Source organism: Streptomyces sp. NPDC051907 (genome assembly GCF_040681075.1).
In the GTDB taxonomy this organism is placed as follows: domain Bacteria; phylum Actinomycetota; class Actinomycetes; order Streptomycetales; family Streptomycetaceae; genus Streptomyces.
This window is the reverse complement of sequence record NZ_JBFAYB010000061.1, coordinates 1-53,919: the sequence shown is the minus strand read 5'-3', so window position 1 is coordinate 53,919 and position 53,919 is coordinate 1. Positions and strand designations below refer to the sequence as shown.

General features: G+C 71.3%; 56 protein-coding genes. 26 read left to right on the top strand and 30 right to left on the bottom strand.

Going from position 1 to position 53,919, the window contains the following annotated elements; all coding sequences use genetic code 11:
* Window positions 1-350 precede the first annotated feature (350 nt).
* The 3 genes from AB0M39_RS27380 (at window position 351) to AB0M39_RS27370 (ending at window position 2,832) form a co-directional block, all read left to right on the top strand.
* Window positions 351-554: a cold-shock protein gene (locus AB0M39_RS27380; protein WP_003967102.1), complete on the top strand. Its 204-nt coding sequence runs from the start codon at window positions 351-353 to the stop codon at window positions 552-554.
* A gap of 591 nt (window positions 555-1,145) precedes the next feature.
* On the top strand, window positions 1,146-2,315 hold the full coding sequence (locus tag AB0M39_RS27375) for a lipase family protein (RefSeq protein WP_365368574.1): 1,170 nt from the start codon (window positions 1,146-1,148) through the stop codon (window positions 2,313-2,315).
* Between the two features lie 115 nt (window positions 2,316-2,430).
* The gene (locus tag AB0M39_RS27370; protein WP_365368573.1) at window positions 2,431-2,832 is read left to right on the top strand and encodes a DUF1992 domain-containing protein; all 402 of its coding nucleotides are present in this window, start codon (window positions 2,431-2,433) and stop codon (window positions 2,830-2,832) included.
* A gap of 27 nt (window positions 2,833-2,859) precedes the next feature.
* Here the strand turns inward: AB0M39_RS27370 and AB0M39_RS27365 are convergent, their stop codons facing one another.
* Together AB0M39_RS27365 and AB0M39_RS27360 are read right to left on the bottom strand one after the other, a co-directional pair.
* A complete protein-coding gene (locus AB0M39_RS27365) occupies window positions 2,860-4,170 on the bottom strand; it encodes a M1 family metallopeptidase (protein ID WP_365368572.1) in 1,311 nt (436 codons plus the stop codon).
* Between the two features lie 46 nt (window positions 4,171-4,216).
* The gene (locus AB0M39_RS27360) at window positions 4,217-8,281 is read right to left on the bottom strand and encodes a Pls/PosA family non-ribosomal peptide synthetase (protein WP_365368571.1); all 4,065 of its coding nucleotides are present in this window, start codon (window positions 8,279-8,281) and stop codon (window positions 4,217-4,219) included.
* Window positions 8,282-8,816: 535 nt separating this feature from the next.
* On the opposite strand from AB0M39_RS27360, the gene AB0M39_RS27355 reads away from it, so the two are divergent.
* Entirely contained in the window at window positions 8,817-9,767 is a 951-nt protein-coding gene (locus tag AB0M39_RS27355) for a MaoC/PaaZ C-terminal domain-containing protein (RefSeq protein WP_365368570.1), read from the top strand.
* Here the strand turns inward: AB0M39_RS27355 and AB0M39_RS27350 are convergent.
* The 8 genes from AB0M39_RS27350 to AB0M39_RS27315 all read right to left on the bottom strand — a co-directional run bounded on the left by AB0M39_RS27350 (window position 9,736) and on the right by AB0M39_RS27315 (window position 15,570).
* Entirely contained in the window at window positions 9,736-10,383 is a 648-nt protein-coding gene (locus AB0M39_RS27350; RefSeq protein ID WP_365368569.1) for a TetR/AcrR family transcriptional regulator, read from the bottom strand. The genes AB0M39_RS27355 and AB0M39_RS27350 overlap by 32 nt on opposite strands.
* 135 nt (window positions 10,384-10,518) lie before the next feature.
* Complete coding sequence (locus tag AB0M39_RS27345) at window positions 10,519-10,710, bottom strand: hypothetical protein (RefSeq protein WP_365368568.1); 192 nt, start codon at window positions 10,708-10,710, stop codon at window positions 10,519-10,521.
* A gap of 163 nt (window positions 10,711-10,873) precedes the next feature.
* The gene (locus tag AB0M39_RS27340; protein WP_365368567.1) at window positions 10,874-11,065 is read right to left on the bottom strand and encodes a hypothetical protein; all 192 of its coding nucleotides are present in this window, start codon (window positions 11,063-11,065) and stop codon (window positions 10,874-10,876) included.
* Between the two features lie 95 nt (window positions 11,066-11,160).
* Window positions 11,161-12,519 (bottom strand): dicarboxylate/amino acid:cation symporter, encoded by a 1,359-nt coding sequence (locus tag AB0M39_RS27335; RefSeq protein ID WP_365368566.1) that lies wholly within the window; start codon window positions 12,517-12,519, stop codon window positions 11,161-11,163.
* 373 nt (window positions 12,520-12,892) lie between these two features.
* Window positions 12,893-13,189, bottom strand: a complete 297-nt coding sequence (locus AB0M39_RS27330) for a DUF4229 domain-containing protein (protein ID WP_365368565.1) — start codon at window positions 13,187-13,189, stop codon at window positions 12,893-12,895.
* A gap of 130 nt (window positions 13,190-13,319) precedes the next feature.
* Complete coding sequence (locus tag AB0M39_RS27325) at window positions 13,320-13,847, bottom strand: GNAT family N-acetyltransferase (RefSeq protein WP_365368564.1); 528 nt, start codon at window positions 13,845-13,847, stop codon at window positions 13,320-13,322.
* A 12-nt stretch (window positions 13,848-13,859) separates the two neighbouring features.
* Window positions 13,860-15,023, bottom strand: coding sequence for an aminofutalosine synthase MqnE (gene mqnE / locus AB0M39_RS27320; protein WP_365368563.1), 1,164 nt, complete (start codon window positions 15,021-15,023; stop codon window positions 13,860-13,862).
* A gap of 91 nt (window positions 15,024-15,114) precedes the next feature.
* Window positions 15,115-15,570: an Lrp/AsnC family transcriptional regulator gene (locus tag AB0M39_RS27315; protein WP_365368562.1), complete on the bottom strand. Its 456-nt coding sequence runs from the start codon at window positions 15,568-15,570 to the stop codon at window positions 15,115-15,117.
* A 133-nt stretch (window positions 15,571-15,703) separates the two neighbouring features.
* Here AB0M39_RS27315 and AB0M39_RS27310 point away from each other — a divergent pair, with 133 nt between their 5' ends.
* Window positions 15,704-15,838, top strand: coding sequence for a hypothetical protein (locus AB0M39_RS27310; RefSeq protein WP_365368579.1), 135 nt, complete (start codon window positions 15,704-15,706; stop codon window positions 15,836-15,838).
* A 95-nt stretch (window positions 15,839-15,933) separates the two neighbouring features.
* Here the strand turns inward: AB0M39_RS27310 and AB0M39_RS27305 are convergent, their stop codons facing one another.
* Window positions 15,934-16,611: a UbiX family flavin prenyltransferase gene (locus tag AB0M39_RS27305; RefSeq protein ID WP_365368561.1), complete on the bottom strand. Its 678-nt coding sequence runs from the start codon at window positions 16,609-16,611 to the stop codon at window positions 15,934-15,936.
* Between the two features lie 92 nt (window positions 16,612-16,703).
* On the opposite strand from AB0M39_RS27305, the gene AB0M39_RS27300 reads away from it, so the two are divergent.
* Window positions 16,704-17,309 carry a rhomboid family intramembrane serine protease gene (locus AB0M39_RS27300; protein ID WP_365368560.1) on the top strand — a complete coding sequence of 202 codons (606 nt, stop codon included), beginning with the start codon at window positions 16,704-16,706 and terminating at the stop codon, window positions 17,307-17,309.
* Window positions 17,310-17,349: 40 nt separating this feature from the next.
* On the opposite strand, the gene mqnP is transcribed toward AB0M39_RS27300, so the two are convergent.
* From mqnP to AB0M39_RS27285, 3 genes are read right to left on the bottom strand one after another with little or no spacing between them, the layout of a single operon-like run.
* Window positions 17,350-18,270 carry a menaquinone biosynthesis prenyltransferase MqnP gene (mqnP, locus tag AB0M39_RS27295; protein WP_365368559.1) on the bottom strand — a complete coding sequence of 307 codons (921 nt, stop codon included), beginning with the start codon at window positions 18,268-18,270 and terminating at the stop codon, window positions 17,350-17,352.
* A complete protein-coding gene (locus tag AB0M39_RS27290; RefSeq protein ID WP_365368558.1) occupies window positions 18,270-18,779 on the bottom strand; it encodes a hypothetical protein in 510 nt (169 codons plus the stop codon). The genes mqnP and AB0M39_RS27290 overlap by 1 nt, the downstream gene beginning before the upstream one ends.
* Entirely contained in the window at window positions 18,776-20,227 is a 1,452-nt protein-coding gene (locus AB0M39_RS27285) for a menaquinone biosynthesis decarboxylase (RefSeq protein WP_365368557.1), read from the bottom strand. Before AB0M39_RS27285 ends, AB0M39_RS27290 begins: the two co-directional genes overlap by 4 nt.
* A 166-nt stretch (window positions 20,228-20,393) precedes the next feature.
* Between AB0M39_RS27285 and AB0M39_RS27280 the strand changes: the two genes are divergently transcribed.
* Both AB0M39_RS27280 and AB0M39_RS27275 read left to right on the top strand, forming a co-directional pair.
* Window positions 20,394-20,774 carry a PLD nuclease N-terminal domain-containing protein gene (locus AB0M39_RS27280; RefSeq protein WP_365368556.1) on the top strand — a complete coding sequence of 127 codons (381 nt, stop codon included), beginning with the start codon at window positions 20,394-20,396 and terminating at the stop codon, window positions 20,772-20,774.
* 100 nt (window positions 20,775-20,874) lie between these two features.
* Window positions 20,875-21,834: a LysR family transcriptional regulator gene (locus AB0M39_RS27275; protein WP_365368578.1), complete on the top strand. Its 960-nt coding sequence runs from the start codon at window positions 20,875-20,877 to the stop codon at window positions 21,832-21,834.
* On the opposite strand, the gene AB0M39_RS27270 is transcribed toward AB0M39_RS27275, so the two are convergent.
* Window positions 21,770-22,708: a DMT family transporter gene (locus tag AB0M39_RS27270; RefSeq protein WP_365368555.1), complete on the bottom strand. Its 939-nt coding sequence runs from the start codon at window positions 22,706-22,708 to the stop codon at window positions 21,770-21,772. The genes AB0M39_RS27275 and AB0M39_RS27270 overlap by 65 nt on opposite strands.
* A 278-nt stretch (window positions 22,709-22,986) precedes the next feature.
* Here AB0M39_RS27270 and AB0M39_RS27265 point away from each other — a divergent pair, with 278 nt between their 5' ends.
* The 4 genes from AB0M39_RS27265 (at window position 22,987) to AB0M39_RS27250 (ending at window position 28,038) form a co-directional block, all read left to right on the top strand.
* A complete protein-coding gene (locus tag AB0M39_RS27265; protein ID WP_365368577.1) occupies window positions 22,987-23,409 on the top strand; it encodes a nucleoside deaminase in 423 nt (140 codons plus the stop codon).
* Window positions 23,402-24,388: a 2-oxoglutarate and iron-dependent oxygenase domain-containing protein gene (locus AB0M39_RS27260; protein WP_365368554.1), complete on the top strand. Its 987-nt coding sequence runs from the start codon at window positions 23,402-23,404 to the stop codon at window positions 24,386-24,388. The genes AB0M39_RS27265 and AB0M39_RS27260 overlap by 8 nt, the downstream gene beginning before the upstream one ends.
* 72 nt (window positions 24,389-24,460) lie before the next feature.
* Window positions 24,461-26,512, top strand: coding sequence for a hypothetical protein (locus AB0M39_RS27255; protein ID WP_365368553.1), 2,052 nt, complete (start codon window positions 24,461-24,463; stop codon window positions 26,510-26,512).
* Window positions 26,509-28,038: a hypothetical protein gene (locus tag AB0M39_RS27250; protein ID WP_365368552.1), complete on the top strand. Its 1,530-nt coding sequence runs from the start codon at window positions 26,509-26,511 to the stop codon at window positions 28,036-28,038. The genes AB0M39_RS27255 and AB0M39_RS27250 overlap by 4 nt, the downstream gene beginning before the upstream one ends.
* A 16-nt stretch (window positions 28,039-28,054) precedes the next feature.
* Here the strand turns inward: AB0M39_RS27250 and AB0M39_RS27245 are convergent, their stop codons facing one another.
* The 8 genes from AB0M39_RS27245 to hemL form a co-directional block, all read right to left on the bottom strand.
* Window positions 28,055-28,564 carry an SRPBCC domain-containing protein gene (locus AB0M39_RS27245; RefSeq protein WP_365368551.1) on the bottom strand — a complete coding sequence of 170 codons (510 nt, stop codon included), beginning with the start codon at window positions 28,562-28,564 and terminating at the stop codon, window positions 28,055-28,057.
* A 56-nt stretch (window positions 28,565-28,620) separates the two neighbouring features.
* Window positions 28,621-29,697, bottom strand: coding sequence for a c-type cytochrome biogenesis protein CcsB (ccsB, locus tag AB0M39_RS27240; protein ID WP_365368550.1), 1,077 nt, complete (start codon window positions 29,695-29,697; stop codon window positions 28,621-28,623).
* On the bottom strand, window positions 29,694-31,406 hold the full coding sequence (locus AB0M39_RS27235) for a cytochrome c biogenesis protein ResB (RefSeq protein WP_365368549.1): 1,713 nt from the start codon (window positions 31,404-31,406) through the stop codon (window positions 29,694-29,696). The genes ccsB and AB0M39_RS27235 overlap by 4 nt, the downstream gene beginning before the upstream one ends.
* 5 nt (window positions 31,407-31,411) lie before the next feature.
* Window positions 31,412-32,200 carry a cytochrome c biogenesis protein CcdA gene (locus AB0M39_RS27230; RefSeq protein ID WP_365368576.1) on the bottom strand — a complete coding sequence of 263 codons (789 nt, stop codon included), beginning with the start codon at window positions 32,198-32,200 and terminating at the stop codon, window positions 31,412-31,414.
* A 76-nt stretch (window positions 32,201-32,276) separates the two neighbouring features.
* Window positions 32,277-32,876: a TlpA disulfide reductase family protein gene (locus tag AB0M39_RS27225; RefSeq protein ID WP_365368548.1), complete on the bottom strand. Its 600-nt coding sequence runs from the start codon at window positions 32,874-32,876 to the stop codon at window positions 32,277-32,279.
* A 67-nt stretch (window positions 32,877-32,943) separates the two neighbouring features.
* Complete coding sequence (locus AB0M39_RS27220) at window positions 32,944-34,194, bottom strand: hypothetical protein (RefSeq protein WP_365368547.1); 1,251 nt, start codon at window positions 34,192-34,194, stop codon at window positions 32,944-32,946.
* Between the two features lie 371 nt (window positions 34,195-34,565).
* Window positions 34,566-35,255, bottom strand: coding sequence for a histidine phosphatase family protein (locus AB0M39_RS27215; protein WP_365368546.1), 690 nt, complete (start codon window positions 35,253-35,255; stop codon window positions 34,566-34,568).
* Window positions 35,252-36,559, bottom strand: coding sequence for a glutamate-1-semialdehyde 2,1-aminomutase (gene hemL / locus AB0M39_RS27210; protein WP_365368575.1), 1,308 nt, complete (start codon window positions 36,557-36,559; stop codon window positions 35,252-35,254). The genes AB0M39_RS27215 and hemL overlap by 4 nt, the downstream gene beginning before the upstream one ends.
* A gap of 272 nt (window positions 36,560-36,831) precedes the next feature.
* Here hemL and AB0M39_RS27205 point away from each other — a divergent pair, with 272 nt between their 5' ends.
* Both AB0M39_RS27205 and AB0M39_RS27200 read left to right on the top strand, forming a co-directional pair.
* Entirely contained in the window at window positions 36,832-37,422 is a 591-nt protein-coding gene (locus AB0M39_RS27205) for a hypothetical protein (RefSeq protein ID WP_365368545.1), read from the top strand.
* A gap of 696 nt (window positions 37,423-38,118) precedes the next feature.
* A complete protein-coding gene (locus tag AB0M39_RS27200; RefSeq protein ID WP_365368544.1) occupies window positions 38,119-38,397 on the top strand; it encodes a hypothetical protein in 279 nt (92 codons plus the stop codon).
* Window positions 38,398-38,451: 54 nt separating this feature from the next.
* Here the strand turns inward: AB0M39_RS27200 and AB0M39_RS27195 are convergent, their stop codons facing one another.
* Window positions 38,452-39,039: a TIGR03086 family metal-binding protein gene (locus AB0M39_RS27195; protein WP_365368542.1), complete on the bottom strand. Its 588-nt coding sequence runs from the start codon at window positions 39,037-39,039 to the stop codon at window positions 38,452-38,454.
* A gap of 125 nt (window positions 39,040-39,164) precedes the next feature.
* Here AB0M39_RS27195 and AB0M39_RS27190 point away from each other — a divergent pair, with 125 nt between their 5' ends.
* Window positions 39,165-39,980: a helix-turn-helix transcriptional regulator gene (locus AB0M39_RS27190; protein ID WP_365368541.1), complete on the top strand. Its 816-nt coding sequence runs from the start codon at window positions 39,165-39,167 to the stop codon at window positions 39,978-39,980.
* A 94-nt stretch (window positions 39,981-40,074) separates the two neighbouring features.
* Window positions 40,075-40,602, top strand: a complete 528-nt coding sequence (locus AB0M39_RS27185) for a GNAT family N-acetyltransferase (RefSeq protein ID WP_365368539.1) — start codon at window positions 40,075-40,077, stop codon at window positions 40,600-40,602.
* Between the two features lie 61 nt (window positions 40,603-40,663).
* Here AB0M39_RS27185 and AB0M39_RS27180 read toward each other — a convergent pair whose 3' ends face one another.
* Window positions 40,664-41,098 (bottom strand): GNAT family N-acetyltransferase, encoded by a 435-nt coding sequence (locus AB0M39_RS27180; protein WP_365368538.1) that lies wholly within the window; start codon window positions 41,096-41,098, stop codon window positions 40,664-40,666.
* An 82-nt stretch (window positions 41,099-41,180) separates the two neighbouring features.
* On the opposite strand from AB0M39_RS27180, the gene AB0M39_RS27175 reads away from it, so the two are divergent.
* The 3 genes from AB0M39_RS27175 (at window position 41,181) to AB0M39_RS27165 (ending at window position 43,779) form a co-directional block, all read left to right on the top strand.
* Window positions 41,181-41,936, top strand: a complete 756-nt coding sequence (locus AB0M39_RS27175; protein ID WP_365368537.1) for a metallophosphoesterase — start codon at window positions 41,181-41,183, stop codon at window positions 41,934-41,936.
* Between the two features lie 183 nt (window positions 41,937-42,119).
* The gene (locus tag AB0M39_RS27170) at window positions 42,120-42,959 is read left to right on the top strand and encodes an NAD(P)H-binding protein (RefSeq protein ID WP_365368536.1); all 840 of its coding nucleotides are present in this window, start codon (window positions 42,120-42,122) and stop codon (window positions 42,957-42,959) included.
* Window positions 42,960-43,044: 85 nt separating this feature from the next.
* Window positions 43,045-43,779 carry a Mut7-C RNAse domain-containing protein gene (locus AB0M39_RS27165; protein ID WP_365368534.1) on the top strand — a complete coding sequence of 245 codons (735 nt, stop codon included), beginning with the start codon at window positions 43,045-43,047 and terminating at the stop codon, window positions 43,777-43,779.
* 93 nt (window positions 43,780-43,872) lie between these two features.
* Here AB0M39_RS27165 and AB0M39_RS27160 read toward each other — a convergent pair whose 3' ends face one another.
* The 3 genes from AB0M39_RS27160 to AB0M39_RS27150 form a co-directional block, all read right to left on the bottom strand.
* Window positions 43,873-44,370, bottom strand: a complete 498-nt coding sequence (locus tag AB0M39_RS27160; RefSeq protein ID WP_365368533.1) for a MarR family transcriptional regulator — start codon at window positions 44,368-44,370, stop codon at window positions 43,873-43,875.
* A gap of 96 nt (window positions 44,371-44,466) precedes the next feature.
* Window positions 44,467-45,174, bottom strand: a complete 708-nt coding sequence (locus tag AB0M39_RS27155) for an AAA family ATPase (RefSeq protein WP_365368532.1) — start codon at window positions 45,172-45,174, stop codon at window positions 44,467-44,469.
* Window positions 45,175-45,280: 106 nt separating this feature from the next.
* Window positions 45,281-45,763, bottom strand: coding sequence for a hypothetical protein (locus AB0M39_RS27150; RefSeq protein WP_365368531.1), 483 nt, complete (start codon window positions 45,761-45,763; stop codon window positions 45,281-45,283).
* A 102-nt stretch (window positions 45,764-45,865) separates the two neighbouring features.
* Between AB0M39_RS27150 and AB0M39_RS27145 the strand changes: the two genes are divergently transcribed.
* Entirely contained in the window at window positions 45,866-46,201 is a 336-nt protein-coding gene (locus AB0M39_RS27145) for a YnfA family protein (RefSeq protein ID WP_365368530.1), read from the top strand.
* Between the two features lie 184 nt (window positions 46,202-46,385).
* The gene (locus tag AB0M39_RS27140) at window positions 46,386-47,150 is read left to right on the top strand and encodes an SDR family NAD(P)-dependent oxidoreductase (RefSeq protein ID WP_365368529.1); all 765 of its coding nucleotides are present in this window, start codon (window positions 46,386-46,388) and stop codon (window positions 47,148-47,150) included.
* A gap of 45 nt (window positions 47,151-47,195) precedes the next feature.
* On the opposite strand, the gene AB0M39_RS27135 is transcribed toward AB0M39_RS27140, so the two are convergent.
* On the bottom strand, window positions 47,196-47,633 hold the full coding sequence (locus AB0M39_RS27135; protein WP_365368528.1) for an ArsI/CadI family heavy metal resistance metalloenzyme: 438 nt from the start codon (window positions 47,631-47,633) through the stop codon (window positions 47,196-47,198).
* A gap of 335 nt (window positions 47,634-47,968) precedes the next feature.
* Here AB0M39_RS27135 and AB0M39_RS27130 point away from each other — a divergent pair, with 335 nt between their 5' ends.
* The 3 genes from AB0M39_RS27130 to AB0M39_RS27120 are packed head-to-tail and all read left to right on the top strand — an operon-like array spanning window position 47,969 to window position 50,439.
* Complete coding sequence (locus AB0M39_RS27130; RefSeq protein WP_365368527.1) at window positions 47,969-48,646, top strand: DUF4097 family beta strand repeat-containing protein; 678 nt, start codon at window positions 47,969-47,971, stop codon at window positions 48,644-48,646.
* 42 nt (window positions 48,647-48,688) lie between these two features.
* Window positions 48,689-49,651, top strand: coding sequence for an ATP-binding cassette domain-containing protein (locus AB0M39_RS27125; protein WP_365368526.1), 963 nt, complete (start codon window positions 48,689-48,691; stop codon window positions 49,649-49,651).
* Entirely contained in the window at window positions 49,648-50,439 is a 792-nt protein-coding gene (locus tag AB0M39_RS27120) for an ABC transporter permease (RefSeq protein WP_365368525.1), read from the top strand. Before AB0M39_RS27125 ends, AB0M39_RS27120 begins: the two co-directional genes overlap by 4 nt.
* Before the next feature lie 126 nt (window positions 50,440-50,565).
* On the opposite strand, the gene AB0M39_RS27115 is transcribed toward AB0M39_RS27120, so the two are convergent.
* Complete coding sequence (locus AB0M39_RS27115; RefSeq protein WP_365368524.1) at window positions 50,566-51,759, bottom strand: RtcB family protein; 1,194 nt, start codon at window positions 51,757-51,759, stop codon at window positions 50,566-50,568.
* 164 nt (window positions 51,760-51,923) lie between these two features.
* Here AB0M39_RS27115 and AB0M39_RS27110 point away from each other — a divergent pair, with 164 nt between their 5' ends.
* Both AB0M39_RS27110 and AB0M39_RS27105 read left to right on the top strand, forming a co-directional pair.
* Complete coding sequence (locus tag AB0M39_RS27110; RefSeq protein WP_365368523.1) at window positions 51,924-52,787, top strand: DUF3558 domain-containing protein; 864 nt, start codon at window positions 51,924-51,926, stop codon at window positions 52,785-52,787.
* A gap of 177 nt (window positions 52,788-52,964) precedes the next feature.
* Window positions 52,965-53,699, top strand: a complete 735-nt coding sequence (locus AB0M39_RS27105) for a DUF3558 domain-containing protein (protein ID WP_365368522.1) — start codon at window positions 52,965-52,967, stop codon at window positions 53,697-53,699.
* Window positions 53,700-53,919: the final 220 nt, after the last annotated feature.

Sequence of the window (53,919 nt, the reverse complement as noted above, 5' to 3'; positions counted from 1 at the left end):
GCCCCGCGGTGTCGCGAGACGGCGCGGGGGCGCGGCGTGGGGGGGGCCGGGGCCGACGCGCCGCGCTCCCGCGGCCGCGCCCTCCGTCGCAGGTCCCGGCCCCGCGGGCGGATCCCGGGACTCCGCCGGGCCCGGCGCCGGGGCCGCGAGCCAGCCCCCGTCAAACCAACGGGTGACGTGATCTTTCCCTCTACCGCTCTGCACACGCTGCGTGCTAGGCTCAACGCAAGTTGCAGTTTGGTTTCCCTTGCAGTACAGAGCCTGCGGAGCATGTAACCCGCAGGCTTTTGTAGTTTTCAGACTTCTTGCAGGTTCTGGAGCAGGGCAACCCTTTGGCCCAAGGAGGGCTTATGGCTACCGGAACCGTCAAGTGGTTCAACGCTGAAAAGGGCTTCGGCTTCATCGCCCAGGACGGCGGCGGCCCGGATGTCTTCGTTCACTACTCCGCGATCAACGCGTCCGGGTTCCGCTCCCTCGAGGAGAACCAGGTCGTGAACTTCGACGTCACGCAGGGCCCGAAGGGCCCGCAGGCGGAGAACGTCACCCCGGCCTAATCAGCCGAGGGCCGACGATCGCGCTCGATTAAAGCAGTACCCAAGGAGCCCCGTTCTCCGTACGCCATGTACGAAACGGGGCTCCTGCCTTTTCTCCTCTCGGCCACCACGGGCAACCCGCGACCGGCACGTCGCTCTCGCCCCGGGGGGCTACGCCCCCATGCGGCCTTCGGCCGTGTCCTCAATCTCCCCCAGACTCCGTCCGGGGGGACCCCCAACGGGCTGAAAACTCAGCCCCGCCGGCGCTTGAGGCGCGGGGTCCGGGGCGGAGCCCCGCGGGCAGCCCGCACAGGGCAGTCACCCTCGCCCCGGGGGGCTGCGCCCCCGTACGGCCTTCGGCCGTGTCCTCAAACGCCGGACGGGCTGAGTTTCCCGGGCTCGACCCGCACATCCAGCCCCGTTTCCCGGCATGGGCGCGCAAATTCAGCCCCGCCGGCGATTGAGGCGCGGGGTCCGGGGCAGAGCGCCGCGGGCCGCCCGCACCCCATATGCGCACGGCGGCGAGTCGGACGGCTCTCGTTGACGAGAAGTCAGTAAAGCTGAGCTTCCCCGCAACTGCCCAGCACCACAGGATCGTTGGGAGAGCCGCCCATGCCCGCACGCACGAGAGCGCTCGCCGTCACCGCCCTCACCGTTCTCACCGCCGTATTCGCCCTCTCGGCAGGCCCCGCCGCCCCCGCCCCCGCCCAGCACGCCGAGACCCCCGCGCCCGGCGATGTCGTCAGCGTCCAGGACTCCGCCTTTCAGACCCTCCCGGGACAGCCCACCGGCGCCAAGGCCTGGAAGATCCACTACCGCTCGACCTCCGCGACGGGCGCCCCGAACGTCGTGTCCGGCACGGTCATCGTTCCCCAGGACGGCCGCACCGGACCCCGCCCCCTCGTCTCCTACGCCGTCGGCACCGTCGGGCTCGGCGACTCCTGCGCCCCCAGCAGCGGCTTCCCCAAGGGGACCGTCGTGGAGGCCGGCCTCGTCCAGCAGCTCACCGGGCGCGGCTGGGCCGTCGTGGTCACCGACTACGAGGGCCTCGGCACGCCCGGCGAGCACACCTACACCGCCGGCCGCTCCGCCGGCCACGCCGTCCTCGACGCGGCCCGCGCCGCGATCCGTCTCCCCCAGGCCGGCCTGTCCGCCCAGAGCCCGGTCGGCATCATGGGCTACTCGCAGGGCGGCCAGGCCTCCAGCTGGGCCGCCGAGCTGCACGACTCCTACGCCCCCGAGCTCGATGTGCTGGGCACGGCCGCCGGCGGCGTTCCGGCGCAGCTGGACAAGCTGGTCCCCGTCCACGACGGCTCGTACGGCGCCGGGCTGCTGTTCATGGCCGCGGCCGGACAGGACGCGGCCTTCCCCGAGCTGAAGCTCGACTCCTACCTCAACGCGGAGGGCAGGAAGCTCATCGCCTTCCTCCGCGCGAACTGCGTCCTGATCGACACGACGGTCGGCGCGTTCAAGAAGATCTCGGACCTGACCGTCGAGGACCCGCTGGCCACGCCCGCGTGGCAGAAGAGGCTGCACGAGTCGGACCTCGGCACGCACAAGCCGGACCACCCGGTGTACCTGTACCACGCTCTCGGCGACGAGCTGATCCCGTACGCGCTGGGCAGCCGGCTCCGCCAGGACTGGTGCGCCAAGGGAGGCGCCGTGACCTGGCGCACGATCCTGCTCGGCACGCATGTCACCGGTGTGATCACCCAGTCGCTGAAGGCCGCCGACTGGCTGGCGGACCGTTTCGCGGGCAGCCCGACGAGCGGCGACTGCTGACGGACCGGAAGGGGCGGGGCCGCCGAGCGGGCCCCGCCCTGTGCGCCCGCCCCCTCTCCTCCCGCCCTTCGCGTCCCCTCTTCTACGATGGAGGGACCGACGGGAGGAGCGAACCGTGACCGAGCGCAAACCCCCTGGTGTCAGCTTCGAGTCCTTTGTCGACAAGCAGATCCGGGAGGCGACCGAGCGCGGCGACTTCAGCTCGCTCGCCGGCTTCGGCAAGCCGCTGGCCGACGACACCGCTCCGTACGACGAGCTGTGGTGGGTCAAGGGCAAGATGCACCGCGAGGGCGTCTCGGTGCTGCCTCCCTCGCTGGCCCTGCGCAAGGAGGCGGAGGACGCGCGCGAGGCGGCCGGGCGGGCCCCGACCGAGTCCGCGGTCCGGCGGATCGTCGCCGAGGTCAACGAGAAGATCGCCGCCGCGATCCGCCGCCCGCCGCCGGGCCCGCTGCTGGGCATCGAGCCCTTCGACGTCGAGGCCGTCGTACAGGAGTGGCGGGCGTCCCGCCCCCAGTGAGGCCAGGGCCGGCGGCGTGAGGCAGGGTCAGCGGCGCGGCTCGGGCAGGGCGGGGAGCTTCTCGTCGTACAGCCACATCGTGAACAGCCCGTCCAGCGGATGCTGCGCATGGCGCTGGGCGAGCGCGGTGAACTGCTCGGTGGTCACCAGACCGTGCCGGTGGGTCGTGGTCCACTCGTGCAGCAGGCTCACGAAGGCCGCGTGCCCGATCACCGTCCGCAGGGCGTGCAGCGTCAGGGCGCCGCGATGGTAGACCCGGTCGTCGAACAGCCGCCGCAGACCGGGGTCGCCGATCCGCACGTCCTGCGGCATCAGCGCCAGCCGGTTGCGGAACTTCGCCGCCAGAGCCGCCGCCGACGGACCGCCGGAGATCTCCGACCACAGCCACTCGGCGTACTTCGCGAAGCCCTCGTTGAGCCAGATGTGCCGCCACTCGGCGATGGTCAGACTGTTGCCGAACCACTGGTGGGCCAGCTCGTGCGCGACGAGGCGCTCGCTGCCCCGCCGCCCGTCGACGTGGTTGGCGCCGAAGATCGACAGGCCCTGCGCCTCGACGGGCACGTCCAGATCCTCGTCGACCACCACGACCCCGTAGTCGTCGAAGGGGTAGGGGCCGAACAGGTCCGTGAAGGCGGCCATCATCTGCGGCTGCCGGGCGAAGTCGCGCGCGAAGCGGCCCAAGAGGCGCTGCGGCACGGCGGCCGGCTGCGGCACCGCCCCCGGGTTCGCCACGTCGACCAGGTCGTACAGGCCGATCTGGACGGTGGCGAGATAGGGGGCCATCGGCTCGGCCTGCTCGTACACCCAGGCGGTCGTGGAGGCGCTGATCGTACGGGAGACGAGGGCGCCGTTGGCGACCACGGTGTACGGCGACGGCGCGGTCACCGTCATCCGGTAGGCGGCCTTGTCGGCGAGACGGTCGTTGCACGGGAACCAGGACCGCGCGCCGGACGGCTGGGACGCCACCAGCGCGCCCTCCTCCAGCTGCTCCCAGCCGAGGTCGCCCCAGTCGCGGGTGCGGACGGGGCGGGGGACGCCGGTGTAGCGGACCTCGACGGTGAAGAGGGTCCCGGCCCGCACCGGCCGGGCCGGACGGATGCGCAGCTTGTCCCCGCGGTGCGTGTAGCGGGCCGGCCGGCGGCCGTCCACCATGACCCGGCTGATCCGGAACGGTCCGAGGTCCAGGCCGAATTCGGCCAGGTCCCGCTCCGCGGCGACCGCGCTGATCCGGGCGCGGGCGTCCAGGCGCCCGCTGTACGGGCGGTAGTCCAGCTCCAGGTCGTAGTGCGTGGTGCGAAATCGGCTGTCGCCGAGCTCGGGCAGGTACGGATCCGTCACCCTGGTGGGTCCTTGCGTCTCGTGCCGATGTGCTTGCGCCTGTGCCTCACGGCTTCCGCTTCCACGCCTCGATGGGATTGCCCAGCCAGCGGGTGCCCGCGGGCACCCGCTCGCCGCGCATCACCAGCGAGGCGGGACCGACGGCCGCGCGGTCGCCGATCACCGCGCCGGGCAGCGCGATGCCGTGCGGCCCGAGCGTCGCGCCGGCGCCGAGGACGACATTGTCCATCCGCATGATCCGGTCGTGGAAGAGGTGCGTCTGCACCACGCAGCCGCGATTGACGCTCGCTCCCTCGCCGACGGCGACGAGGTCGGCCTCGGGCAGCCAGTACGTCTCGCACCACGCGCCGCTGCCGACGCGGGCGCCCAGGCCGCGCAGCCATACGTTCATCAGGGGCGTGCCGACGCTCGCGCCGACCAGCCACGGCACGGCGAGCACCTCGACGAACGTGTCGGCGAGCTCGTTGCGCCAGACGAAGGACGACCACAGCGGATGCTCGACGGCCCGGAACCGGCCGACCAGCAGCCACTTCGCCGCGATCGCGACCGCGCAGGCGACCGCCCCGCCGACGAGCAGCACCGCGCCGCCGCACAGCACCGCGACGGGGACGCCGTAGCGGCCGGCGAGCAGGGCGAGCGCCGCGAGCGCGAGCACGGCGAGGGCCACGGCGCACATGACCGGAACGATCCGGCAGACCTCGACGGCCGCGCGCGCCCACACGAGGCGCCGCGGCGGGTCGAAGGTACGGCTGCGGTCCCCTTCCTCCGCCGCCCGGGGCAGCTTCATCGGCGGCATGCCGAGCCAGGAGCTGCCCTTCTTCGCCCGCTTGGGGGTCGAGGAGAGCACGCCGACCAGGCCCCGCTTGGGCACCGAGCGGCCCGCGGCCGTCATTCCGGAGTTGCCGAGGAAGGCCTGCTTGCCGACCCTGGCCTCGGCGATCCGCAGCCAGCCGCCGCCCAGCTCGTACGAGGCGACCATCGTGTCGTCCGCGAGGAACGCGCCGTCGCCGACCGTCGTCATCGACGGCAGCGCCAGCACGGTCGACGCCTCGACGCCCCGGCCGACCCGCATGCCCAGGGCCCGCAGCCACACGGGCGTGAGCAGGCTCGCGTACAGCGGGAACAGCAGCGTGCGTGCCATGTCCATCAGCCGCTCCACGGCCCATGCCTGCCAGGCGATACGGCTGTGCACGGGGTGGCGTCCCTCCCTCAGCCCGACGCTGAGGGCGCGGACGCCGACCAGGGTGATCGTCGCGTACGCGGCGAAGGCCACGACCGTGGCGAGCGGCACGGCCGCCAGGGCCGCCGCCAGCGCCTCGCCGGGGCCGGCGGCGCCGCGTGCGAACAGGCCGATCACGAGCAGGCCGGGCAGGGCCGCGAGTACCGGCAGCAGACCGAGGACCAGCGCGGCGATCGAGTAGAGCGCCGTCCAGCGGCGCCGGCGCGGCGGGCGTCCCTCGGGCAGGCCGCGGCCCGCCCTGCCCTTGCGCGCGGCGGGCACGCCCGCCCAGCGCTCGCCCGCGGGGACGACGCCCTTGACGCCGGAGCCCGGGGCGACCTCGGCGCGCTTGCCGATCCGGGCGCCGGGGAAGAGCGTGCTGCGGGCGCCGACCGCGGCGCCGGCGCCGATCCGCACGGTCCCGATGTGCAGCCGGTCGCCGTCGAGCCAGTGCCCGGACAGGTCCGCCTCGGGCTCCACCGCGCAGCCCTTGCCGAGCCGGAGCATTCCGGTGACCGGGGGCAGCGTGTGCAGGTCGACGTCGTCGCCGACGCGGACGCCGAGGGCGCGCGCGTAGTAGGTGAGCCAGACGCCGGCGAGGCTGGTCGCCCCGCTCAGCTCGGCGAGGCGCTCGGCCGTCCACAGCCGTAGGTGGACTCCGCCGCCGCGGGGGTACGTTCCGGGCCTCAGGCCGCGCAGCAGCAGCCGGGCGCCGCCCGCCGCGACGGCGATCCGGCCGGGCGGGCTGACGACCAGCAGCCAGCCGAGCGCCACCTGCCACCAGGGCGCGTACGGCGCCCAGGGCGTGCCGATCAGGTTGTTGACGGCGGCGGCCGCGACGACCCAGCGCAGCGCCGCGACGCCGAGCAGCGGAAGCATGAGCAGCGTCTGCGCGAGCTGGGTCCTGCGCGGCACGGGCCGTACGTCCGGGGCCTCGGGTCCGCCGGCCGCCGAGGCCTCCAGCGTCCGGGCGAGCGCGCCGAGGGCGGGGTTCTGGTAGACGTCGGCGACCGACCCGGTCGCGTACCGCTCGCGGATCCGGGAGACCAGCTGGGCGGCGGCCAGGCTGCCGCCGCCGCTGGCGAAGAAGTCGGCGTCGGGGCCGGTGACCGGCGCGCCGAGCAGATCGGTCCACTGCCCGGCCAGCCAGGCCTCGGCGGGGGTGAGCCGGGCCTGGTCGGTCGCGACGTCGGCGTTCGGCAGCGGCCAGGGCAGCGCGGCCCGGTCCACCTTGCCCGAGGTGCGGGTGGGCAGGTCGTCGACGACGGCGATGAGGGGGACGAGGGCGGCGGGCAGCTCCTTGCGCAGCCGCTCGACGGCGTCGGCGGCGTCGAAGGCGGGCGAGGGCTCGGGGTCAGACCCGGTACCGGGCCCCGCATCCAACCCGGTGTCGACCCCCGTGCCGGGCCCCGCGTCGAGGGCGGGCGAGGGCCCGCCGTCAGACCCGGTATCGGGCCCTGCATCCAACCCGGCGTCGGCGGGCTCGGCGGACTCGGCATCCGTCCCCGGCACCGTCTGCTTCGGCTTCGCCGGGACCACGTAGCCCACCAGCAGCTGGTGGCCCGCGCCGCTGGTGCGGACCGCCGCCGCCGCTCCCGCGACGCCCGGCAGGGCCTGGAGCGCCGCGTCGATCTCGCCGAGCTCGATGCGCCGCCCGCCGAGCTTGACCTGCTCGTCCGCCCTGCCGACGAAGAGCAGGCCCTCCTCCTGCGCGCGGACCAGGTCGCCGCTGCGGTAGGCGCGGGCCCAGCCGAGCGCGGGCAGCGGCGCGTACTTCTCGGCGTCCTTGTCCGCGTCCAGGTACCGGGCGAGGCCGACTCCGCCGATGACGAGCTCGCCGGTCTCGCCCATGGGCACGACGGCGCCCTGGGCGTCGACGACGGCGAGCTCCCAGCCGTCCAGCGGCAGCCCGATCCGTACCGGGCCCTCGCCGCCCAGCCGTGCCGCGCAGGCGACGACGGTGGCCTCGGTCGGGCCGTAGGTGTTCCAGACCTCGCGGCCGGCGATGGCCGTGCGCTCGGCCAGCTCGGGCGGGCACGCCTCGCCGCCGAAGATCAGCAGCCGTACGTCGTCCAGGGCCTCGGCGGGCCACAGCGCGGCCAGCGTGGGCACGGTCGAGACGACGGTGATGCCCTGCTCGACCAGCCACGGGCCGAGGTCCAGCCCGGTGCGCACGAGCGAGCGGGGCGCGGGGACCAGGCACGCGCCGTGCCGCCAGGCGAGCCACATCTCCTCGCAGGAGGCGTCGAAGGCGACGGAGAGCCCGGCCAGGACGCGGTCGCCGGGGCCGAGCGGGGCCGCGGCCAGGAACAGGCGGGCCTCCGCGTCGACGAAGGCCGCCGCGCTGCGGTGGGAGACGGCGACGCCCTTGGGCCTGCCGGTGGAGCCGGAGGTGAAGATGATCCACGCGTCGTCGTCGGGTCCAGGACCGCGGCCCGCCTCGCCCGCGGGGGCGCCGCGGAGCGCGGGCGTGCGGTCCGCGCCGATCACGGCGCTGACCTCGGCCTCCGCGAAGACCAGGTCGGCCCGCTCGTCCGGGTCCTCGTGGTCGACGGGCACATAGGCCGCGCCGGCCGCGAGGACGGCGAGGATCGACACGTACAGGTCGGCGGTGCCGGACGGAACGCGTACGCCGACCCGGTCGCCCGCGCCGATCCCCGCCGCGGCGAGCCGGCGGCGCAGCGTCTCGGTCTCGGCCAGCAGCGCGCGGTAGGTGAGCGGCGCCGTGCCGTCGTCGAGGGCGAGGGCGTCCGGGTGACGGCGGGCGGTCTCGTCGAGGATGTCGACGAGCGTGCGCTCGGGGGCGGCTGCCGCCGCCGAGAAGAGCGCCGGCGTCGCCGCCTCGTCGAGGAGGGCTTCCAGCAGAGTCGAGGACTCGGGGGCCACGGTCATACAGCGTCCCGGGGTTCCCCTGTCACGGGTCTGCTCGTAGGGCTGCCCGTCGGGTGCTTTCGCATCTCTCACTCTCCGTAGGTCGATCGAGTGCGCTGCGTTTCCCAGCTCCACGCACGGCAAACGTGGAGTTTATCCGGCCGTGACCTGACTCGCCTGGCGTGCACGGAAGCCGGGCGGGGGCCTGCGGGGTCTGAGGCCGGGCCGCCCCGAGCGCCCCGCGAGGGATCGCCGCTGCTCGGGAGCGGTGCCTGGACTCTTCGCCGTGCAGGGCGCCGCGCCGCCGCAGGGCGGCTGAATGTGACGAAGAGCACGCCGAATGTCACTCAGCGTCAATCATGGCCTGGGGATACGACACCGTCGGCCACGGCGTCTCGACCAACTCCTGACCTCTAAGTAACTTTACTTCGAAGTAATCTACGACCGAGCGGAGCCCTGCCATGGCCGATCGCTACGCACACCTCTCACGCACCGCGCCCAGCCGTCTCCCCGCAACGGCGTCGGCCTGCGCCTGCGGCCCGAGCCTGCCGGGAGCGTGACCGTGTCCCTGGTCTTCGCCCTCGCCCGCGGCGCGCTGACCTCGCCGTTCAAGCGGAACCTGGACACAGGCGCACCGCTGCCGCGGACGCGGCTCGTACGGACCGGCGTACGCGTCGATGCGCGACGGCTCGCCGCGTACGCCCGGCTCTGCGGCTACCAGGAGACGGACCCGCTCCCGCTGCCGTATCCGCACCTGCTCGGCTTCCCCCTCGCCGCGCGCGTCATGGCGGACCGGTCCTTCCCGCTGCCGATGCTCGGACTGGTCCACACCCGTATCGAGATCGCCTCCCACCAGGCCCTCCGTCCGGACGACGCCCTCGAACTGACCGTGTTCGCCGAGGAGCTGCTGCGGCGCCGGCGGGGCGTCGAGGTCACGATGACGACGCAGGCGCGGCGGGACGGAGAGCTGGTGTGGGAGTCGCGCAGCGGCTATCTGGCCCGGCGGCCCACAACCGCGGCCCCGCGCACCGACCGCGACGCCCCGCCCGCCGACGGCGACGCCACGCCGGCCCCACGCACCGACCGCGACGCCACGCCCCCGGCGTCGGCACCGGCGGCCGACCGCGACGCCACGCCAGACCCGCCCGCCAATCACCACGCCACGCCAGCCCCGGCCGCCCGCGCTCTGCCCGCCGTCGCCGAGTGGCGGCTCCCCGCCGATCTGGGCCGCCGCTACGGCGCGGCCTCCGGCGACCGCAACCCGATCCATCTGCATCCGCTGACGGCGCGGCTGTTCGGCTTCCCCCGGCCGATCGCGCACGGCATGTGGACGCTGGCGCGCTGCCTGGCCGAGCAGGACGGTCAGATCGCCCGCGTACGGGCGCAGTTCACGGCGCCGGTTCCGCTGCCTGCCACGGTGACGTACGCGGCCGACGGCGCGGCCTTCCAGCTGCGCAGCGGGGACCGGGTCCACCTCACCGGCCGGACCAGCGCTCGCCCTTCATAAGGGCCCCGAGGCCGACCCAGGCGAAGTTCATCAAGGTGCCCGCCGCCTCCTTCGCGGAGACTCCGGCGGTGTCGTTCGCCCACCCCGCGAGCGACTCCGCCGCCCCCACCAGCGCCTCGGCGAGCCCGGCCACGTCCCGGTCGGCGAACTCGGGGTCGCGGTGCGTCTCGCGCGCCGCGGCCCCGATCAGCCCGGTCACGAACGCCACGATCTCGTCCCGCATCGTCGCGACCTCCGCGGCGAACGGCTCCCCGGTCGTACGGGCCTGACGGTGCAGCACCGACCAGCCGTCCGGGTTGTCGGCGGTGTGCGTGAAGAACGCCGCGAGCCCCGCCCACAGCTGCCGGTCCGCCGGCAGCCCCGGCTCGGCGGCCTCCCGCACGGCGGCCGTCAGGGCCTGCGCCTCACGCCGGATGCAGGCGGTGAAGAGGTCTTCCTTGGAGTTCAGATACAGATAGACCAGGGGCTTGGACACCCCGGCCAGCTCGGCGATCTCGTCCATCGAGGCCGCCCGGTAGCCGCGCTGGCCGAACGTCTGCACCGCCGCGTCCATCATCTGGCGCTCGCGCACGGCGCGCGGCATGCGTTTGCTCCTGACGCCCTTCTCAGCACCCATGTCCGACACCCTCCCCGCGCCCCGCGTCTCAACTCGCCGGTAAGCCTACGGCTCCCGCCAACCGCCCCGAAATGCGCACGGCCCCCCTCCGGGGAGGCGGAGGAGAGCCGTGACGGCACGCTCGGAGGCGAGGGTTCAGCATTCGCCCCGCGCGTAGGTGCAGCCGGAACAGGAGCTGGTCCCGCCGACGACGTGGCAGAGCCGGTAGTACGCCCGCACGTTCCGGCAGTAGCAGTAGCGGTAGTAGCTCGTGTCGGCCTGGGCGTCCGCGGCGGGAACGAGACGCTCCAGCACCCGGTCCCCGAGCCTCGTGATCAGACGGCTCATGTCTCTCTCCTTCGGTCGGTCTACGGAATCGCGAGGACCGGAACGCTAGCGAGCCGCCATAGAGCCCCCCGTACAGCCGGTGTACATCGCGGCGCCCTGCGCGGTCGCGAAATGGCCCCCTCCCCCGGGGACACGGGGAAGAGGGCCTCCTGCTGACCGGCAATCAGCAAGTTCCTCGCACGTACGTACAGCCCGAGCAGGAGCTCATGCCGCCGACCACGTGGCAGTACCGGTAGTACTTCTTCTTGGACCTGCAGTAGCAGTAGTCGTAGAAGCTGGTGTCCGCCGTGGCGTCGGCGCCGGGAACGATGCGCTCCAGCATCCGGTCGCCGAGGCGCTTGACGAGGCTGCTCATGGCTGTTCTCCCGTTCGGGTCGGGGGAAGTACGCGACGTCGAGGACGCTACCGACGGGAGATAGAGCGCCCCGTACAGCCGACGTACAGCCCGTACTACGCGACGGCCGGCACCGCGATCTTCGGCTCCGCCTCGCGCACCTCGACCTCGTCGACCTCGTCGATCGGCGACGACTTCGCCGCGTTGTACGCGTCGAGGTCCAGGATCTTCTCGCGCGCCGCCACGATCACCGGGACCAGCGCCTGGCCCGCCACGTTCGTGGCCGTGCGGATCATGTCCAGGATCGGGTCGATCGCCATCAGCAGGCCCACGCCCTCCAGCGGGAGGCCCAGCGTGGAGAGGGTCAGCGTCAGCATGACCGTCGCGCCGGTCAGGCCGGCGGTGGCGGCCGAGCCGACGACCGAGACGAAGGCGATCAGCAGATAGTCCTGGACGCCCAGCTGGACGTCGAAGATCTGCGCGATGAAGATCGCGGCGAGCGCCGGGTAGATCGCTGCGCAGCCGTCCATCTTGGTCGTCGCGCCGAACGGGACGGCGAAGGAGGTGTACTCCTTCGGCACGCCGAGCCGCTCGGTGACCTTCTGGGTGACCGGCATCGTGCCGACCGAGGAGCGGGAGACGAAGGCCAGCTGGATCGCGGGCCACGCGCCCTTGAAGAACTGGACGGGGTTGACCCGCGCGACCGTCGCCAGCAGCAGCGGGTAGACGCCGAACATCACCAGCGCGCAGCCGATGTAGACGTCGGCCGTGAAGGTCGCGTACTTGCCGATCAGGTTCCAGCCGTAGTCGGCGATGGCGAAGCCGATGAGGCCGACGGTGCCGACGGGGGCCAGCCGGATGACCCACCACAGGGCCTTCTGGAGCAGCTCCAGCACCGCTTCGCTCAGGGACAGGACCGGCTTGGCGCGGTCGCCGAGCTTCAGGGCGGCGATGCCGGCGACGGCGGCCATGAAGACGATCTGGAGGACGTTCAGCTCGGTGAACGGGGTGACGACGTCCGTCGGCACGATGCCGGTGAGGAAGTCGATCCAGGAGCCGGAGTCCTCCGGCTGCTTGCCGTCCTTCGGGGTGAGCGAGGTGCCCGCGCCGGGGTCGGTGAGCAGGCCGAGCGCCAGGCCGATGGCGACGGCGATCAGGGAGGTGACCATGAACCAGAGCAGGGTGCGGCCGGCCAGCCGGGCGGCGTTGTCGACCTTGCGCAGGTTGGTGATCGACACCAGGATCGCGAAGAAGACGAGCGGTGCGACCGCCAGCTTCAGCAGCTGGACGAAGATCGATCCGACCTGGTCGAGAGTGGTCTTCAGCCAGCTGACGTCCTGGCTGCGGGCGAGCCAGCCGAGCAGGACGCCGAGGGCCAGACCGGCGACGATCTGGGCCCAGAAGGGGAACTTCGGTATGCGGCGACCGGAGCCGGAGGGGCTCTCGGTCGTCGTGGACGCGGTGGACGCGGACACGGACAGACTCCAGGTGCGGCGTGTGGGGACATACGAGGACAGGGGTGCGGCGCCCGTGTGCGCGAGTGCGTGAGGGGAGGCCGCTGTGCGATGCCGGGTCGGACTAGCGACAACAGAGCGCGGATGTACTGGGGGCGCCCCCTGCACGAGCGCAGCGAAGCGCTCGGGGGAGGCAGAGATCGACGTGCAGGCGCGCCACGAGCGGGATGCTCACGGCTTCGTGGGGGCGCACTGCTGTCTTCACATCGAGCACGTTAACACTCTGACTTTGAGAACCTCAAAGCCGTCCTTTGAGTCAGCCGGTCCTGAAAACGCCGGAGCCCCGGCCGGAAGCAGTGCTTCCGGCCGGGGCTCGCGAGGTGTGTGAGAACCGCTACACCGCGCCGTCCTCCTGGTTGCGGTTGGCCTCGAGGCGCGCCTTCGCCTGGTCGACCTTGTCGACGATCTGCTGGGACATCGCCTCGCGCTGGTTGCGCAGCAGCACGAAGCTGAGCGGCGCCGAGATCACGGTCGCCAGCACCAGCACCCACAGCAGGTTGGAGTCGCCGAGTCCGCGCGGCAGCACGCCGAGGTAGACCAGGCCCCACAGGGCGAAGAAGCAGCCGACGAAGACGCCGATCCGCATGAGGGTGTACCGGATCGTGGCGCTCGTCTTGGCGGCAGCGGACACGGCGGGCCTTCTCTCTACTTCGCTTGGTACGACGGGTTCCTGCTCGACCAGTGAAACACGTCCGGAATGGATCAATTTCAGGGGGGAGGACCCGGGGGGAGGCCCTGGACCCGGAGGGGAGGCACCAACCTCAGCGGGACAGCGGCAGCAGCATGACGACGTCGTCGCGGTCGTCGCCCTCGGCCACCCGGATCGCGCCGGGCACCCGCCCGACCTCCTTGTAGCCGCAGCGGCCGTAGAAGAGGTCGGCCCCGGTGCCGCCCCGGCAGGTGAGCCGGATCGCCTCGATGCCCTCGAGGCTCCGGGCCGCGGACTCCGCCGCGGCCATCAGATCGCGGCCGTAGCCCCTGCCCTGATGCCGCGGGTGCACCATCACCGTGTAGAGCCAGACCCAGTGGCGCATCAGCCGGTGGGTGTTGAGGTGGAAGAAGGCGGTGGCCGCGACCGCGCCGTCCTCGTCGTAGCCGACGAGCAGCCGGGCGCGGCCCTCGGCCATGGCGGCCAGGTGCTTGACGAACTCCGGCCGTACGGCGTCCTCGTCGACGGGCGGCACGAAGCCGACCGCGCCGCCCGCGTTGGAGACGTCGGCCCACAGGGAGACGACGCCGTCGCGCAGGGCGCGGTCGACCGGGGGGTCCAGTACGAAGCGGAGCGGCACGGTCGTACGTCCTCAGACCCGCATGGGCTGCGGCGACTCGCGCCGGTCGGCGTCCGGGCCGGGGTACTCGCGGATGATCTCGTACCGCGTGTTGCGCTCCACCGGGCGGAAGCCGGCGTCGCGGATCAGGTCGAGCAGATCGTCGCGGGTCAGCTTGTTGGGCGTGCCGTAGTTGTCCGCGTCGTGCGTGATCTTGTACTCGACGACCGAGCCGTCCATGTCGTCCGCGCCGTGCTGGAGGGCGAGCTGGGCGGTCTGCACGCCGTGCATCACCCAGAACACCTTCACGTGCGGAACGTTGTCGAACAGGAGCCGCGAGACGGCGAAGGTCTTCAGCGCCTCGGCGCCGGTGGCCATGGACGTGCGCGCCTGGAGGCGGTTGCGGACCTTGCCGTCCTGCATGTCGACGAAGTCGTGCTGGTAGCGCAGCGGGATGAAGACCTGGAAGCCGCCGGTCTCGTCCTGGAGCTCGCGCAGCCGCAGGACGTGGTCGACCCGGTGCCGGGGCTCCTCGATGTGGCCGTAGAGCATCGTGGAGGGCGTCTTGAGGCCCTTCTCGTGCGCGAGGCGGTGGATGCGGGACCAGTCTTCCCAGTGGGTGCGGTGGTCCACGATGTGCTGGCGGACCTCCCAGTCGAAGATCTCGGCGCCGCCGCCGGTCAGCGACTCCAGGCCGGCCTCGATCAGCTCGTCGAGGATCTCGGACGCGGACAGGCCCGAGATCGTCTCGAAGTGGTGGATCTCGGTGGCGGTGAAGGCCTTCAACGAGACGTTGGGCAGGGCCTTCTTGAGCTCGCTGAGCGAGCGCGGGTAGTAGCGCCACGGCAGGTTGGGGTGGAGCCCGTTGACGATGTGCAGCTCGGTGAGGTTCTCGTTCTCCATCGCCTTGGCGAGGCGGACGGCCTCCTCGATGCGCATCGTGTACGCGTCCTTCTCGCCCGGCTTGCGCTGGAACGAGCAGTACGCGCACGACGCCGTGCACACGTTGGTCATATTGAGGTGGCGGTTGACGTTGAAGTGGACGACGTCGCCGTTCTTGCGCGTCCGCACCTCGTGCGCGAGGCCGCCGAGCCACGCCAGGTCGTCCGACTCGTAGAGGGCGATGCCGTCCTCGCGGGTCAGCCGCTCCCCGGCCCGGACCTTCTCCTCCAGCTCGCGCTTGAGCCCCGCGTCCATTTACGCCCGCCTCCCATATGTCTGCGTCACAGGCTCCACAACCGTACTCCCCCGCATGTGACAGCCGGTGGGAGGCCCAGGGCGCTCCGTGTCACGACTCCTCGGGCAGATCCCCCACACGGTTCTCCCACTTGGTGGAGAGCACGATCGTCGTCCGTGTACGGGAGACGCCGCGCGTGCCGGAGAGCCGTCGGATGGTCTTCTCCAGACCGTCCACGTCGCTCGCCCGCACCTTGAGCATGTACGAGTCGTCGCCCGCGATGAACCAGCAGTCCTCGATCTCGGCGAGGTCCTTCAGCCGGCGCGCCACGTCCTCGTGGTCGGCCGCGTCGGAGAGGGAGATGCCGATCAGCGCCGTGACGCCGAGGCCGAGCGAGGCGGAGTCGACGGTGGCGCGGTAGCCGGTGATGACTCCCGCGGCCTCGAGCCGGTTGATGCGGTCGGTGACGGAGGGCCCGGAGAGCCCTACGAGCCGGCCGAGCTCGGCGTACGACGCCCTGCCGTTCTCTCTGAGGGCCTGGATGAGCTGCCTGTCCACCGCGTCCATATGCCTGGACCCTTCCATTGTTCAGCGATCACGCAAGTTTACGTATAGAATCTAAGGCATGCAGGGCTAAAGCCCTGTGAATCTTTCACACGATCAATGACGATCCTTCGAAACGTTCAGGAGTGAGCTCCCCGTGTACACGATCGAGATGGCCCACGCCCATATGCGACAGCTTCAGGAGCTGGCCAACCGCTCGCGTGCCCATCAGCCCGCAGCCGCGCACCGGCTCGACCAGACCCGCGCCCCGCGGACCGCCAAGAAGCGCTGACCGCACCCTTCGCACGACCGGCACGAGACGCGCCCTTCGCACGACCGGCACGACTGGCACGAGACGCACCCTTCGCACGGCCGGCACAGGACGCCTCAGTCACCCCGAGAGCCACCGAGCTCTCCCTCCCATCGGCGGTACAGCCGATGCGGCACCTCCGCCGCGTCGAGCACCCGCCCCGCGACGAAGTCCACCAGATCCTGGATGTGCGTCGCGCCCGCGTAGAACGCAGGGGAGGCGGGCAGCACCACGGCGCCCGCCTCGTCCAGCGCCACCAGAGCCTTGAGGGTCTGCCCGCTCAGCGGGGTCTCCCGCACCGCGACGACCAGCTTGCGCCGCTCTTTCAGCGTCACGCTCGCCGCCCGCTGGAGCAGATCCTTCGAGAGTCCCAGCGCCACCCCGGCCACGCACGCCGTCGACGCGGGGACGATCAACATCCCCTTCACGGGGTACGACCCAGAGGACGGTCCGGCCGCCAGATCGCCCGCGCTCCAGTTGCGCACGCCGTCCAGCTCCAGGCCCGGATACGTGTCGGGCTTCCCGTCCGCCCCGCGCGCCAGCCACTGGGCGAGGTCCTCGCGCCAGTGCGCGTCGCGGAAGGCGATGCCGGTCTCGTCCAGGAGGGTGAGCCGCGAGGCGCGGCTGACCACCAGATCGACGCTCTCCCCCGCGGCGAGCAGTCCCCTCAGAACGGCGGCGGCGTACGGGGTCCCCGACGCCCCGGACACCCCGACCACCCAGGGACGACGCTGCTGTTCCTCTGCCTGCTCCACGCCGACGAGCCTATCCGGCCCGCCCCCGGTGGAACTGAGTAAGGTGACCCGAACGTTTCCGGGGGGAGGCGTACGGACCGCAGGGGGACCCGATGACCGATCCGCGAACGGGAGAGTGGCGCTCGGCCGACCGGGCCAAGACAGCCGCCGTGATCATGCTGGTCTGGGCAGCCGCCCTCTGGGCGATCGAGGCCGTCGACTTCGCGAGCGGCCACGCGCTCGACGCGTACGGCATCGTCGCCCGCGACCCGGACAGCCTCGGCGGGATCCTCGCCGCGCCGTTCCTGCACTTCGGCTTCGGGCACGTCGCGTCCAACACCGTCCCGCTGCTGGTCTTCGGCTTCGTCGCCGCCCTCGGCGGCATCCGCCGCTTCCTCGCCGTCTGCGCGCTGATAGCCGTCGCCGACGGCATCGGCGTCTGGCTGATCTCGCCGTCGGACACGATCACCGCGGGCGCGTCCGGACTGGTCTTCGGCCTCTTCGGCTATCTCGTGGTCCGCGGCTTCGTGGAGCGCAGGCTCCTCGGCGTCGCCGTCGGGCTGACGATCGCCGCGGTCTGGGGCGGCTCGATCCTGGTCGGCCTCTCCCCCGCCGACGCGACGGTCAGCTGGCAGGGCCACCTCGTCGGCCTGGTGGCGGGCGTGGTCGCGGCCTTCGTCTTCCGCCCCGCCCGCCGCAGCCCGGCCCTCGCTCCCTGACGCACCCCGTGCGCCACGGGACGCCTCACACCGGCATGCCTCACACCGTCAGACCGCGCACCAGCAGGTCGAGCAGCGCACAGACGAAGAGCGACATCCCGATGAAGCCGTTCGTGGTGAAGAACGCCCGGTTCAGTCGGGACAGGTCGTGCGGCGTCACGATGGTGTGCTCGTAGCAGAACGCCGCGATCACGATCACCAGGCCGATCCAGAAGAACAGCCCCGCGTCCGTCGCCAGCGCGTACCAGACCAGCAGACCCGTCGTCACGACCGCCGAGCCCCGCGCGCCCCACAGCGCCGCCGGGACGCCGAAGCGGGCCGGCACCGACATGACTCCCTCGGCGCGGTCCGCCTGCACGTCCTGGCAGGCGAAGATCAGGTCGAAGCCGCCGATCCAGACGCCGACCGCGAGCCCGAGGATCACCGCGTCCCAGGACCAGGTCCCGGTGATCGCGAGCCATGCGCCGACCGGGCCCATCGCCTGGGCGAGGCCGAGGATGGCGTGCGGGAAGTTGGTGAACCGCTTGCCGTACGGATAGACCACCATCGGGATCACGGCGATCGGCGCGAGCGCCAGGCACAGCGGGTTGAGCGCGGCGGCGGCGCCGAGGAAGACGACGACGGCGATGCCCGCGCCGGTCCACGCGGAGCGCACCGACACGGCCCCGGTCACCAGCTCGCGGCCGGCCGTGCGCGGATTGCGGGCGTCGATCTCGCGGTCGATGATCCGGTTGCAGGCCATCGCGAAGGTCCGCAGCCCCACCATGGCGACGGTGACGAGCAGCAGCTTGACCCAGTGGATGTTCCGGTCGAGCTGGAACATCGCGGTGAGGGAGGCGATATAGGCGAAGGGCAGCGCGAAGACCGAGTGCTCGATCATCACGAGCCTCAGGAACGCCTTCACCCTGCCCGAGGCCTGCGGCGCCGGGCCCGGGCCGACCACGCCGTCGGCTGCGGTCATCACGCCAGACTCCGGCGGAACTCGGCGACGTGGTCGCGCAACTCCGCGACCGGGAGCGTGCCGAGCTCCACCCGCAGCGGGCCGCTCTCCGCCTCCGTGGCGCCTCCGGCCGGCGGAACGACCCGCGCGGTCAGGGACACTCGGTCGTCGCCGGCGTGGACGACGGCGACGACGAGGACGCCGTCGTCGGCCAGCTCCAGCTCGGCGTCCCCGGACCCGGACAGCGCCGCCAGCAGCGCGTCCGCGAAGTCCGCGGCCTCGCCGTCGGCGAGCTCCGGCAGCTCGAAGCCGCGACCCTCGCCGTCGGTGCGGTCGGCCACCACCTGCCAGACGCCCAGCTCCCCGGCGAACTCCTGCGGGGTGACGCCGGCCTGCTCGGCCGCGAGCCGCAGTGCCGGGTCGTCGACGTCGAGGTCGGGACGGAGCAGCGCCACACAGGGCGTGTCGGCGCCGAGGAACAGGGCGGGACCGCCCTCCGTCGCCGAACCGCCCTCCATCGTCGGACTCACAGCCCGTACTCCTTCCAGCGGCGGTCCACCAGGGCCGCCGTATCCGGGTCGGACTCGACCATGTCCGGCCAGCCGCCGTCGCGCGTGTACCCCTCCTCGGGGAGCTTCCTCGTCGCGTCGATGCCCGCCTTGCCGCCCCAGAACTGCTGGTACGAGGAGTGGTCCAGATGGTCCACCGGGCCCTCGACGACGGTGAGGTCGCGGGCGTAGTCGGTGTTGCCGAGCGCGCGCCAGGAGACCTCGTGCAGGTCGTGGACGTCGCAGTCGGCGTCGACGACCACGATCAGCTTGGTCAGCGACATCATGTGCGCGCCCCAGATCGCGTGCATGACCTTCTGCGCGTGCTTGGGGTACTTCTTGTCGATCGAGACGATCGCGCAGTTGTGGAAGCCGCCCGACTCGGGCAGGTGGTAGTCCACGATGTCCGGGATGATGATCTTGAGCAGCGGCAGGAAGAAACGCTCCGTCGCGCGTCCCAGCGGCCCGTCCTCCGTCGGCGGGCGGCCCACCACGATCGACTGGAGCAGCGGACGCCTGCGCATGGTCACGCAGTCGATGGTCAGCGCGGGGAACGGCTCCTGCGGGGTGTAGAAGCCGGTGTGGTCGCCGAAGGGGCCCTCCGGCAGCGTCTCGCCGGGCTCCAGCCAGCCCTCCAGCACCACCTCGGCGTTCGCCGGGACCTGGAGCGGGACGGTCTTGCAGTCGACCATCTCGATCCGCTTGCCCTGGACGAAGCCCGCGAAGAGGTACTCGTCGATGTCGCCGGGCAGCGGCGCGGTCGACGCGTACGTCACGGCGGGCGGGCAGCCGAAGGCGATGGCCACCGGCAGCCGCTCGCCGCGCTTGGCGGCGACCTGGTAGTGGTTGCGGCTGTCCTTGTGGATCTGCCAGTGCATGCCGATGGTGCGCCGGTCGTGGCGCTGGAGGCGGTAGAGGCCGAGGTTGCGCACGCCCGTCTCGGGGTGCTTGGTGTGCGTGAGCCCCAGGTTGAAGAAGGAGCCGCCGTCCTTGGGCCAGGTGAACAGCGCGGGCAGCTGGTCCAGATCGACGTCGTCGCCGGTCAGGACCACCTCCTGGACGGGCGCGTCCTTCACCTTCTTGGGCGGCACATGGACCATCGAGCCGAGCTTGCCGAACGCCTCGCGCACCCCGACGAAGCCCTGCGGCAGCTCCGGCTTGAGCAGCCCGCCGATCTTGTCGCTGATCTCGGAGTAGGACTTCAGGCCGAGCGCCTTGAGGAGCCGGCGGTCGGTGCCGAAGACGTTCATGGCGAGCGGCATGGAGGATCCGCGCACGTTCTCGAAGAGAAGCGCCGGCCCGCCCGCCTTGTTCACCCGGTCGACGATCTCCCCGACCTCCAGATACGGGTCGACCTCGGCCTTGATGCGCTTGAGGTCTCCCTCGCGCTCCAGTGCCCGGAGCAGGGAGCGAAGATCGTCGTAAGCCATGCGACCCAGTATCGCTGAGGACCGCCCGCGCGCTGCGCCCCGCCCCTCCCCCGTGCGCGGGTCGGGGCTCGTCCCCGGACCCGGCCGAGCGGCCACCCACTACCCTGGATCCGTCACCGGGGGCCGTATCCAGCCCCGCCGCCGCTTGAGGGGGACCCGCTCCACGATGCTCAGGTACTTGCCCTTCATCCTGATGCTGGCGTTGACGATCTACGCCTTCATCGACTGCCTCAACACGCCGGAGGAAGAGGTCAAGCACCTGCCCAAGGTGGTCTGGGTGCTCATCATTCTCATCTTCACCATCGTCGGACCGATCGTCTGGCTGGCCGCTGGCCGTCAGCGCACCGCGCGGCCGGGCGGCTCGGGCGGGCGGGGCGGCTCGGGAGGCTGGCGGAGCTCGGGGGGCTCGCGCGGCTGGGTCGCGCCCGACGACAACCCCGAGTTCCTCAAGTCCCTGCGCGACGAGGCCCAGCGCGAGAAGGACAAGAAGGACAGCCCGGCCCCCGAGGGCAAGGACGGCGACGAGCCCGAGAACCCGAAGCCCTGAGGACGCACGCGGAAGCCGTGAGTCCTGAGTCCTTGAGTCCTGAGGCGGGACTCCTTGAGTCCTTGAGCCCTGCGGAGAAGCGCGGGAAGGAGAGCGCGTGATGGAGCTGCGTCTGCTGGTGACGTTCGAGAAGGTCGCCACGGTCCTGAGCTTCACCCAGGCCGCCGCCGAGCTGAAGTACGCGCAGTCGAGCGTGACCAGCCAGATCCGCTCGCTGGAGTCCTCGCTCGGCGCGGAGCTGTTCGACCGGCTCGGCAGCCGCATCCGGCTGACGGAGGCGGGCGAGCGGCTGCTGCCGTACGCCCGCCGGATCATCGAGCTCGCCGACGAGGCCCAGCGCGCGGTCCAGGGCGCCGACGAGCCCGCCGGGACGATCAACGTCGGCACGATGGAGTCGCTCACCTCCTACCGGCTGCCCGCGCTGCTGGAGCTCTTCCACCACCGCTACCCCAAGGTGCGGCTGTCGCTCCGCCCCACGCTGGGCGACGAGACCCGGCAGGCGCTGCGCCAGGGCGTGTACGACATCGGCTTCCTGATGGAGCGCGACACCGAGCACGCGGGCCTGGAGACCGAGGTGCTGACGGCCGAGCCGCTGGTGCTGGTCTGCGCGCCGACGCATCCGCTGGCCGAGCGGGCCGGCGCCGGTCGTACGGCCGGAGGCGCCGCGACGTCCGTCGCGGCCAGGCTGGAGACGGCCGACCTGGCGGACGTGCAGCTCGTGGGCACCGAGCCCGGCTGCCCCTACCGCGACCTGTTCGAGGACGAGTTGCGCGAGCGTAACGGCGCTCCCCCGCCCTTCATGGAGTTCGGCACGATCGAGGCGACCAAGCGCGGGGTGGCGGGCGGCCTCGGCGTCGCGCTGCTGCCGCGCATGACGGTGCGCGAGGAGCTGGCGTCGGGGACGCTCCTCGCGCTGCCGTGGGCGCCGCCGTTCCAGCTGTACACGCAGGTCGCGTGGCGTCAGGGCAAGCGGCTGCCCGCTCATGTGCGGCTGTTCATCGACGAGACGGTTCGGCTGGTGCGGGAGCAGGAGTCGGACCGCTGGCCGTCGGACCGCTGAGCACGGGACTGGCCGGCTTCGCCAGGCTCACCTTCAGGCTGGCGAGGACGATCAGCGGGACGCCGAGCGCCTGGACGAGCCCGATGTGGTGGCCGTACACCGCCCAGTCGGCGACCATCGCGACGGCCGGATAGGTGAAGGCGAGCACGGCGATCTTCGCGGTGGGCAGCTTCTGGTACGCGGCGTACATCAGGACGTACATCAGCCCGGTGTGGATCAGGCCGAGGCCGACCAGCCACGCCCAGCCGGCGCCCAGCCCGCTCGCGGCGGCGAAGTCGGCGAAGGGCAGCAGCAGCGGGATGCCGACGAGCACCTGGACCAGGGCGACGAGATGCGGCCGCACCCCGGTCACCCGCTTGGTGATCACGGTGGATATCGCGTAGAAGAGCGCGGCGAGCAGCGCGAGTCCCAGGCCCGAGAGCGATCCCGCGTCGCCGGGGCGCACGCCGGAGACGAGGATCAGACCGGCGAACGCGACCACGAGCCAGGCGATCTTGGCGCCGGTCAGCCGCTCCTTGAACAGGAGCGCGCCGAGCAGCACCACGTAGAACGGCTGTGTGTGGTAGACGACGGTGGCCAGGGAGATCGAGGTGGCCTCGTACGCCTCGAACAGGAACGCCCAGTTGAAGACGATGAAGACCCCGCCCAGCGCGGCCATCCCGAGCTTCTTCGGGGTGAACCCGTGGTTCTTGAAGAAGCCTCGGGCGGCCGCGTAGGCGCCCAGGGCCAGCGCCCCGAAGACGCAGCGGAAGAACACGACGTTGAAGGCCGACGCGCCGGACTCGACGACGAAGACGCCGAGCGTGCCGGAGAGCACCATGGCGAGGGTGAGTTCGAGGGCGCCCTTGTTCTCCAGGGACTTGTCGCTTGTCATGCGGACGACGCTACGGACGGACGGCGGGCCCGGTCCACGAGCCAGTGGGGCGTCCTGCCGATGGGGCCATCGGCGTGACCGATGGCGGGCGCGCCGCGCAGGAGAGGAGTCTCGTGAACAGCACAGAGGACCCAAAGGACCCAGAGGACACAGAGACCCCAGCGAGCACGGAGAGCCCACCGAGCACGGGGAGCCCGGAGAGCCCACCGAGCACGGGGAGCACCGGGAGCAGCACCGGGACCGCACAGCACGCCGACCGAGAGACGTACGCCGAATGGCTGGCGACGGCCGTCGAGGAGGCGCGCGCCGGTCTGGCCGAGGGCGGGATCCCGATCGGCGCCGCGCTGTACGGCCCGGACGGGACGCTGCTGGGGCGCGGGCGCAACCGGCGCGTGCAGGACGGCGACCCGTCGGCGCACGCGGAGACCGCGGCCTTCCGCGCGGCCGGGCGCCGGCGCTCGTACCGGGGTACGACCATGGTGACGACCCTCTCGCCGTGCTGGTACTGCAGCGGGCTGGTCCGCCAGTTCGGGATCTCCCGGGTCGTGGTCGGCGAGGCCGCCTCCTTCCACGGCGGGCACGACTGGCTGGCCGGCCTCGGCGTGGAGATCGTGGTGCTGGACGACGCCGAGTGCGTCGCCCTGATGCGTGACTTCGTCGAGGAGAGCCCCGAGCTGTGGAACGAGGACATCGGTGACTGAGACCGCCGCCCCCAGGATTCCCACCGTCGATCTGCGCCCCTGGCTCTCGGGGGACCCCGCCGCCCGCGCGCGGACCGCCGAGACCGTCGACCGCGCTCTTCAGTCCGCCGGGTTCCTGCTGGTCGCCGGGCACGGCGTGGACCCGGGGCTGCGCCGGCGCATCCGGTCGGCGGCCCAGGAGTTCTTCCAGCTGCCCGACGCCGCGAAGAAGCCGTATGCCGTGCGGGTCGGCGGGCGCGGCTGGCTGGGGCCCGGCGCGGAGGCCAACTCCTATGCGGAGGGCGTCGAGAGCCCGCCGGATCTCAAGGAGTCGCTGTCGTTCGCCGCCGAGGAGCCCACCGGCGACGCGGCCGTGGACGCCGAGTGGTTCCTGCCCAACGTCTGGCCGGCCGAGGCGCCGGCGCTGCGGCCCGCGGTTCAGGCCTACCTCGCGCAGATGCGGCGGCTCTCGGACGTGCTCCTGGAGCTGCTGGGCGCGGCCCTCGGCGAGTCCGAGGACTTCTTCACCCAGCACACCGGGCACCCGACCTGGGGCTTCAACGTGAACTGGTACCCGAGCAGGGAGCGGCTCGGCGCGCCGGAGCCGGGCCAGTTCCGCATCGGCCCGCACACCGACTTCGGCACCGTCACCGTGCTCGACCGGCAGGCCGGCAAGGGCGGGCTCCAGGTCTTCACCGACGAGGGCGGCTGGGAGGACGCGCCGTACGACCCCGACGCCTTCACGGTCAACATCGGCGATCTGATGGCGCGTTGGACCGGCGACCGCTGGCGCTCGGGCCGCCACCGGGTGCTGCCGCCGCCCGCGGACGCCCCCGCGGAGGAGCTGATCTCGCTGGTCTACTTCTACGAGTGCGACCCGGGCACCTCGGTCGCCTCCCTGCCCGCGCCCACCGGACGGACGGCCTACGGACCGGTGGACTCGCACGCGTATCTACGCGCGAAACTCGACGCCATCTCGATGCCGGAAAACTCCGCGTAATCGCGCGAACACGCAATATCATGGTCGGAATTCAGCTGCCCCCCGGCGCTAGATGACCGACCGGGAGTCTCTTTGAGGGACCAACTCTCCGCGAGAAGCGACCTGCTCGCGCAGCTCACCTCCCATCTCACCGGCGTCGACGTGGCAGGGCTGCGTCGCCGTCCCTACTGCAAGGCGCTGCCCCCGCCCGTGGTCGCCGTCGTCGGCGGCCGCGGGACCGGCAAGACCCATGGCTTCCAGCAGTTACGGGACAGCTGCGGCACGACCACGCTGGTCGCCTACCTGGACTGCGCGGACGAGTCGCTGCGCACCCTGGCCGCCGAGTCGCCCGAGTCGCGCTCCACGGTCACCGAGGCCCTGCGCGAGCTCGGCATCGGCTTCACCGGCACGGGCCCCTCGCACCAGCCGACCCTGCGCACCACCCGGCTCTTCGCCGGCCTGGTCGCCGCCGCCTCCAGCACCTGGAACGCCGACCAGGACGAGCAGATCGCGGCGGAGCTGCGCCGGCTGGAGCTGATCTCGCCCGAGCAGAGCAACTGGGCGGCGTCGGTGCAGCAGTGGGTCGCCAAGCTCATGGCGGCGTACGCCTCGCTGCCGGTGTCGCTCACGCCCGTGCAGAAGTTCGTCGAGGTCTCGGTGGAGGTGCTGATCCAGGAGCTGTTCCAGCGCTCCACCCGCAAGGCGGTCGACTGGTACGGCGCGTATCCGGGGGCGCAGGGCAGCGCCCAGCGCGGACTGACCCTGCTGGGGCAGCACTTCCGGCTCGGCGGCGACCAGCGGCTGCGCGCGGAGTACTTCCTCGGGCAGGCGCTGCGGGCCGACCTGGACGAGGCGTACCGCACCTTCGGCGGCTGGCTGCTGCGCACCGGCCGTCCGCTGATGCTGCTCGACAACGCCCATGACGCGCTGGGCGAGCGGCTGCTGCGCGATCTGCTCGCGTACCGCGCCGAGGGGCGCTCGGACCGGGTGGTGGTGTACGCGGCGTTCCGGCGCGGCGGCGGCCAGGTGCTGCGCGAGGGGCGGCGCCTGGCGTCGCTGAGCGCCGCGGTGGGGCTGGCCGCGCGGAAGAAGGACGAGCTGTGCGAGGGGCCGCTGGTCGTGGTCCCCTATCCGCCGCTGCCGCCCGCGGCGCCGGAGACCTCGGACGGGCTGCTGAGCCATGTGGACCCGGACGCGATGCTGCCGCCGGGGCTGCCGAGGGCGCTGTACCGGTTCACGGGCGGCCGGCCGCTGGTCATGACGCGGATGACGCAGGCGATCGACGAGCTGCGCGCCGAACAGCAGCCGTCGCTGCCGGAGCTGACGCTGCGCTCGCTGCTCAGCCACCGCTCCACGGGGCCGCAGCCCGGCCCCACGGTCGCCGAGTCGCTGCGCGAGGCGCTGGTCCCCGAGGAGTCCGGGGAGCTGCTGATGCTGCTGTCGGCCGCCGCCGACCAGCGGGCCGCCGCGCTGCTGATCCCGCAGTCCGCCTCCGTCGACGCGGCCGACCTGCGCCAGGTCATGGACGACGACGGCTGGCCGCGCTGCTCGCTGCACTTCGTCGGGGACCACTGCCTGCGGACGCTGCTGCTGCACCGGCTGTACCACCTGGACGCCAACCACTCGTCCTGGCTGGCCGCCCACTCCCGGCTCGTGACGCACTACGCCTCGGGCCGGCCGGGCACGATGGCCTCCGGCGTCGTGCGCCCCTCCTTCAGCCATCAGTACCACCACGATCTGGCGCTCGGCCGGACCGACCGGGCGGTCGCGTATCTCGCGGCCACCATCGGCCGCGCCGACACCGCCGACTGGCTCGCGGACCTGCTGCACATCTCCTCCGCCCCCAGCTTCGAGGCGCTCGCCGAACGGCGGGCCCGCGCCTTCGCGGGCGGGCGCGGCGAGCTGGAGCAGCGCGTGGAGCGGCTGGTGAACGCGACCTGGCTCGCCCAGGACTGGCTGGAGCTGCCGGAGGCGCGCGTGGAGAGCGCCGTCCACGGCGCGCTGTACGCGCTGCGCGACGACGTCGCCGACAGCTCCGTACTGACCGACGCCGCCGCGAGCTGGGCGGACCGCATCCGGGGAGGGCGTCCGCTGCGGGAGTGCGACTGCTCCCGCCGGACCTCGGCTACAGGAGTGAGCGAGTGATCCGCACCAAGCTCTTCAAGATTCTCGTCGGCGTCGGCGTGCTGGCGCTGATCGCCGCGGGGGCGGTCTTCCTGCCGAGGTTCTTCGACCGCTCCTGCGCCGCCGGCGTCGAGCGGCCCGACGGCAGCGACGAGTGCATCGGGGTGACGGCCGAGGGCTACGACTTCAAGGTGAAGGAGATCAGCAAGGTCAGCAAGGCCATCGCCGCCGAGAACGAGGAGGTGGATCGTTCCCTCTCCAAGGAGAACGAGACGGCGGAGGGCCCCGAGCACGTCGCCGTCTCCATCGCCGTGATGATGCCCTTCACCTCGACGGCGCCCGAGCAGCTGATCAAGATGCGGCACGAGCTGCAGGGCATCTACGTCCAGCAGCGGCAGGCGAACCGCGTCGACGGCGTGCAGCCGAAGGTCAAGCTGCTGCTGGCCAACACCGGCGATCACAACGACCACTGGGAGACGACGGTCGACCAGCTGGTCTCCATGGTCGAGGGGCCCGAGCGGCTGCGCGCCGTCACCGGCATCGCCACCAGCAGCGAGCAGAACAAGCTGGCCGTCGGCCGGCTCGCCGAGCACGGCATCCCGATGGTCGGCTCCACCATCACGGCCGACGACTTCGCCGACGTCCCCGGTCTGGCCCGGGTGTCCCCGACCAACGGAGACGAGGCACGGGCGCTGGTCGCCCATACGAAGAACGACTTCGGCGACGCGCTGCTGGTCCACGACACGCGCCCCTCCGACCGGTTCGCGCAGACCCTGCGCAAGGCGTTCGAGGCTCAGCTGCCCGATCCGGAGCACGAGCCGAGGCAGTTCACCTCGCCCAAGGAACCGGACAACCCCGGCAATCTGGGCAATGTCTTCAACAGCATCGTCTCCTATATCTGCGACACCGATACCCGCACGATCCTCTTCGCGGGCCGCCACACCCCGTTGCGCGTCTTCATCGACCAGCTCAGCCAGGCCGGCTGCGGCGCGCCGGGCCGGTTCACCGTGCTCACCGGCGACGAGGCGTCCTATCTGCCCGCGGACCCGAAGCTGAACCGCCAGGCGCTCGCGGTCCGCAAGGACGAGAAGCAGCCCCGGGTGACCGTGAAGTACGCGGCGCTCGCCCACCCCGACGCCTGGAACGCGCAGGCCGGGCACGAGCTGCCGAAGACCGGCGGCTCGGCGGCCGCCTACCAGCGGCTGGCCGACGGGATAGCGGAGGTGCGGGACGACATCGGCCCGAACGCGCTCCAGGACGGCCAGACGATCATCGGCTACGACGCCATGGCCACGGCGGTCCAGGGCGTGCGCGCGGCGGCCGGCACATCGGGCAAGCCGCCCGCCCCCGCCGACATCACCGCCCAGTGGCCGCATCTGACGGGCTCCCTGCGGGTGAACGGCGCCAGCGGCTGGATCTGTCTCGACAACCGCGGCAACCCGCGGAACAAGGCCGTGCCGATAGTGCGACTGCCGGCCGACGGGAACCCGGTCTTCGAGCAGTTCGCCTGGCCGGAGCAGAAGCCCCCGAGCAAGGACTGCGTCTGACGGCGCCGACCGTCTTCTAGGCGTACTGCTCGCGCAGCTCCTGCCAGCGGGCGGGCGTCCACGTCGACCAGTCGGTCGTGGGCTGCCCGTCCAGCGCGTCCGCGAGGAGCTCGAAGTGCATGTGCCAGCCGGCCAGGGCGTCCAGGCGCTGCGGGTCCGTGCCCTGGAGCTCATGGGTGAAGCGCAGGGTCGTGCCGCCCTTGGCCGCGTGCTCCAGGTGGAAGCGGAGGCGGCCGTGCACGCTCACCGTGTACTCCACCACCCGTTCCATGTCCCAGGCGGTCACCTGGCCCTCGGCGACGGTCTGGCGGCCCTCGTCGTCGGCGTTGAGCCAGCGCAGCACGACGACGCCGCCGACCCTCGGCTCGAGGACGTCGGCGGCGGCCAGCCAGGTCGGCAGCCCCTCGGGGGTGGCGACGGCGGCCCAGACCCGTACGACGGGATGCGGCAGCGGCAGCTCGAACCGCAGCAGATGCACGCCGCCCTCCCGGGGCTCGCTGATGCCATGCGGGATCACGACGGTCATGGCACCAGCCTCGCTCCCGGGGGGTCCGGGCGCTACCTCAAGGGCTCCGTACGGCCTCAGACCCCGGCGTAGGAGTGCAGGCTGTTCACGAACATGTTCACGCCGTAGTAGTTCCACAGGAAGCACAGGAACGCGACGAGCGCGATGTACGCGGCCTTGCGGCCCTTCCAGCCGGCGGTGGCGCGGGCGTGGAGGTAGGCGGCGTAGGCGACCCAGGTGATGAACGACCAGACCTCCTTGGCGTCCCAGCCCCAGTAACGGCCCCACGCGTCGCCGGCCCAGATCGCGCCCGCGATGATCGTGAAGGTCCACAGCGGGAAGACGGCCGCGTTGACCCGGTAGGAGAACTTGTCGAGGCTCGCCGACGAGGGCAGCCGCTCCAGCACGGATGTGGCGAAGCGGCCGGGCTTGTCGCCGCGGGCGAGCTTGCTCTCGTACGCGTCCCGGAACAGGTACAGCACGGCGCCGACCGCGCCGAGGTAGAAGACCGCGCCGCAGAAGATGGCGGTGGAGACGTGGATCCACAGCCAGTACGAGTCGAGGGCGGGCACCAGCTGGTCGCTCTCGGTGTACAGCACGGTGACGGCGAAGCCGAGGTCCAGGAGAACCGTCGTGACCAGCGGCAGGCCGGCCCAGCGGACGTTCTTCTTGGCGAGCAGCAGCGCCAGGTACACGCCGACGACGACCGTCGAGAACGTGGTGGAGAACTCGTACATGTTGCCCCACGGCGCCCGCTGCACCGACAGGGCGCGGGCGATAACGCCCGCCGCCTCCAGCAGGAACGCCAGGGTGGTCAGGGAGACCGCGATCCGGCCGTACAGATCGCCCTTCTCGGTGCCGCCGTGCGCGCCGGGGCCGTCGGGGACCTCCGGGCCGCCGCCGGCGGAGCGGGTCACGACCTTCGGCCGCTCCAGCACCGCCGTCCCGCCGCCCGTCTTGACCTGGACCTTGGGGGCGGCGGGCGCGGCGGCGGGAGTGAGCGCCGCCGCGGTGCGGGCCACCTTGCTGCGGCTGCCGAAGAGCCACTCCGCCATGTGCGCGAAGAAGGCCAGGGTGTACACGGCCATCGACGAATAGACCAGCACATTGCTGATCTCCGCCAGGTTCTCGTTGGTTGCGGCGGCGAGAGTCACTTCTCAGCCCCTTCGGCAGACACATCGACGGGATCGACGAAATCGTCGGAATCGACTGGTTCAGGCGCGCTCGGCGCCTCGGAATGGAGCACGGCGGCCAGCTCGGCCAGCTCCTCGGGGAGCTTGGCCGACTCGCTGCGGCCCAGCCCCGCCATCTCGACGACGGTGACGCCGTCCTTCCCCCGTACCGCCCGGACCCAGACGCGGCGGCGCTGGATGAACAGCGAGCCGACGAGTCCGGCGATGGCGCCGATCGCGCCGGCGAGCGCCCAGCCGTCGCCGGGCTGCTGCGAGATCTTGAAGCTCGCCCACTCCTTCACTTCCTTCTCGAAGGTGATGGAGCCCGCGCCGTCGGGCAGCGTCAGCTTCTCGCCGGGCAGCAGCCGCCCCTTGAGGATCTCGTGCTTGTCGCCCTTGAACTGCTTCATCTTGCGCAGGTCGAGCTGGTACACGTTCTGCGGCAGGCCCGCGTCGACGCCGAGGCTGCCGTGGTAGCCGGTGACCGCCAGCACGGGGAACTCCAGGCCGGGGAACTGCGAGAACATATCGCCGTTGCCCGCGCCCGCGAACGTCGGCACGAAGAAGGCCTGGAAGCCCAGCTGCTCCTTCTTGCCCCTCTTGTCGCGGTAGCCGTCCATCACCTTGATCGCGCCGGTCGAGGTGATGTTGTTGTCGATCGGCAGCAGCGGCACCGCGCCGCTGAAGACGACCTCGCCCCGGCCGTCCCGGACGGTGACGACGGGCGCGTACCCGTGCGCCAGCAGATAGACCTTGGTGCCGTCGACCACGAGGGGCTTGTTCACCTCGATGACGGACTTCTGGTCCGGGCCGCGGCCCTTTGACCAGGTGACGCCCGCCTCGAAGGTGCGGGGCGTGCCGCGCTGGGGCCCGTCCTTCTGGTACGTGCCCCGGAAGTCGTCCAGCTTGAAGGAGAACGGCGTCAGCTCGTCCGTGCCGAACATCGAGCCGGACTTGAAGTCGTCGTACTGGGTGAGGGTGTTGGAGAAGCCGTCGCCCTCCATGACCAGCTTGCCGCCCTCCGACTTGAAGAGCTGGCCGGCGGCGAAGGCCAGCAGCATCACGATCAGCGCGATGTGGAAGAGCAGATTGCCGGCCTCGCGCAGATAGCCCTTCTCCGCGGCGACCGCGTCGCCGACGGTGTGGGCGCGGAAGCGGCGCCGCTTGAGCATCGCGAGCGCGGCCTCGCGGACCTGCTCGGGCTCGGCCTCGGTGCGCCAGGTCGCGTACGCGGGCAGCCGGGTGAGCCGTCCTGGCGCGCGCGGCGGACGGCCGCGGAGCTGGCCGACGAACTGCCAGCTGCGCGGCACGATGCAGCCGATGAGGGAGACGAACAGCAGGATGTAGATCGCCGAGAACCACACCGAGCTGTAGACGTCGAAGAACTGGAGCTTCTCGTAGAGCGGCGCGAGGGACTCGTGCCGCTCCTTGAAGGCCTGCACCTTCAGCTCGTCCACGCTGTTCTGCGGGATGAGCGAGCCGGGGATCGCGCCCAGGGAGAGCAGGAAGAGGAGGATCAGCGCGACCCGCATGGAGGTCAGCTGCCGCCAGAACCAGCGGATCCAGCCCACGACGGAGAGGGTGGGTCCGCCGAGGGGCTCCTCGCGGGGGGCGGTGGAGAGCTGGGCGCCGGCGGCGCCGAGCTCGGCCCCGTCCTTGCGCTCCTGCTCTTCGGTCTCTGTGTTGCTCATTAGAACTAGATCCCCACCGTGAAGCCGTTGGTCCAGACCTGCATCTCCTGCACCAGGCTGTCCCACGCCCCGGTCAGCAGCAGCAGACCGGTCGCGATCATCATGCCGCCGCCGATCCGCATCACCCAGGCGTAGTGGCGCTTGACCCAGCTGAAGGCGCCGAGCGCCTTGCGGAAGGCCACGGCCGCCAGGACGAAGGGCAGGCCCAGGCCGATGCAGTACGCGACCGTCAGTATGGCCCCCCGGCCGGCGCTCGCCTCGTTGGCGGCGAGGAACTGGATCGACGAGAGCGTCGGCCCGATGCACGGCGTCCAGCCGATGCCGAAGAGCGCGCCCAGCAGCGGGGCGCCCGTCAGCCCGGTCACCGGCCGCTTGTGGAGACGGAACTCCCGTTGGGTGAGCCAGGGCATCAGCCCCAGGAACAGGACGCCCATCAAGATCATCAATACGCCGAGGATCTTGGAGAGGATCTCCCTCTGGCCCTGGAGCGTGTGGCCGAAGTATCCGAAGAGCGCGCCGCCGGAGACGAACACGACGGTGAACCCGAGGACGAACAGCGAGGCGCCGGCGACCATCCGGCCCCGCCGGGCCTCGGCCAGATCGGTGCCGCTGACCCCGGTGACGTACGAGAGGTAGCCGGGAACGAGCGGCAGCACGCAGGGCGAGAAGAAGGAGACCAGGCCGCCGAGGACGGCGAGGGGCAGGGCGAGCAGCAGCGCTCCGCCGAGGACGGTGTCGTTCACGCCGGCTGCCGCGAGGTCGTGCGCCGCGCCGGACGCGGCGAGCGCGTCCAGAGGCGTGCCGGACGCGGCGAGCGAGTGCAGGGGCGTGCCGGACGCGCCGGCCGCCGCGGCGAGAGACTGCACAGGATCACTTCTCCGCGATCAACGGGTCGATGATCTTGCGGAGTTCCGCGGCGTCGAGCGCCTTGAGCGAGCGGGCCGCGATCTTCCCCTCGCGGTCGAGCACGATCGTGGAGGGGATGGCCTGCGGATTGAGGCTGCCGCGGGGGAAGCCGTTGACGATCAGCTTGCCCGCCGTGTCGTACAGGCTCGGATACTCGATTCCGTAGTCCTTCTCGAAGGCGAGCGCCGGGCCCTTGTTGGGGTCGCGGGTATTGATCCCGACGAACTCCACGCCCTTGTCCTTGGTCTCCTTGGCGACCTTGGAGAAATGCGGGGCCTCGGCGCGGCAGGGCGGGCACCATGATCCCCATACGTTCATCACGACGACCTTGCCCTTGAGGTCGGCGATGTCGAGATGCTTGCCGTCGAGGGTCTCGCCGGCGATCTCGTACGGCGCCGCGCGCTCCCCCTTGGCCGCGGTGGAGATGCCGCCGGTGTCGGTGACGAAGTTGGTGTCACCGCCGCCGCCGGACATTCCATTGCCTGAGCAGGCCGTCAGAGCGAGTGCTCCGGCGACGGCCAGGGCGGCCGGGAGGGCAGTGCGGGGGGCACGGCTAAGGCTCATGTGAAAAGTTTCGCATGGCCGTTCCAGGGATCTTCGACGCCCCCCTCGACGCCCGGATAGCCCCTTGTCAAGAGGCCTTAAAGAATGCGTTCCAGCCGCCGGCGGGCGCCTGGCCGACGCCGAGGGTGCGGAGCTTGGCGAGCACCTGCGGGTCCTGCACGTCGAGCCAGTCGCAGAACTGCCGGAAGGAGACCAGCCGTACGTCCTTCTTGCCGGCCATGCCCTTCACCGCGTCCTCGACGGCGTCCATGTAGATGCCGCCGTTCCACTGCTCGAAGTGGTTGCCTATGAAGAACGGCGCGCGATTGGTGTCGTACGCCCGCTGGAAGCCCTTGAGATACGCCTCGGTGGCCTGCTTCTTCCACCCGGGGTAGCGCTCGGGCATGCCCTTGGTCGAATTCTTCGACTGGTTGGCGAGGATGTTGTAGTCCATCGAGAGCACCTCGAAGGAGTGCCCGGGGAAAGGTATCTGCTGAAGCGGCAGGTTCCACATGCCGAGCTTCTTGTCGGGCCACTGCTGCAGGCCGCCGGGCGAGCTGGCGTCGTAGCGCCAGCCCAGCTTCTTGGCGGTGGGCAGCAGGTTCTCCTGGCCGAGCAGACAGGGGGTGCGGCCGCCGACGAGCTCCTTGCGGTAGTCGAAGGGCAGCGGCTCGACGTCCTTCCAGCCGCTGTTCGTACGCCACTGGGTGACGAAGGACACAGCCTGGTCGATCTCGTTCTGCCAGTCGGCGGAGGACCAGTTGCCCACCGAGCCGGAGCCGGCGCAGAAGTGCCCGTTGAAGTGGGTGCCTATCTCATGGCCGTCGAGCCACGCCTGGCGTACGTGCTTCAGCGTGTCCTTGATGTGGTCGTCGGTGAGATAGCCGATGTCGGAGGCGCCGATGCCGTTGTTGGGCGGACGGTAGAGGGTCTTCTTCGACTCGGGGAGCACATAGATCCCGGAGAGGAAGAAGGTCATCGCCGCGTCGTGGTTCTTCGCGAGTTCGAGGAATCGCGGGAACAGGCCGTTGCCGACCTCTCCCGCGCCGTCCCAGGAGAAGATCACGAATTGCGGCGGGGTCTGGCCCGGCTCGAGGGGAACGGGCTTGGACGGCTGGTTCGGCTGCTTTCCGGTGTCGGACGTGGAGCCGTCCCCGATGGCCCGGCCCTCGACCTTCCCGGAGCCGTCTCCGCCCTTGCCGTCTTTGCCGTTCTTGCCCCGGTCCGCTCCGGAGCCGCCGTCTCCGCCCTTGTCGGACGATCCGCAGCCGGCGACCGTCATCGCCGCCGCGGCTCCAAGTCCCGCTCCGAGCAGACTCCTTCGACTGATGTCGCGCATCTTCGTCCCCATCCGCGCTCTCGCTGGCCCAGAGAATCAGGACCACATCGGCATCGGGATAGATGCGGGCGGACCGGCGGGGGTTCCGAAAACAGGTTGCTTGTTCTCGCCACGAGCGTCTGACGGGCGCTCTGTTACCCGGTCAGGACGATTCGGTGACCGCGCCCGGACTTCGCCTGCGCGCACACAGGCGAAGTCCGGGTCGAGGCCTACGGCGAAGTCCAGCGCGCGGTCCTTCGCATACCGCGGCGCGGCGCACGAGCAGCGGCCCGGGAGCCGGCGGCCGGCCGACGGACCAGGCGCCAGCGGCCGGCCGGCGCCGGGCAGCGGACCAGGTGCGCCGAATCTCTCGCTGAGCGGCGAACGCCTTGCTAAGCGCCGAACGCCTTGCTCTTGCCCTTCACGGGCTTCGCCCCGGCGAGCAGATGCGCCGGAACGAGATCACGGGCCGGCTCGGAGTACCCGACCGAGACGATCTTGTCGCCCTGATAGGTGAAGGTGGTCAGCGAGGCCAGCGTGCACTGCCGCCGGCGCGGGTCGTGCCAGAGGCGGCGGCGCTCGACGAAGCTCCGCACGATCCAGATCGGCAGCTGATGGCTGACGCAGACCGCCTCGTGCCCACGGGCCGCATCGCGCGCCGCGCCCAGCGCGCCCATCATCCGTACGACCTGGTCGACGTAGGGCTCGCCCCAGGACGGGCGGAAGGGGTTGGTCAGATGCTTCCAGTTGCCCGGCTTGCGCAGCGCGCCGTCGCCGACGCCGAAGGTCTTGCCCTCGAAGACGTTGCCCGCCTCGATCAGCCGCTCGTCGGTGTCGAGGGTCAGGCTGTGGCTCTTGGCGATCGGCGTCGCGGTCTCCTGGGCGCGCTCCAGCGGGGAGGCGACGACATGGGTGACGTCGCGCTCCGCGAGATGCTCGGCGACCCGGTCGGCCATCTGCCGGCCCAGCTCGGACAGGTGGTAGCCGGAGCGACGGCCGTAGAGCACGCCGTCGGGGTTCTCGACCTCTCCGTGCCGCACCAGATGGACGACGGTGATCTCGTTGTCGATCGAGGTGCTCATGCGGCGGCCTCCGCGGCGGCGCGGGCGGCGGCGGGCAGGGCGGCGGCGATCCGCTCGATCGCCCGCTCGTCGTGGGCGGTGGAGACGAACCAGGACTCGAAGGCGGACGGCGGCAGGTACACGCCGTCGGCGAGCATCGAGTGGAAGAAGGCGTTGAAGCGGAACGCCTCCTGGTTCTTCGCGTCCTCGTAGTCGCGCACGTCCTGCGCGGTGAAGAAGACGGAGAACATGTTGCTCGCGGTCTGCAGCCGGTGCGCGACGCCCTCCTTGGCGAGCGCGTCGGCGACCAGGCCCTGGATCTGCCGGGACACCGCGTCGACCTTCTCGTACGCGGCGTCGTCGAGCAGCCGCAGCTGCGCGAGGCCCGCGGCGGTCGCCACCGGGTTCCCGGAGAGGGTGCCCGCCTGGTAGACGGGGCCGGCCGGGGCGAGGTGCGCCATGACGTCGCCGCGCCCGCCGAAGGCCGCGGCCGGGAAGCCGCCGCCCATGACCTTGCCGAAGGTCAGCAGGTCGGGCTCGACGCCGTCGACGCCGTACCAGCCGGCCTTGGAGGTGCGGAAGCCGGTCATGACCTCGTCGGAGATGTACAGCGCGCCGTTCTCCGCGCAGGCCGCCTTCAGGCCCGCGTTGAACCCCGGCAGCGGCGGCACGACGCCCATGTTGCCCGGCGACGCCTCGGTGATCACACAGGCGATCTCGCCGGGGTGCGCGCGGAAGGCCTCGTGTACGGCCTCGATGTCGTTGTACGGCAGGACGATCGTGTCGCCGGCCTGCGCGCCGGTCACGCCCGGGGTGTCGGGCAGCCCGAAGGTCGCGACGCCCGAGCCGGCGGCGGCCAGCAGCGCGTCGACGTGGCCGTGGTAGCAGCCGGCGAACTTCACGACCTTCGCCCGGCCGGTGAACCCGCGGGCCAGCCGGATCGCGGACATGGTCGCCTCGGTGCCGCTGGAGACGAGCCGGACCTGCTCGACGGGCGCGACCCTGGCCACGATCTCCTCGGCGAGCGCGACCTCGCCCTCGCCGGGCGTGCCGAAGGACGTGCCGCGCGCGACGGCGGCCTGCACGGCCTCGATGACGGCCGGGTGGGAGTGGCCGAGGATCATCGGCCCCCACGAGCAGACGAGGTCGACGTACTCGCGCCCGTCGGCGTCGGTGAGATACGGGCCGGCGCCGGACACCATGAACCTGGGCGTGCCGCCCACGGCCCGGAAGGCCCGTACGGGAGAGTTCACGCCGCCGGGCGTCACGACGGAGGCCCGGTCGAAAAGCGCCTGCGAAACTGGGGCTTCGTATGAATACGACACTTTGGTCCTGATCTGCGAATCGGGGTCGGGGCAGCCGGGGCAGAAGATCTCGGCCACCGGTGAGCGGGGCGGGCTGTCTCCTCGTATTACGAAAGGGCGTCAGCGCCCTGGCGTCTGCGAAACTAAGGCGTCATAGGGAAGGCTCACGGAATCCATGTTGTCAGAGGCTCCGACGTTCTCGCGGACTGGTGTTTCATAGCCGGTTCGTGGGGGAGGTCACTGTCACGATGATCGGGTTGCGCGGCGGGGGCTGCGAGTGGTCGGGTGGAGATATGCATCGCGGTGGCGGACTGGGCGAGGGGACCGACGACCTGGGTCCTGAGCCTGCCCGGCGGGGAAGACACCGGCGAGGCGGCGACGCGGACGCGAGGAACCTGCGACGCGGAGACGCGGACGGGGACGAGCCCATGGGCAGGAGCGGCCGAGTGGGGGTGACCTACAAGTACTTCGGCGCGCCCGACGGGGCCACGGCCGCCCGAGTGCCGATCTCGATGCGCCCGGAGGAGCTGGGCGGCGACGAGCTCGGCATGGGCGGCATGTTCACCAAGATCAAGCCGGAGACGATAGCGGCGATGGTGCTCACGGGCATCCAGGGCATGCCGCTGAACAAGGTCCCGCCGCTGGAGCTGGTGGTGCTGCACCCGGACTACGCGGTGGTGAAGCTCCCGATGACGGTGGTGGACCCGCTGCGCGGCATCGGCGAGGAATCGGTGGGCGCGGCGGCCTTCATCTGGTCGACGGTCCCGGACCGGGGCGGGCCGAGGGACGCGTTCAACGTGTACCAGCTGCTGCACGAATGGCAAGATTTCAGCCATCGTCTCCACGAGGCGGGCCACCAGCCGTACTGCTTGGTGTGGCCGTGAGGTGACGAGGGGCGCGGTGCCCTGGCGGGGCTGCTGGGTGCGCCTCGTGTGTACGGGGGCGGGGGCGGGCCTTGGTCGGCTGCTGGTTCGGGCCGGCCGGCGGCGGGGGTGATCCCACGGCATGCGGCTCCGCGCGTACGCGGGTGTGGTCCCCGTCGCGGTACGGGCGGACACGGCGAAGGCCCTGTGCTCCCCGCGCCTGCGGGGGCGGTCTTGGACGGCTCTCGGCACGGGGGCGTGTGGGATCTTGCCGCGCATCGGCACGCCGCTCCCCTGCCCGGACCACGGTGACGCCGACGCGCGTACACCCGCTCGCGGATCACGTGCGATCTCGGGTACGACGGCCCTCCCTGCGCGGCGGGGGTGGCCGCTGGGATGGCTGACCGCTCAGCCATCCAGACAACTGCTCCCCGCGTAGGCGGGGGTGATCCCTTCAGCCCCGTGCTGAGCGCCTCGGCCGGGATGTGCTCGCCGCGCCTGCGGGGGTGGCATCCCCCGACATCTGCTTTGTAAGAGCAGATGTCGGGGGCTCGGAGCACCGCCGAGCACCCTCCCCCTCGCCCCCGCGCCCATTCGCGCTCCTCCCTGGTGAAGCCGTGCGCGCGTCTTCACCTAGAAGCGGGGGCGGGACTAGTTTGGTGCCCGCGGCCCGGACCGTGGCGGCGTGGATGTTCCGCCGACGCACGGAGGCGCACCGTGAATCCCCTCTTAGTCATCACCCTCGTCGCCCTCATGGGCTTCGGATTCGTGGAGCCCGTCCTGTGGCTGGCCGCGGCCGTGCTCGTCTTCGCGCAGGTCCGCTATGGGCGTCGCGCGGACGGCAGTGCCGGGAGCCGGGGCGAGAGGGAGTACCGCGCCTACCGCGACCGGCGCGATGCGCAGGCCGTCTTCGAGCGGCGCTACCAGCGCGAGCGCCGGGGGTGGCTAAGCCGACAGGCGCGCAGGCAGGGCGGCCGACCAGGGGGCAGGGCGTGAGGACTAAGGGGCGTGAGGACTACGGGCACCAGCTCGGGTCCCCGCCCGTGAGGACTACGGGCGCCAGCTCGGGTCCCGACCCGTGAGGGCCAGCAGACGGTCGAAGTCCGAGGCGGACGCCGCGTCCGCGAGCGGGACCTCCTCGCCGAACGCCCCCATCTTGCGCGCCATAGGCGCCAGCTTCTCGAACGACCGCAGGACCTCGCCGACCGCGAGCGGCGCCGGGGCGAACTCCTGGCCGGTCGCGCGGGCCAGATCCCACGCGTGCACGGTCAGATCGCCCAGGGCCATCTCGCCGAGCGTCCTGGCCGGCATGCCCATGGACCCCGTCGTGCCCTCCTCGGCCCCGGGCGCCGACCATGCCGTGACCAGTGCGTCGGTCTCGGCGGCGAAGCGGGCGCGCCAGTCGCCGCCCTCGCCGATGTAGTCCGGGATGGCGGAGAAGTCGGTGTCCTGCTTGGCCGCCATGGCCTGGAAGTTGATCACCACCTGGATGAGGTGGTTCGTCAGGCCGCGCACGTCGTACTCCGCGCACGGCGTCGGATCGTCCAGCTGCCCGTCGCCGATGCCGCGCACCACCGGTACGGCGTGCTCCGCCGCCGCTTCGAGCAGCTCGCTGAGGGTGTGGCTGGTGTTCGTCATGCCTCGACCGTAGGCACAGGACGCCTCGGCGTCTTGAAGAAACGCGACAGCGCGGCCCGCCGGAGCACCGGCCGGCCAAGGCCGACCATGGCCGACCAGGCATTCCGGCGCATAGGATCCGGATCATGGCAGGCCCTCGTCGTGACACCAGGGGCATCGTCGACGCCCAGGAGCTCTTCGCGCGCGTCCGTTTCCGCCGCCGCGAGGCGGCCGCGCCGCTGCGTCCGTTCCTCGAGCACTACTGGCTCATCGACTGGGACCTGGCCGAGCCGTACGCCTCCCATGTCGTGCCGCACCCGTCCGTGAACGTGGTCTTCCAGCAGTACGGCGACGAGCCCGCGTGGGGCGAGGTCGCAGGCATCGGGCTCTCGCTGTTCACGCAGAAGCTGGAGGGGCGGGGGCGGGTGTGCGGGGTCCAGTTCCGGCCCGGGGGCTTCCGCCCGTTCGCCCCGGACCGGCCGGTCTCCGACTGGACCGGGCAGCGGCTGCCGGTCCAGGACGTCCTGCCCCGAGGGGCCGCCGCCGCGGCCCGCGTCCTGGAGCCGGACGCGGAGGACGACCGGGTCGCGGCGCTGGACGAGTTCCTGCTGGGGCTGGCGCCGGCGGCCGATCCGCAGGCCGTGCGCGCTATGGAGCTCGTCGACCTGGTGCGCACGGACCGTACGATCCGGCAGGTCGCCGAGCTCGCCGACGCCGAGGGCGTCTCGGCGCGCTCGCTGCAGCGCCTGTTCGCCGCGTACGTCGGCGTCGGACCGAAGTGGGTCATCCTGCGCTACCGCATCCACGAGGCGCTGGAGCGCGCGGAGGAGGGCGGCGGCGAGGTGGACTGGGCGGAGCTGGCGAACGAGCTCGGCTATAGCGATCAGGCGCACCTCGCACGGGACTTCACGGCGACGGTGGGCGTGCCGCCGACCGCGTACTCGCGGCCGTCGCCCCCGTGACGCCGGCCGGGTGACCCCGTGATGGCACCCGACTCGATGACGCCGCTCGTCCGGCCGCGTTCCGTTGTCAGACCCACGGCCTACAGTGCGTGACATGGAGTCCAAAGCATCCGCAGTACGCATCGAGCCCTGGTCCGAGGACGACTTCGAGCTCCTCCGCGCTTCGAACGCGCCGGAGCTGATGGCCCATCTGGGCGGCCCTGAGTCGGAGGAGCAGCTCATCACGCGCCACCAGCGCTATGTCGACCTGAGCGCCGACCGCACCGGGCGGGGGCGGATGTTCCGCATAGTCCTGGAGGAGACCGGCGAGGCCGCGGGCTCGGTCGGCTTCTGGGAGCAGACGTGGTCCGGCGAGCAGGTGTACGAGACGGGGTGGAGCGTCCTGCCCGGCTTCCAGAGGCGCGGCATCGCGACGTCCGGCACCCTCGCCGTCGTCGAGGCGGCGCGCGCGGAGCACAAGCACCGCTATCTGCACGCCTTCCCGTCCGTGGCGAACGGCCCGTCCAACACGGTGTGCAGGAAGGCGGGCTTCGAGCTGATGGGCGAGTGCGACTTCGAGTTCCCGGCCGGCAACCCTCTGCGGTCCAACGACTGGCGGCTGGACCTGCGCCCGGAGGCGTGACCCCGCCGCCTGCCCTGGGAGCGTCTTGAGCCGTCAGGTCTCAGGCCTCAATCGCCAGACCTCAGGCGTCGAGCGGCTTGTCGAAGTTGAACGCGACGACCGACATCCGCTCGCGGAAGTAGAAGCGGTGGGCCTCCGTGCGGTGCGTGCCCGAGTCCAGGTTGAGATGCAGACAGCCGGCCTCGCGGGCGCGCTCCTCGAGGTAGGCGAGGAGATGACGGCCGACCCCGGTGGAGCGCGCGCTCGCGGCGGTCACCAGGTCGTCCACGTACAGCTTCCGTATCTGGCTGGTGTTGTCGACGATGCGCCACCCGGCCGCGCCCACGCACTGGCCCTCGGGGGCGTACACGGCGGTGAAGCGCAGGCCCTGGCCGTACCCCTTCTCGTACACATCGCGGAAGGCGTCCTCGGTCAGATGCGGGCGCAGCTCGAGGAGGACGGGCAGCAGGTCGCTCACCAGTCGGGGGTCGCCCGGCTCCAGGTCAATGATCTTCATAAGGACACGGTAACCCAGCCCTCGACCGTCAACTAATGGATTAGGGTGACTCAACCATTAGTCGCGACGGAGGGGGTTTCGCGTGCTGCTCGCACACATCAGCGATCTGCATCTGGACGGCACGGAGCGGGCGACGGACCGGGCCGTACGGACCGTGGCGTATCTGAACTCCCTGAGCAGGCAGCCCGATGCCGTCCTGGTCACGGGAGACATCGCGGACCACGGCGCACCCGCCGAGTACGCCGAGGCGGCCGAGCTGCTGGCGCGCCTGGACGCGCCGTTCTTCACCTGCCCGGGGAACCACGACGACCGGTCCGCCTACCGCAAGGCGCTGCTCGGCGAGGGCGAGGGCGAGGGCGACAGCGGCCGGGCCGTCAACCGGGTTCACCACGTGGGCGGTTACGCCCTGCTGCTCTGCGACTCGACGATCCCCGGCGACGACGCGGGACGGTTCGACGACGAGACGATCGAATGGCTGACGCGCACGCTCGACGAGCTCGGAGACACCCCGGCGCTGCCCGCCTTCCACCACCCGCCGGCGGTCATCCACCACCCGTACCTCGACTCGACCAACCTGACCAACGCCGACCGGCTCGCGGAGGTGCTGGCCGGGCGGACCAACGTCCCGGCCGTCCTGACCGGCCATGCGCACACGGCCGGCGCGACGACCTTCGCGGGCCGGCCGCTGCTGGTGGCCCCGGGCGTGGTCTCGACGCTGCGCCTCCCCTGGGAGAGCGGCGACACGCTGACGGACCGGGTCGCCCCGCCCGGCGTCGCGTTCCATGTGCTGGGCGAGGGCGGCGGCCCGATCACCACGCACTTCCGCGTCGTGCAGTAGGCCCAGCAGAACAGGCAGAGCAGACAGGGCAGACGGAGCAGGGCAGGAGACAGAGCGGCACAGAGGGCCCGCGGAAACACGCTTGACGCGCGGGCCCTCTTTCGCGATATTTACCTGCGTCGCGCAGATATTGCGCCACGCAAACCTGCCCTGCAGGCCTTCTCTCCTTAAGGAACCACCGATATGACCGTCCTCGTCACCGGCAGCCGCGGCAAGGTCGCCACCACCCTCATCGCCCTTCTCCACGAGGCGGGGATCGCCGTCCGCGCCGCCTCCGCCAGCCCCGAAAAACTCAGCCCGCCCCCAGAGGTCGCCACCGTCAAGTGCGCGCTCGACGACCCCGCGGACTTCCCTGCCGCGCTCGACTCCATCGACTCGGTCTTCCTCTACGCCGAGCCCGCCCAGATCGGCGCGTTCCTCGCAGCGGCCGAGAATGCGGGCGTGCAGCACATCGTGCTGCTCTCCTCCAGCTCGGTCCTCGACCCCGGCGCCGCCGACAACCCGGTCGCCGCCTCCCATCTGACGGTCGAGCAGGCACTGGCGGACGCGGCCGTCCAGACGACCGTGCTGCAGCCCGGCGCGTTCGCGGGCAACGCGCTCCAGTGGCGCTGGGCGCTCGCGTCCACGGGCGGCATCGACCTTCCCTACCCGGACAGTCACGGCGACCCCATCGACGAGCGGGACATCGCCGAGGCCGCGCTCGCGGTCCTCACCCAGCCGTGGCTGCGCGGCGCGTCGTACCACCTGACCGGCCCGGAGTCCCTCACCTTCGCCGAGCAGATCGCGATCCTGGAGGACGCGACAGGCCGGCCGATGCCCTTCAACGCCGTGACGCGCGAGGGATGGAAGGAGTCCGTACGCGCCTATCTGCCCGACGCGTTCGCCGAGGGGCTGCTCGACTACTGGGCCTCGACGGACGGTTCGCCCGTCCCGCTCACCCGTACCGTCGAGGAGCTCGTCGGCCGCCCTGCCCGTATGTTCGCCGAGTGGGCACGGGAGAACGCCGCCGCGTTCCAGGCCTAGGCCCCCCGCCGTCTTCCAAGCCTAGGCCCCGCGCCGTCCGTAAAGCCGCTGGCTGTCGTGTGCCGCCCGATGACATGCTGACGCTGTGAACGGACCGGAGATCTCCTTCAATTTCGCCCCTGAGCTGCACCTCTTCGTAGCGTCCGAGCACCGCGCAGGGCGTAGCACCGTGGTCACCGACGGCTCGTCGACGCTCGGCCATGTCGTCGAGTCCCTCGGCGTCCCCCTCACCGAGGCGGGCCGGCTCGTGGTCGACGGCCGTCAGGTCGCCGTCTCCCACATCCCCCGCGCGGGCGAGTTCGTCGAGGTGCTCGGCGTGGAGCGGCCGCAGCGGGTGCCGGGCGCCCCGCTCCGCTTCCTCCTCGACGTCCACCTCGGCACGCTCGCACGACGGCTGCGGCTGCTGGGCGTCGACGCCGCGTACGAGAACGAGGACATCGGCGACCCCGCCCTGGCCACGCTCTCCGCGAAGGAGCAGCGGGTGCTGCTCTCCCGCGACCGAGGGCTGCTGCGCAGGCGGGAGATCTGGGCGGGGGCGTACGTCTACAGCGACCGGCCGGAGGACCAACTGCGGGACGTACTGGCGCGCTTCGCCCCGGCGCTGGCCCCCTGGACCCGCTGCACGGCGTGCAACGGCACGCTGGCCGAGGCCGACAAGGACTCGGTGCAGGCGCAGCTGGAGCAGGGGACGCAGCGCTCGTACGACGTGTTCGCGCAGTGCACGGCGTGCGAGCGGGTGTACTGGCGCGGTGCGCACCACGCCCGCCTGGAGGCGATCGTCGAGGACGCGCTGCGGGAGTTCGGCGGCGCGGCGGCCTGAGGCGGGGGCGCCGGGGCGGAGGCGGCGCTAGGGCTGGCCGAGGGCTGGCCCGGCACCGCTCAGAGGCCTCCGCCGCTCAAAGGCCTCCGCCGCTCAGAGTTCTCCGCTGCGCAGCCGCTCGACCTGCGCCGCGCTGAGCTCCACCGTTCGCCGCATATGCGCGGTGAGCAGGGCGATCTCGTCGTCGCTGTACGCGTCGAACATCTCGTACCACGCGCCGTTCAGCTTGGCCCACACCGCGCCGAACTCCGCTATCCGCTCCGGCACCAGCGTCACCAGCACCCGCCGCCGGTCCGCGGTGTCGCGCTCGCGCGTGACGTAGCCCGCCCGCTCCAGCCGGTCGACGAGCCGCGTCGCCGACCCGGTGGTGAGCCCGGTCAGCTCGGCGACGCGCCCGGTGGTGACGGGACCCCGCTCCAGCGAGAGCAGGTTCAGGCACTGGAGATCGGTGGGGTGGAGCGACAGATGATCGGCGAGAGCCTGGTTGAAGAGGGCGTACGAAGCCATGTAGAGGCGCGACGCGCTGGCCAGCTGGCCCATCAGCGCGCTGCGCTCTGCCGTGTTCTTCTGCGCCATGTTCTTCTGCGCCATGCAGATATCGTACGTCGCGGACGGCGCGGGACCCGGAGGCTCGCGAGCCGCCCGGGCCCTAGTCGCTGACTGCCGACCGGTAGTGATCGCCGACCGCTAGTCGACGATGTGGCGCAGATAGGCCTGCGGATCGGCGAGGTATCTGCGCCAGTGGTCGACGACCGCGAGCTCGCGCCACGCGACGCGCCGCATGCCGTGCTCGCCCACCTCGACGATGTCCGCGCCGGGCAGGGCGGTCAGCAGCGGGGAGTGGGTGGCGCAGATGACCTGGCCGCCCTTCTTCGCCAGCTGGTCCATGTGGCCGATCAGCTCCAGGCAGGAGGAGAAGGAGAGCGCCGCCTCGGGCTCGTCCATCACATAGAGCCCGGTCTGGAGGAACTTCCCCCGGAACGCCGCGAGGAAGCCTTCGCCGTGGCTGACCGAGTCCGGAGCGAACCCCTCCCGGTCCAGCGCGTCCAGCGCGGTCTCGGCCCTCAGGAAGAAGCCCTTGCGCGCCGACCAGCTGGTGGCCATCCGCCGCCCCCGGGGCGCGGCCTCGAACCGTACGCGCTCGCCGAGTGCGGACTTGCCGCGGTGCGAGGCGTAGCGCCAGTCGTGCGAGCCGCCGTAGGAGTCGAGGCCGAAGCCCTCGGCGAGGGCTTCGACGAGGGTCGACTTGCCGGAGCCGTTCTCGCCGACGAGGAAGGTCACGGGCGCGGTGAAGTGCAGCCCCTCGTCCAGGAGCTGCCGGACGCAGGGCACCGACCAGGGCCACTCGCCCGCGTCGTAGGAGGAGAGGTGGGCGTACGCGCGTTCGACGATCACCCACCCAGTGTCGCCCACCCCGCCGACAAGGCACCCGTATCTGCCACGCCCACCGCCCGAGAATGCACCCGCGCCCGCCACCCCCGCCAAACCACCTCGACACCCGTCAGAACACGTACCGATCCCCCGTCGCCGGCGCCACCACACGGTGCTCGTTGTTCGCGACGTTCCGGTCGGTCGTGCCGCCGTTCCAGAGCGTGCTGATCCGTACGACCGCCTCCTCCGGCAGGCCCACCGCCCGCAGGTCGAGGACGACCCGCCGGGCGGCCCCGCCCGCCCGCAGCGGGCCCGTTCCGCACAGGACCACCTGGTCCCCGCCCCACAGACAGCTGCCGGGCAGCGCCTGCGCGCCGGCGAGCGGCGCGGAGAACTCCAGTCGTACGGTCGCGTTCGCAAGGCTCGCCGGACCATGGCTCGCGCTCGCGAGCGAGACCCCGAGCCGCCCGCTCGCCAGGGAGACATGACCATGGTGCGCCACGTCGGCCTCCGGGGCGATCACCCGGTCCCCCGCACCGGCGCTCGCGCCGACGCCGACCACCATCACCACCGCGGCGAGTACCGCCAGCAGCGCCTTGCGCATCACGCCCATGATCAGAAGATACCCTTTTGTATGTATTTATTACTGATTACCCCTCACCCTGGGCGCGTCCCCCGCTCCTTGCGCGGCTCCGCGCATGGCACGCTGCGACTCATGCTCATCGCCCGTTCCGTCGCACTGTTCGTCGTGGCCGCGCTCTTCGAGATCGGCGGCGCGTGGCTGGTCTGGCAGGGGTTCAAGGAGCACCGGGGCTGGATCTGGATCGGCGCGGGCGTGATCGCCCTCGGTGCGTACGGGTTCGTCGCCACGCTCCAGCCGGAGGGGGAGTTCGGCCGCATCCTGGCCGCGTACGGCGGGGTCTTCGTGGCCGGCTCGATCGCCTGGGGCATGGTGGCCGACGGCTACCGGCCCGACCGCTGGGACGTGATCGGCGCGCTGATCTGCCTGGCGGGCATGGCAGTGATCATGTACGTCCCGCGCGGCCGGTGACCCCTGCCAGCCCGTACGCCCCGCGCGGCCGGTGACCCTTGCGCCGCGCGGCCGGTGACGTCTGCGATCACGTACGCCCCGCGCGGCCGAGGGCCTCTGCCATCCCGTACGCCCCGCGAGCCCGGCGGCCTCCGCGCGGCCCTATCCTGGCCGCATATCGATCACACGCGCGAGGAGCCATGACATGACCGACGCCGGCACCCCCGTAGCCGTCATCACCGGAGCCAGCAGCGGCATCGGCGCGGCCACCGCACGGCAGCTCGCCGCCGCCGGGTACCGCGTCGTCCTCACGGCCCGCCGCAAGGACCGGATCGAGGCGCTCGCCGCCGAGCTCGCCGAGGCGGGCCGCCAGGCGACGGCGTACGCCCTCGACGTCACCGACCGCGCGGCGGTCGACGCGTTCGCCGCGTCCCTGGACCGCTGCGACGTCCTGGTGAACAACGCGGGCGGCGCCCTGGGCGCGGACCCCGTGGCCACCGGCGACCCGGCCGACTGGCGGCAGATGTACGAGGTCAACGTCATCGGCGCGCTCCACACCACCCAGGCGCTGCTCCCCGCCCTCACCGCGAGCGGCGACGGCACGGTCGTGATCCTCTCCTCGACCGCCGGCCACGCGACGTACGAGGGCGGCGCGGGCTATGTCGCGGCCAAGAACGGCGCGCGCGTGCTCGCCGAGACCCTCCGCCTGGAGATCGTCGGCACGCCGGTCCGCGTGATCGAGGTCGCCCCGGGCATGGTGCGGACCGAGGAGTTCGCCACGACCCGCTTCCGCGGCGACGAGGAGAAGGCGGCGAAGGTGTACGCGGGCGTGGCCGAGCCGCTGACGGCGGACGACGTGGCGGACACGATCACCTGGGCCGTCACCCGCCCCCCGCACGTCAACATCGACCTCCTGGTGGTCCGCCCCCGCGCCCAGGCCTCCAACTCCAAGGTCCACCGCGAGCTCTGACAGCGGGTAGACCAGGCCGGTCAGTCGACCGGTAGACCAGGCCGGTCAACCGGCGCCGCACGCACATCCCGCCGCGGCGTCGGGGGCGGCGCAGGCATCGGCATCGACGTCGACATCGACATCGGCCTTGACGACGTACACCTCCCAGGGCTCCGCGCCGGGGCCGGTCACCCAGACCTTGTCCTGGAGGGCGTAGCAACAGGACGTGTCGTTCTCCTCGACGGTCGCGAGGCCGGCCTCCTTCAGGCGGTCGGCGGCCGCGCCGACCTGTTCGGTGGACTCGACCTCGACGCCGAGGTGGTCCAGCCGGGTGTCCTCGCCGGCCACGCCCTCGATGAGGACCAGCTTGAGCGGGGGCTCGGCGACGGCGAAGTTCGCGTACCCGGGGCGGAGCTTGGCGGGCTCGACGCCGAAGAGCCGGGAGTAGAACGCGATCGATCCCTCGAGGTCGGCGACGCGCAGGGCTAGCTGGACACGGGACATGACGGTCTCCCTTGCTGCGTTCTATATCGACAACAGTCGATATAGAACCGAGGCTGCCACCTGCATAGACGACTGTCAACATAGACGGACATCAAAATCTGATCCCCGGCGAACGAACCCGCCTTTGCGCGCCCTTCGCGCCTCCGACGTAGCGTTCACCTTCAATACATTGCAACGAACGAGCACTCACCGTTGCATTGAATGCACATCCGTTGCAACGATTTCTAGGCTCTGAGCTGCATCTTTACGGTTCATGCGCAACGCCAACATTGCCACTTCCTTGAACGCAACGTAGCGTTTGCGTTGTCAGAAACGACGAGCCGAAGGAAAGAACAATGCAGAAGTTCGACACCCCCGCCCCGATCACCGCCGTCCTCGACATCCCCGCGGGACGCATCCAGTTCATCGCCGCCGACCGCGCCGACACCACGGTCGAGGTCGCTCCCGCGGACGCCTCCAAGGGCCGCGACGTGAAGGCGTCGGAGCAGATCGAGGTCGCATTCGTCGACGGCGCCCTGCGGATCGAGGCCCCGACCGCGAAGAGCCGGATCCTCGGCGACTCCGGATCCGTCGAGGTCACCGTCCACCTGCCCGCCGGCTCCCGCATCGAGGCGAAGGCGGCCGCCAGCGAGTTCCGGGGCGTCGGACAGCTCGGCGACGTCGTCTTCGAGGGCGCGCTGAGCGAGGTCGCCATCGACGAGGCCGCGAGCGCGCGTCTCACCCTCCAGGCCGGCGACGTCTCGGTCGGCCGCCTGGGCGGCCCCGCGGAGATCGGCACGCAGAAGGGCGACCTCCACATCGCCGAGGCCACGCGGGGCGCGGTCACCCTGCGCACCGAGTACGGCGAGATCTCGGTCGGCGCCGCCGCCGGGGTCTCCGCCTCCCTGGACGCCGGCACCTCCTACGGCCGGATCCACAACGCGCTCAAGAACACCGACGGCGCCGACGGCGCCGACGGCCTGACCATCCACGCCACCACCGCCTACGGCAACGTCACCGCCCGCAGTCTCTAGGCCCGCAGTCTCCGCCCGCAGCTTCTCGAAGGAGCATTCCTCATGACCAGCTTGGCCATCGCGGCGTACGGGCTGCGCAAGTCCTACGGCGACAAGGTCGTGCTCGACGGCGTCGACCTGACCGTCCCCGAAGGCACGGTCTTCTCGCTGCTCGGCCCGAACGGCGCGGGCAAGACCACCGCGGTCAAGATCCTCTCCACGCTCGTCGCCGCGGACGCCGGCGAGCTGCACGTCGGCGGCCACGACCTGGCCGCCGACCCCCAGGCGGTCCGATCCGCGATCGGCGTCACCGGCCAGTTCTCCGCCGTCGACGGCCTGATCACCGGTGAGGAGAACATGCTCCTCATGGCAGACCTGCACCACCTGCCCAAGAGCGAGGGGCGGCGGGTCGCCGCCGAGCTGCTGGAGCGCTTCGACCTCGTGGATGCGGCGAAGAAGCCCGCCGCCAGCTACTCCGGCGGCATGCGCCGCCGCCTGGACATCGCGATGACGCTGGTCGGGGACCCGAGGATCATCTTCCTCGACGAGCCGACCACCGGCCTGGACCCGCGCTCCCGCCACAACATGTGGCAGATCATCCGCGAACTCGTCGCCGGCGGCGTCACCGTCTTCCTCACCACCCAGTACCTGGAGGAGGCCGACCAGCTCGCCGACCGGATCGCCGTCCTCAACGACGGCCGGATCGCCGCCGAGGGCACCGCCGACGAGCTCAAACGACTCGTCCCCGCCGGACACGTCCGCCTCCGCTTCTCCGACCCGACCGCCTACCAGCGCGCCGCCGCCGCCCTGGGCGAGGCCTCCCGGGACGACGAGCAGCTGTCCCTGCACCTCCCCAGCGACGGCAGCCAGCGCGAGCTGCGCTCTGTCCTGGACTGGCTCGACGCGGCCGGGATCGAGGCGGACGAGCTGACCGTCCACACCCCCGACCTCGACGACGTGTTCTTCGCCCTCACCAGCACCAGCGTCCCTGCCCAGAGCGGCCAGTCCAAGGAGACCGTCCGATGAGCGCCCTCTCCCTCGCCGTGCGCGACTCGACCACGATGCTGCGCCGCAACCTCCTGCACGCCAAGCGCTACCCCTCCCTCACCCTGAACCTGCTGCTCACCCCGGTCATGCTGCTCCTGCTGTTCGTGTACGTCTTCGGCGACACGATGAGCGCCGGCATCGCCGGCGGCGGCGCGGACCGCTCCGACTACATCGCCTACGTGGTCCCCGGCATCCTGCTGATGACCGTCGGCAGCACCGTCATCGGCGCCGCCGTCTCCGTCGCCACCGACATGTCCGAGGGGATCATCGCCCGCTTCCGCACCATGGCGATCCACCGCGGCTCCGTGCTCGTAGGCCACGTCCTCGGCAGCGTCCTGCAGTCGATCGCCAGCGTGCTCCTCGTCGGCGCGGTCGCCGTCGCCATCGGCTTCCGCTCCACGAACGCCACCGCCCTGGAATGGCTCGCCGCCTTCGGACTCCTCGCGCTCTTCGCCCTCGCGCTCACCTGGATCGCGGTCGGCATGGGCACCGCCAGCCCCAACGCCGAGGCCGCCAGCAACAGCGCCCTGCCCCTGATCCTGCTCCCCCTCGTCTCCAGCGCCTTCACCCCGATCCACGCGATGCCGGGCTGGTTCCAGCCCATCGCCGAGTACCAGCCCTTCACCCCGGCCATCGAGACCCTCCGCGGCCTCCTGCTCGGCACCGAGATCGGCCACAACGGATGGCTCGCGATCGCCTGGTCCATCGCCCTGGCCGCACTGGGCTACCGCTGGTCGACCGCCTCCTTCAAGCGCGACCCGAAGTAACCGCCACGAACCCGCAGACCGCAGCTCCACGGCCCGTGCAGGGGCGATGCGACGCCGAAGGCCCCGGACTCCTCGAGTCCGGGGCCTTCACTCACCAGCACAGGTCGATCAGGCGAAGATCTGATCTCACCCCTTCACACAGATGACCTGCTTCAGCTTCGCCACCACCTCGACCAGGTCCCGCTGCTGTTCGATCACCGTCTCGATCCGCTTGTACGCGCCCGGGATCTCGTCCACGACACCGGAGTCCTTGCGGCACTCCACGCCCCGTGTCTGCTCCTCCAGGTCCTTCGTCGAGAACGTCCGCTTCGCCGCCGAGCGGCTCATCTTCCGGCCCGCCCCGTGCGAGGCCGAGTTGAACGACTTCTCGTTGCCCAGGCCCTTCACGATGTACGAGCCCGTGCCCATCGAGCCCGGGATGATGCCGAAGTCGCCGCCGCCCGCGCGGATCGCGCCCTTGCGGGTGACCAGCAGGTCCATGCCCTCGTACCGCTCCTCCGCCACGTAGTTGTGGTGGCAGGAGATGACCGGGTCGAAGGTCGCCTTCGCCTTGCGGAACTCCCGCCGGACGACCTCCTGGAACAGCGCCATCATGATCGCGCGGTTGTACTTCGCGTACTCCTGCGCCCAGAAGAGATCGTTCCGGTACGCCGCCATCTGCGGGGTGTCCGCGACGAACACGGCCAGGTCCCGGTCGACGAGGCCCTGGTTGTGCGGCAGCTTCTGTGCCTGGCCGATGTGGTACTCGGCCAGCTCCTTGCCGATGTTCCGCGAGCCGGAGTGCAGCATCAGCCACACCGCACCCGTCTCGTCGAGACAGAACTCGATGAAGTGGTTGCCGCTTCCGAGCGTCCCCATCTGCTTCTGAGCCCGCTCATGACGGAATTTGACCGACTCCGCGATCCCGTCGAAGCGCGACCAGAAGTCGTCCCACCCCGCCGTCGGGAACTGGAACAGCCGCCCGGGGTCCACCTCGTCCCGGTGCATCCCGCGCCCCACCGGAATCGCCCGCTCGATCTTCGACCGCAGCCGCGACAGGTCCTCCGGCAGGTCGTTCGCCGTCAGCGACGACTTCACCGCCGACATGCCGCAGCCGATGTCCACGCCCACCGCCGCCGGACAGACCGCGCCGCTCATCGCGATCACCGAGCCGACCGTCGCGCCCTTGCCGTAGTGGACGTCCGGCATCACGGCCAGGCCCTTGATCCACGGCAGTGTGGCCACGTTCTGCAGCTGCTGCATCGCGCCGCCGTCGACCGTCGAGGGGTCCGTCCACATCCGGATGGGGACCTTCGCTCCCGGTACCTCTACGTACGACATATTTCCTCTATTCCCCCGAAAAAGCCTCAAAGCGCAAATGCCGGAACCAGCATCCGTAAAAGCCTCGACGGACCGGCATCCACAGCAGTGCGTGCGATACACATTGTGTCCACCCGCCGCAGCAGGGCGGCAACCACTTTTCCGCTCGAAGGGAGCCTGGGACCGTGCAACGAAGGGCGTACGCACCCGGCCTCGTGGCGCTTGTCGCGGCGCTCGTCGCCGGCTGCACCTCCGGCGACGGCACCGAGGGCTCCGCCACCGACTCCAAGGCCGGCGGCCCCAAGACCTCCGTCGCGCCGCCCGGCAAGTACCGCAACCTCCCCGAGCCCTGCGGCGCCGTCGAGCTCTCCGCCCTCAAGGATCTGCTGCCCGGCGCCGCCGACCTCCCCGAGGAGGCGCAGCAGAAGGCGTACCGCGGCACCGCCGACGTCACGTACGACACCGACCGCCGCGTCGGCTGCAGCTGGAAGGCCGACGCCCCGGACGCCTCCCACCAGCTCCGGTTGGACTTCGAGCGGGTCGTCTCGTACGACGCGGCCATCAGCGACGACGACCGCGCACAGGAGGTCTTCGCGAAGAAGCAGATCGCCGCCTCGCTGCCGACGGCCGTCACCCCCCGGGACGAGAAGGGCAAGCAGTCCACGCCCGCCTCCCCCAATGCCTCCGACGCCTCCGCTCCCTCCGCCTCCTCGCCCTCGTCGTCGCCCCCGCCCTCCGGCTCCGCCCCCGGCCAGCCCCCGGTCGGCGGCACCACACCGTCCGGGTCGGGGACCGGCACGCCCGACGGCCTCGAGCCGCGCCTGCTCGACGATCTCGGCGACGCCGCGTTCCTCGACGACGTGCTCGCGCGGTCGGGCTCGACCGCCGAGCGGCGGACCGTGAGCGTGGTGTTCCGCACATCGAACGTGATCGTGACGATCGAGTACGCCGAGCAGCCGGCCAGCATCACCGAGGCCCCCGACAGCAGGGAACTGCAGGAAAAGGCGCAGAGTCTGGCCCGCGGACTGGTCGGCGACTTCGACGACTGAGGCGTCCGGGCCCTCCTGTACGTATTCCGGGACACATTCGCGGACCCGCCCGGTCCGCGTACGGTGTCGGAGCGGTACGACAAGTCCAGCGCCAGACATGGCAGCCACTCACAACGGCGGCCAAACAGACAAAAGAGACAACCGACCGACGATTCGACGAATCGGACTGAAGGAACCATGCACCGTTCAGCCCCGCGACTCACCCGCATACTCGCCTGCGCAGCCGTCCCGGTGATGCTCGTCGTCGCCGGCTGCTCTTCGGACTCGGGCTCCGACAGCGACAAGAAGACGAGCTCCGACTCGTCCTCCTCGTCCTCCGGGAGCTCCACCTCCCCGCAGGCGAAGAAGTCGCCGTCCGTCGCTCCCGCGAAGCTCGTCAAGCTCCCCGACCCCTGCAAGTCGATCTCCTCGGACACGGTCAAGGACCTCGTCCCCGAGTCGAAGGCCGGCTCGAGCGGCAAGTCCAGCGACACCGCCAGCCGCGGCAGCTGCTCCTGGAACGGCCTGGACGACAACGGCGTGAAGGGCTCCCAGTACCGCTGGCTCGACGTCTCCTTCCTCCGCTACGACTCCGAGGAGGCCCTGGGCCTGAGCGGCGAGCAGCGCGCCGACCAGAACTACGCCAAGGAGGTCGCGAAGGCGAAGGCCACGGAGAAGGCCAAGAACGTCAAGTCCTCCTCCGTTCCCGGCGTCGGCACGGTCGCCACGGTCGTCAACTACGAGCTGACGAAGACCGACGAGGACTTCACCTACGCGACGATCGTGACCCGCACGGAGAACGCCGTGGTCACCCTCACCTACAACGGCACCGGCTACGCGGGCGCGAAGAGCCCCTCCGCCGAGGACCTGACCAAGGACGCGGTGAAGGCCGCGAAGGAGGCCGTGGCCTCGGTCGCGTCGGCCAACAAGTAGAGCGCGACCCCGTACAAGTCGGCCAACAAGTAGACCGCGACCCCGTTCCGTTGACGGAGCCCTTCCCTCCCCGGAGGGACGGGCTCCGAACGCATGTGCCAGGCTGTGCCCGCCAGATTCATAAACGGGAGGGGATCGCGGGTGGCCGCGATGCAGCTGACACGCACGCACCGCATACTCATCGGGGTCGTCGTCACGGGCGCCGTGATCATCGCCGCGA

Excerpts from the sequence above, each read along its gene's own strand:
- AB0M39_RS27380 (WP_003967102.1), top strand. The coding sequence starts at position 351 with ATGGCTACCGGAACCGTCAAGTGGTTCAACGCTGAAAAGGGCTTCGGC.
- AB0M39_RS27375 (WP_365368574.1), top strand. The coding sequence starts at position 1,146 with ATGCCCGCACGCACGAGAGCGCTCGCCGTCACCGCCCTCACCGTTCTC.
- AB0M39_RS27360 (WP_365368571.1), bottom strand. The coding sequence starts at position 8,281 with ATGACCGTGGCCCCCGAGTCCTCGACTCTGCTGGAAGCCCTCCTCGAC.
- AB0M39_RS27350 (WP_365368569.1), bottom strand. The coding sequence starts at position 10,383 with ATGGGTGCTGAGAAGGGCGTCAGGAGCAAACGCATGCCGCGCGCCGTG.
- AB0M39_RS27345 (WP_365368568.1), bottom strand. The coding sequence starts at position 10,710 with ATGAGCCGTCTGATCACGAGGCTCGGGGACCGGGTGCTGGAGCGTCTC.
- AB0M39_RS27340 (WP_365368567.1), bottom strand. The coding sequence starts at position 11,065 with ATGAGCAGCCTCGTCAAGCGCCTCGGCGACCGGATGCTGGAGCGCATC.
- mqnE (WP_365368563.1), bottom strand. The coding sequence starts at position 15,023 with ATGGACGCGGGGCTCAAGCGCGAGCTGGAGGAGAAGGTCCGGGCCGGG.
- AB0M39_RS27315 (WP_365368562.1), bottom strand. The coding sequence starts at position 15,570 with ATGGACGCGGTGGACAGGCAGCTCATCCAGGCCCTCAGAGAGAACGGC.
- AB0M39_RS27300 (WP_365368560.1), top strand. The coding sequence starts at position 16,704 with ATGACCGATCCGCGAACGGGAGAGTGGCGCTCGGCCGACCGGGCCAAG.
- mqnP (WP_365368559.1), bottom strand. The coding sequence starts at position 18,270 with ATGACCGCAGCCGACGGCGTGGTCGGCCCGGGCCCGGCGCCGCAGGCC.
- AB0M39_RS27285 (WP_365368557.1), bottom strand. The coding sequence starts at position 20,227 with ATGGCTTACGACGATCTTCGCTCCCTGCTCCGGGCACTGGAGCGCGAG.
- AB0M39_RS27280 (WP_365368556.1), top strand. The coding sequence starts at position 20,394 with ATGCTCAGGTACTTGCCCTTCATCCTGATGCTGGCGTTGACGATCTAC.
- AB0M39_RS27275 (WP_365368578.1), top strand. The coding sequence starts at position 20,875 with ATGGAGCTGCGTCTGCTGGTGACGTTCGAGAAGGTCGCCACGGTCCTG.
- AB0M39_RS27270 (WP_365368555.1), bottom strand. The coding sequence starts at position 22,708 with ATGACAAGCGACAAGTCCCTGGAGAACAAGGGCGCCCTCGAACTCACC.
- AB0M39_RS27245 (WP_365368551.1), bottom strand. The coding sequence starts at position 28,564 with ATGACCGTCGTGATCCCGCATGGCATCAGCGAGCCCCGGGAGGGCGGC.
- AB0M39_RS27235 (WP_365368549.1), bottom strand. The coding sequence starts at position 31,406 with ATGAGCAACACAGAGACCGAAGAGCAGGAGCGCAAGGACGGGGCCGAG.
- AB0M39_RS27225 (WP_365368548.1), bottom strand. The coding sequence starts at position 32,876 with ATGAGCCTTAGCCGTGCCCCCCGCACTGCCCTCCCGGCCGCCCTGGCC.
- AB0M39_RS27220 (WP_365368547.1), bottom strand. The coding sequence starts at position 34,194 with ATGCGCGACATCAGTCGAAGGAGTCTGCTCGGAGCGGGACTTGGAGCC.
- AB0M39_RS27215 (WP_365368546.1), bottom strand. The coding sequence starts at position 35,255 with ATGAGCACCTCGATCGACAACGAGATCACCGTCGTCCATCTGGTGCGG.
- AB0M39_RS27205 (WP_365368545.1), top strand. The coding sequence starts at position 36,832 with ATGCATCGCGGTGGCGGACTGGGCGAGGGGACCGACGACCTGGGTCCT.
- AB0M39_RS27195 (WP_365368542.1), bottom strand. The coding sequence starts at position 39,039 with ATGACGAACACCAGCCACACCCTCAGCGAGCTGCTCGAAGCGGCGGCG.
- AB0M39_RS27190 (WP_365368541.1), top strand. The coding sequence starts at position 39,165 with ATGGCAGGCCCTCGTCGTGACACCAGGGGCATCGTCGACGCCCAGGAG.
- AB0M39_RS27185 (WP_365368539.1), top strand. The coding sequence starts at position 40,075 with ATGGAGTCCAAAGCATCCGCAGTACGCATCGAGCCCTGGTCCGAGGAC.
- AB0M39_RS27180 (WP_365368538.1), bottom strand. The coding sequence starts at position 41,098 with ATGAAGATCATTGACCTGGAGCCGGGCGACCCCCGACTGGTGAGCGAC.
- AB0M39_RS27170 (WP_365368536.1), top strand. The coding sequence starts at position 42,120 with ATGACCGTCCTCGTCACCGGCAGCCGCGGCAAGGTCGCCACCACCCTC.
- AB0M39_RS27160 (WP_365368533.1), bottom strand. The coding sequence starts at position 44,370 with ATGGCGCAGAAGAACATGGCGCAGAAGAACACGGCAGAGCGCAGCGCG.
- AB0M39_RS27150 (WP_365368531.1), bottom strand. The coding sequence starts at position 45,763 with ATGGGCGTGATGCGCAAGGCGCTGCTGGCGGTACTCGCCGCGGTGGTG.
- AB0M39_RS27145 (WP_365368530.1), top strand. The coding sequence starts at position 45,866 with ATGCTCATCGCCCGTTCCGTCGCACTGTTCGTCGTGGCCGCGCTCTTC.
- AB0M39_RS27140 (WP_365368529.1), top strand. The coding sequence starts at position 46,386 with ATGACCGACGCCGGCACCCCCGTAGCCGTCATCACCGGAGCCAGCAGC.
- AB0M39_RS27135 (WP_365368528.1), bottom strand. The coding sequence starts at position 47,633 with ATGTCCCGTGTCCAGCTAGCCCTGCGCGTCGCCGACCTCGAGGGATCG.
- AB0M39_RS27130 (WP_365368527.1), top strand. The coding sequence starts at position 47,969 with ATGCAGAAGTTCGACACCCCCGCCCCGATCACCGCCGTCCTCGACATC.
- AB0M39_RS27125 (WP_365368526.1), top strand. The coding sequence starts at position 48,689 with ATGACCAGCTTGGCCATCGCGGCGTACGGGCTGCGCAAGTCCTACGGC.
- AB0M39_RS27120 (WP_365368525.1), top strand. The coding sequence starts at position 49,648 with ATGAGCGCCCTCTCCCTCGCCGTGCGCGACTCGACCACGATGCTGCGC.
- AB0M39_RS27115 (WP_365368524.1), bottom strand. The coding sequence starts at position 51,759 with ATGTCGTACGTAGAGGTACCGGGAGCGAAGGTCCCCATCCGGATGTGG.
- AB0M39_RS27105 (WP_365368522.1), top strand. The coding sequence starts at position 52,965 with ATGCACCGTTCAGCCCCGCGACTCACCCGCATACTCGCCTGCGCAGCC.